Raw genomic sequence first — 54,181 nt, forward strand, 5'->3', positions numbered from 1 at the left:
CCTATTCCTTCAAGGCGCGCTTTGAGGACGAAAGCGGCAAGTCCGCAACCAATCCGGAAGAGCTGATCGCCGCCGCCCATGCCGGCTGCTTTGCCATGCAGCTGTCGCATTTCCTTGCCGAAAACGGCACCCCCGCAGAGAGGCTCGAAGCCAAGGCCGTGGTCACGCTCGTGCCCGGCACCGGCATCACCCGCAGCGCGCTGACGCTGCGCGGCAACGTCCCCGGCATCGACGACGCCAAGTTTCAGGAACTCGCCGACAAGGCCAAGAAAGGCTGCCCCGTGTCGCAGGCGCTCGGCGCGATCGAGGTGACGCTGGACGCGAAGCTGGGGGAGTAGGTTGGTAGGGGAGTAGGGGAAGAGGTGGGCTAAAATAAGCTTGAAGGGAGAGGGGCGGGTCGTATCCTTCCCTTATTCCCTTATTCCCTTATTCCCTTATTCCCTTATTCCCTTATTCCCTTATTCCCTTATTCCCTTACTGCGCTGCCGCTGCCTTCTCGATCTCCGCCTTCAACGCTCCCGCCACGATCTCCGCCGTGAACGGGCCGACCTGTTTCCAGGCGATCTTGCCGTCCTTGCCGACGAGGAAGGTTTCGGGCACGCCGTAGACGCCCCAGTCGATGGCGGCGCGGCCGCTGTCGTCGACGCCGATGGCGTCGTAGGGATTGCCGAGATCGCCGAGGAAGCGACGGGCGTTCTCCGGGCGGTCCTTGTAGTTCAGCCCGACGATCGTGAGGCGTTCATCCTTGGCCAGCTGCATCAGGAATGGATGCTCCTGCCGGCACGGACCGCACCATGATGCCCAGACATTGACCAGCGTGACCTTGCCGGCGAATTGCGCCGGGTCGAGACCGGGCAGCGCTACGCCTTCCAGCGGCGGCAAGGCGATCTGCGGCGCTTGTGCGCCGATGAGGGCAGAGGGCACCACCGAACTGTCGCGGCCTGACAGGAGCTGGGCGGCAAAGACGCCGGCGAGCGCCAGGAAGACGAACAGCGGCAGCAGCGCCAGCCAGCGCCGCCTGGTGCCGGCGGGCGTTTCGGGCGTGGTGGTCATCGGGCGGTGCCTGCGCGGTCGGAGCGGCGGCGGATGCCGGCCTTTTCAAGCTGGGCAAGTTCGCGCTTGCGCGCGCGCTGGTCGAGAAGGATCCAGAAGGCGAGCGCGCCAAGGACGAGGAGCGTCGCGCCATAGGCGGCGGTGACGTAGATCGCGTGGGTGCTCATCTCAGGCCTCCTGCCGGTCGGCGCTGCGCGCGGCGATGCGGCGCATGGCGGCAACGCGTCGACGCCAGATTTCGGTGCGCATCGCCATCAGGTGCAGGGTGAAGAACAACAGCGAGAAGCCGACCGCGCAGATCAGGAGCGGCCACAGCATCGAGGGATGAATCGTCGGGCCGTCGAGGCGGATGACGGAGGCTGGCTGATGCAGCGTGTTCCACCAGTCGACCGAGAACTTGATGATCGGAATATTGATGAAGCCGACCAGCGTGACGATGGCGGCGGCGCGCGCGCTGCGGCCGGGATCGTCAAGCGCGCGGGTCAGCGCGATGACGCCCAGATACATCATGAACAACACGAACACCGAGGTCAGGCGCGCGTCCCACACCCACCAGGTGCCCCACATCGGCTTGCCCCAGATCGAGCCGGTGATCAGCGCCAACAGCGTGAAGGCGGCGCCGATCGGCGCGGCGGCCTTGAGCGACACGTCGGCCAGCGGATGACGCCAGACCAAAGTGCCGAGCGCCGACAGCGACATGATCGAGTAGCACATCATCGCAAGCCAGGCGAAGGGCACGTGAATATACATGATCCGCACGGTGATGCCCTGCTGGTAGTCCTGCGGCGCATTGAAGGCGAGCCACAGGCCAACAGCCAGCGCGATTGCGGAAAGGGCGGCAAGCCACGGCACCAGCCGGTCGGCCAGCGCGATGAACCGTGTTGGATTGGCAAGGTCCATCCAACGTCCGGCAGGTGCTGTTGCGCTATCGTTCATGGCTGTCTTTCATAAACGGGGTCGGCGGGGATCGCAATTTGCTGCACTTGTCGCAGTTTGCGCGGCGCGGCAAGTGCTGCACCGGGTTTGCCAGCGCATCTGATAAGGCAGGATGGCCTGTTAGAGCAAGACGGCTGACCTCAATGTGATCGGGATCAATCGGCCCCTGATTTCAGCGCCAGCGCGGCGGCAAACGGCCCGATGACAGCGAAGAACAAGGTCAGCGCCACCAGAATCAGGAAAGGCGGCAGGAACGGATTGGGATCGTTGACCGCGCCATAGGCTGCCGAGACGCCGAAGATCAGCACCGGGATCGCCAGCGGTAGCACCAGCACCGACACCAGCAACCCGCCGCGCGGCAGCGCCACGGCGACGGCGGCTCCGACCGCGCCGATGAAGGCGATGGCCGGGGTGCCGACAAGCAGCGTCAGCGAGGTGGCGGCAATGCCGACCGGCTCGATATTCATGAACAGGCCGAGCAGCGGCGAGGCGATGACCAGCGGCAACACCGAGGCGGTCCAGTGCGCAAGGCATTTGACCAGCACGGTCAGCGCCAGCATGTGGCGGGATTCGGCAAGGATCATGAGGTCGAGCGAGCCGTCCTCGCGCTCGGCCTGAAACAGGCGGTCGAGGCCAAGCAGGCTGGCGAGTAGCGCGCCGACCCACAGGATCGCCGGGCCGATGCGCGCCAGAAGGTTAAGGTCCGGGCCGACGCCGAATGGCACCACGGCGACAACCGCGAGGAAGAACAGGACGCCGACCAGCGCTCCGCCGCCAGCGCGGATGCCGAGCCGCAGATCACGGACGAAAAGAGCTAGCATGTGGCGGTTTCCGTCGGGTGGATGGTGGGGTGAGCGTAACCTTTGGCAACCCCCTCTGGCCTGCCGGCCATCTCCCCCGCAAGGGGGGAGAAACGCATTGGCTCCGCTACCGCCCAACCGTAAGCCGAAATCAGCTGGAAAGGTCGTGCCAGCTTGTCTCCCCCTTTGAGGGGGAGATGGCCGGCAGGCCGGAGGGGGGCCGTCCAGAATAAAGCTCGCTGCGCCATCAGTCCGCCGCTCCCATCACCAGCGATTTGACGCCCTCAAGGCCAAGCGGGATGTGGGTGGCGGCGACGATCATGCCGCCATCTTCCAGATGCGCGCGCATCAATGCGGCGAACTGCTTTTCGGAGCGCGCGTCAAGCCCGGCGGTCGGCTCGTCGAGCAGCCAGATCGGGCGGTAGCTGACCAGGATCTTGGCGATGGCGATGCGGCGCTTCTGGCCGGTGGACAGATAGCCATAGGGCAGGTGGCCGACCTGCGGCAGCCCGACCATTTCCATGGCGTCCTCGATGTCGAGATGGGCGTTGCCGCAGAATTCCTGCCAGAATTGCAGGTTCTCCGTCACGCTCAGCGCGGTTTTCATGGCGTTGCCATGGCCCAGATAATGCAGCGCCGATGCGACATCTGGCCACGCCTCGCCGCCGCCCTCAAGCCGAATCGACCCGGCTGCGGCAGGCAGCAAGCCGGCGATGATCCGCAACAGCGTCGACTTGCCGGAGCCGTTGGCCCCCGTCACGATCAACGCTTCGCCGTCTGAGACCTCGAAGTCGATGCCGGAAAACACCTGTTCTCCGCCGCGTTCGCCGCCCAGCCCCTGCACCATCAGCCGCATTTTCAGATCTCCGCGCAGCTGACGCAATTCATGCGATGCAGCAAATTCACCCAGAACGGGTCTAGAATCATTTTAAGAACTTCTCTATATGCGGGGCAACCGTGCCAGCGGTCGGCATGGAAACCAATTTTGCGCCGAACCAGCGCGCGCGCCGCCTTGAACGGCCGGGTCGCATGGGAACGGACAGCGGAAATGACCGTACCCGCACCTTTGCGCGTGATGAACATGCACTGGCGTCCGTTACCTTTTCGGCAACCGAACGTTTAGGGGTCGCAGGTGTCGAATTCACTTGATAGTTTCAATTGTCGTCGCACGCTCACAGTGGGCGGCAAGGACTATGTCTATTTCAATCTGGTCGAAGCCGAGAAGAACGGTCTGGAGGGCGTTGCCCGCCTGCCATTCTCGATGAAGGTTCTGCTTGAGAACCTTTTGCGCAACGAAGACGGCCGCACCGTCACCAAGGAGGCGATCTCCGCGGTGGCAGCCTGGCTCAACGACAAGGGCACCGCAGGCGTCGAGATCGCCTACCGCCCGGCGCGCGTGCTGATGCAGGATTTTACCGGCGTTCCGGCGGTCGTCGATCTTGCCGCCATGCGTGACGGCATTGCCGCGCTCGGTGGCGATCCGCAGAAGATCAACCCGCTGGTGCCGGTCGATCTCGTTATCGACCACTCGGTGATCGTTGACGAATTCGGCACGCCGCTGTCCTTCGCCCGCAACGTGGAACTGGAATATGAGCGCAACGAAGAGCGCTACAAGTTCCTGAAGTGGGGCCAGCAGGCATTCCGCAACTTCCGCGTCGTGCCGCCAGGCACCGGCATCTGCCACCAGGTGAACCTCGAATATCTCGGCCAGGTCGTGTGGACCAATGACGAGAGCGGCGAGACCGTGGCTTACCCCGACACCTGCGTCGGCACCGACTCGCACACCACCATGATCAACGGCCTTGGCGTTCTGGGCTGGGGCGTCGGCGGTATCGAGGCAGAAGCTGCCATGCTCGGCCAGCCGGTCTCCATGCTCTTGCCGGAAGTCATCGGCTTCCGCCTGACCGGCAAGCTGAAGGAAGGCGTCACCGCGACCGATCTGGTGCTGACCGTCACCCAGATGCTGCGCAAGAAGGGCGTTGTCGGCAAGTTCGTCGAGTTCTTCGGCGAAGGCCTGTCGAACATGACGCTGGCCGACCGCGCGACCATCGCCAATATGGGCCCGGAATATGGCGCGACCTGCGGCTTCTTCCCGGTCGACAAGGAAACCATCCGCTACCTGACCACGTCGAGCCGCTCGGACGACCGCATTGCGCTCGTCGAAGCCTATTCGAAGGCACAGGGCATGTGGCGCGACGAGACGACCGCAGATCCGGTCTTCACCGACACGCTCGAACTCGACATGGGCACCGTCGTGCCGTCGATGGCCGGTCCGAAGCGTCCGGAAGGCCGCGCACCGCTGGAAGACATCGCGGCCAACTTCGCCGTGGCGCTCGAAGCCGAATACAAGAAGACCGTCGATCTCGCCAAGCGCTACGCTGTCGAGGGCGAAGCCTACGACATCGGCCATGGTGATGTGGCCATCGCCGCCATCACCTCCTGCACCAACACGTCCAACCCGTCGGTGCTGATTGCTGCCGGTCTTCTGGCCCGCAACGCCAACAAGGTCGGCCTCAAGCAGAAGCCGTGGGTGAAGACCTCGCTCGCGCCCGGCTCGCAGGTCGTTGCCGAATATCTCGAGAAGGCCGGTCTTCAGACCGAGCTCGACCAGATCGGCTTCAACCTGGTCGGCTTTGGCTGCACCACCTGCATCGGCAATTCCGGCCCGCTGCCGGCGCCGATCTCCAAGACCATCAACGACAAGGGCCTGATCGCCGCTGCCGTGCTGTCGGGCAACCGCAACTTCGAAGGCCGCGTCTCGCCTGACGTGCAGGCCAACTACCTGGCTTCGCCGCCGCTGGTCGTTGCCTACGCGCTGGCCGGAACCGTCACCAAGGACCTGACCACCGAGCCGCTCGGCGAAGGTGCCAACGGTCAGCCGGTCTACCTGAAGGACATCTGGCCGACCTCGCAGGAGATCAACGAGTTCATCGAGCAGTATGTGACCCGCGAAATCTTCGCGACCAAATATGCCGATGTGTTCAAGGGCGACGCCAACTGGCAGGCCGTGCAGGCTCCGGCCGGCGAGACCTATGCCTGGGACGACAAGTCGACCTATGTGCAGAACCCGCCTTACTTCGTCGGCATGGGCAAGTCGGCAACGACCGTGGCCCCGATCAAGGGTGCGCGCATCCTTGGCCTGTTTGGCGACAAGATCACCACCGACCACATCTCCCCGGCCGGTTCGATCAAGGCTGCCTCGCCAGCCGGCAAGTACCTCACCGACAATGGTGTGGGCGTTGCCGACTTCAACCAGTACGGCACGCGTCGTGGCAACCACGAAGTGATGATGCGCGGCACCTTCGCCAATATCCGCATCCGCAACCACATGCTGGGTGAGAACGGCAAGGAAGGTGGCTACACGATCCACTATCCTTCGAAGGAAGAGATGTCGATCTACGACGCTGCCATGCAGTACAAGGCAGAGGGCGTTCCGCTGGTCGTGTTCGCCGGCGTCGAATACGGCAACGGCTCGTCGCGTGACTGGGCTGCCAAGGGCACCAACCTTCTCGGCGTGCGCGCCGTGATCGCCCAGTCGTTCGAGCGTATTCACCGCTCCAACCTCGTCGGCATGGGCATCGTGCCCTACACGCTCGAGGATGGCACCAGCTGGGCTTCGCTCGGCCTCAAGGGTGACGAGACGGTCGAGATCGACGGCATCGACACCATTGCGCCGCGTCAGAAGATGGTCGCCAAGGTGACCTATGCCGACGGTTCGGTGAAGAACGTGCCGATCCTGTGCCGCATCGATACGCTGGATGAGCTCGACTACTTCAAGAACGGTGGCATCCTGCAATACGTGCTGCGCGACCTCGCCGCGTAAGACGTAAGCGACAGCATCACGAAAAGGCCGCCGGCGGAAACGCTGGCGGCCTTTTTCTTGGGTGTCTGAAATTTGGAGAGAGGCGTTCAGGCGACCTTGCGGGCCAGCGCGCAGCGCGACCACAGTGAGGACAGCGCGTGGGTCAGGTGCTCGATGTCGGCGTCGCTGTGCAGCGGCGTCGGGGTGATGCGCAGGCGCTCGGTCTTGCGCGGCACGGTCGGGTAGTTGATCGGCTGGACATAGATGCCGTGCTCATCGAGCAGAAGGTCGGAGATGAACTTGCACTTGGCCGCATCGCCCACCATCACCGGCACGATGTGGCTGTCATTGGCAAGCACCGGGATACCGTTGGCCTGTAGTTTGCGGCGCACCGCCCGGACCCGTTCGGCGTGGGCAAGGCGCTCCTGGCTGCTGGATTTGAGATGGCGGATCGAGGCGAGCGCGCCAGCGGCGACATGCGGCGGCAGCGCGGTGGTGAAGATGAAGCCGGAGGCAAAGGAGCGGATGAAGTCGCACAGGGCGGCCGAACCGGTGATGTAGCCGCCGACGACGCCGAACGCCTTGCCCAGCGTGCCTTCGATCAGGGTGATGCGGTCCGACAGCCCGTCGCGCTCGGCAATGCCGCCGCCGCGCGGACCGTACATGCCGACCGCGTGCACTTCGTCGAGATAGGTCATCGCGCCGTGCTTTTCGGCGACGGCGAGGATGTCGGCGATCGGGGCGATGTCGCCATCCATCGAATAGACGCTTTCGAAGGCGACGATCTTCGGGCGCTCCGGCCCGTATTCGGAGAGCTGGCGGTCAAGATCGGCGACGTCGTTGTGCTTCCAGATGCGCCGCTCGGCCTTCGAATGGCGGATGCCCTCGATCATCGAGGCGTGGTTGCCTTCATCGGAGAAGATGACGCAGCCGGGAATCGCCGCGCCGAGCGTCGACAGGCTGGCCCAGTTGGAGACGTAGCCGGAAGTGAAGAGCAGGGCGGATTCCTTGCCGTGCAGATCGGCCAGCTCGCGCTCCAGCAGGACGTGGTAATGATTTGTGCCGGAGATGTTGCGGGTGCCGCCGGCGCCTGCGCCGAAGCGGTCCAGCGCCTCGTGCATGGCGGCGATGACGGACGGGTGCTGGCCCATGCCGAGATAGTCGTTGGAGCACCAGACGGTGACGTCTGAAATGCTGCCGTCGCGGTGGCGACGGGCGGAGGGAAACGCGCCGGCATTGCGCTCAAGCTCGGCAAATACCCGATAACGGCCTTCATCGCGCAGGTCGTTCAGCTTCGTGGCGAAAAAGGCTTCGAAGTTCATGTCGGGATCCCCCCAGAGACTGCCAGTGTCGGGCGACAGCGCAGCAAGGTCAAGCCGCGCCGCCATCGCGGCCTGTCATGTCGCACCAGCGGGCAACTGGTCAAGGCTTCAAGATTGTTTTATGTCATAGCAATATCGCAGTAGCAGGAGTGCCCCTCGTGAAGCTTGATGACCTGATCGCCCTCGACATGCACACCCATGCGGAAGAGCCCTGCTGCGGCCACCGCGATGACGGCTATGACGAGTTCCAGGCCGGAATGGCGAAGTATTTCAAGAATCCGGCCGGCGCGAAAGGCATGCTGCCGACCGTTGAAGAGACGGCGGCCTATTATCGCGAGCGCAGGATCGGCTGTGTGATCTTTCCGGTCGATGCCGAGCGCGAGACGGGCTTTCGCCGCTACAAGAACGAGGAAGTGGCGGAGATCGCTGCCAAAAACAGCGACATCATGATCCCGTTCGCCTCGATCGATCCGGCCAAGGGCAAGATGGGCGCGCGCGAGGCACGCCGTCTGGTGCGCGAGTTCGGCGTCAAGGGGTTCAAGTTCCACCCGACGATGCAGGGCTTCTTCCCCAACGACCGTTCGGCCTATGTGCTCTATGAGGCGATCCAGGACGAAGGCGCGGTGGCGCTGTTCCATACCGGGCAGACCGGCGTTGGCGCGGGGATGCATGGCGGCATGGGGATGCGGCTGAAATATTCGCACCCGATGTATATTGACGATGTCGCGGTGGACTTTCCCGACATGAAGATCGTTCTGGCGCACCCGTCCTTCCCCTGGCAGGAAGAAGCGCTGTCGGTGGCGACGCACAAGCCCAACGTCTATATCGACCTGTCGGGCTGGTCGCCGAAATATTTCCCGCCGATCCTGGTGCAGTACACCAATTCGCTCCTGAAGAAGAAGATGCTGTTCGGGTCCGACTGGCCGGCCATCACGCCGGATCGCTGGCTCGCCGATTTCGAAAAGCTCGAGATCAAGGACGACGTGCGTCCGCTGGTGTTGAAGGACAATGCGGCACGGCTGCTCAATCTGAGCTGATCATCGGAGCGGGGAAGATGTCATGCCGCGCTTTTCGATCAATGCCAGCGTGATGCTGACCGAGCATGAGCTGCCGGACCGGTTTGGTGTGGCAGCTGATCTCGGCTTTGACGGCGTCGATCTGCAGTTTCCCTATGACCATGATCCCGACCTGTTGGCAAAGCGGGCGGCTTCCGCTGGCGTCGAAGTGGTGCTGGTCAACGTGCCGGCTGGCGATCTGATGCAGGGCGGCGACGGGCTTGCCTGCGTGCCGGGGCGCGAGGCGGATTTTGCGGCAGCGCTGGCCAGGGCGCGCGACTATGCCAGCGCGCTGGGGTGCAAGCGCGTCAACGTGTTGTCGGGCCGGGTGCCGCAAGGCGTTGCCGAGGCGGCGGCGCGCAGGGTGCTGGTCGACAATCTGCGGCGGGCGGCGGATTTTTTCGCGCCGGAGGGCGTCGCGGTGATGATGGAGCCGTGCAATACGCGTGACGTGCCGCGCTACCTCGTCAGCCGGACGGCTCAGGCGCTGGAACTTCTTGACGAAGCAGGACACGACAATCTGTGGCTGCAGTTCGATTTTTATCACCGGCAGGTGATGGAGGGCGATCTGATCGAGGGATTTCGCGCGGCCCTGAAGCGCATCGCGCATGTGCAGTTTGCCGATACGCCCGGACGCCATGAGCCGGGAACCGGTGAGATCGCCTATGAACAGGTGTTCAAGGCCATCGACGCATCGGGCTATCAAGGCTGGGTCGGCGCGGAATATCGTCCGTCAGGCGCGATAGAACAAACGCTGGGCTGGATGCGGCGTTAGAGCTTTGCTTTTCACCACCAGCCTACTTTTGCTGGAGTTGTTCTAGCGCTCGTCGCTAGACTCCTTGTCATCCAGCAGAATGCGTGCGGCGGCTCCGTCGAGATCTTCATATTGGCCGCTGCGCAGCGCCCACAAAAAGGCGATCAGCGCCATGGCACCAAGAAACAGCGCAATCGGAATGAGATAGATGAGAATACTCATCTGCTGGCCTCTGCCGCACGCGTGAAGGTGGAAGAAGAAGCCGAGACGTCCTCGATGCTGGCGGGGCTGCGCAGGCGCAGCGCATTGCCGATGACGACGATCGACGAGCCTGACATCGCGATGGCGGCGACCAAGGGCGTGACGTAGCCCAAAAGTGCGATCGGCACGGCAACGACGTTGTAGGCGAAGGCGAAGTAGAGGTTCTGGCGGATCAGGCGCGCAGCACGACGCGAGACTTCCAGCGTCAGCGGAACGGCTTTCAGACTGTCGCGCAGGAAGACGAAGTCGGCGGCGTTGCGGCCAATATCGGCAGCGGTGGCGGGGGCCATCGAGACGTGGGCAGCGCTGAGGGCAGGGGCATCGTTGAGCCCGTCGCCAACCATCAGCACGTTGCGGCCCGCAGCCTGCAATTCCTCGATCCGCCCGACCTTTTCGGCCGGAAGCAGGCCGGACTGCCACGCATCAAGCTGAAGCTCGGCTGCAACACGGGCGCAGGCGGCCTGCGTGTCACCCGACAACATCTCGACCGGGCCAATAGCGGTCTTGAGCGCGGCGACCGTGGCGCGCGCGTCAGTGCGCAGCCGGTCCTGGAAATTGAAGGTGGTAAGCGCTTTGCCGTTGAAGGCAAGGACGGTGCCCTCCTCGTTGCCATTGCCGGCCCAGCCGGCGCGGCCAAGCCGCCAGACATCAGCGCCGGAACGCGCTTCCATGCCAAAGCCGGGGAGTTCCTCGATGGCGTCAAATTCAGGCGCGGCACCAAAGCCGCGATAGGCCGCGATTGCCTGCGACATCGGGTGGCGCGAGCTGGCTGCCAGCGAAGCGGCGACTTCCATGTGCTCGGGTGCGATCTCGCTGGCATTGACCAGCACCGGCTGGCCAAGCGTCAGCGTGCCGGTCTTGTCGAAGATGACGGCCCCGGCTTCGGTCATGCGTTCAAGCGCCGCGCCATCGCGCACCATGATGCCGTTTTCGTAAAGGCGGCGCGCGGCCATGATCTGGACGATCGGCACGGCCAGACCCAGCGCGCAAGGGCAGGTGATGATGAGGACGGCAATGGCGATGGTGGCCGAATGGTGCCAGTCGCCGGTGAGGATGACCCAGCCGATGAAGGTGAACAGCGCGGCCAGATGCACGACCGGCGAATAGAGCGTCGCGACGCGGTCGGCAATGCGCCGGTAGCGGGCGCGCCCACCCTCGGCGGCTTCCATCAGCCGGACCATTTCGGCGAGGAAAGACGACGACGCGGTGGCGGTTGCTTCCAGTGTGAGCGGACCGGTGAGGTTGAGCGCGCCGGCCTGAATTTGGGAACCGACCGAGACGGCCTGCGGCGCGCTCTCGCCATTGACCAGCGAGCAGTCGAGGTCGGACGTGCCGGACAGGATGCGCGCATCGACCGGGATGCGCTCGCCGGCGGCGACCAGCAGCTGCATGCCGGGCTCGACCTCGTTGACGGGCCGGTAGTCGCGCGATCCGTCCGCGCCAAGAACCAGTGCGCCGCGCGGGGCAAGGCGGGCAAGGCCGGCAACCGCAGCGCGCGCCTTGTTGCGCATCACATGGTCGAGCGTGCGGCCGATCAGCAGGAAAAACAGCAGCGTTGCCGACGCGTCGAAATAGGCATGGCTGCCGGAATGGATGGTGTCGTAGATCGACAACGCATAGGCCATGGTGATGCCGACGGCGATCGGCACATCCATGTTCATGCGGCCATGGCGCAGCGCGCTCCAAGCCGAGCGGTAGTAGATGCCGCCGGCAAGAACCATCGCCGGCAGGACGATGAGCGCGGACACCCAGTGGAAGAGGTCGCGCGTCGCTCCTTCCGCTCCGGACCAGACCGACACCGACAGGAGCATGATGTTGCCGGCGGCAAAGCCGGAAACGCCTAGCGCGACGAGCAGCTGGGTCAGCGTCTTATCCTTCTGGCCGGAATTGTCGTCGAAGAGATTTGGCGGATAGCCAAGGCGCGCGAGCGTGCCAACGATGGGCGGCAGCTGGTCGCCACGCCAGCGCACGCTGACCCGTCTTGTCGACAGGTTGACGCGGGCGCTCTCGACGGTGTCGAGCTTGCGCAGGCTGTTTTCGACCGACTGGATGCAGGCGGCGCAGTGAACGCCTGGAACCGACAATTCGACCTGATGCATGCCTTCGCCAAGATCGCGGGCGGCGAAAGCCACCTCGTCGTCGGATGGCAGGATGCTGCCGACGCCGGCAAGGTCTTCAGTTCCGGGCGCGCAGCAACTCATTTCGTCGTTCCCTCGCGAAGCAGCACGCGCGTTGCCTCGTGCCACGGCGTGGCGTCGGCGGCGATCGCATTGGTCTCGATGATCCAGCTGCCGTCGCGCAGCTGGATGTCGGCGGAAAGCCCACCCTTGGCATCGGGGCTGAGGGTGACGAGCGTGTCTTCCGCGTCGCTGACCGGACGGCGCAGGCTGGCGGTGCCTTCGGACAAGGCCACCTGCTTGCCATCGGCGTCGTGCACGGTGAAGGTGACGCGCCCGTCGGCGATGGCGACGCTGGAGGTCCAGTTGAGCGCGGCCTGCTCGCGGGCGGCTTGCGTCTTGTCGTTGAACTCCAGCCCGGCGACGTAGGAATTGCGCACCACAAAGCCGGTCCAGGACGTGTTGGCGAAGACGGCCATGGTGATGTTGACCGCGATGATGACGCCGAAGAAGGCGAACATCACGGCCAGCATGTGAAGGCCGGTGAAGCCGCGCGAGGGGGAGGCGGGTCTGCTCATCGGGAAATCTCCGGGGCCTCGAAGGTCGCCTTGTAGGTGGCGGTGTCGACGTTGGTGGTATCCTCGACGATGAAGTCGAAATTCTGGACCCGGCCTTCGACGAGATCGCGTGGCTGGCGGACATAGATCTTCAGCGTACGCAGACGATCCGGCTCCAGCTCGACGGAGAAGCTGCGCGCCTCGGGGATGTCCATGCCGACGACGCTCATGCCGCCGCCTTCAAGACCGTTCATCCGGACGGTGACAACGCGGTGTTCCGGCACCTTGTTGAGCAGCTTGACGGTGTAGCCGTTGCGCACCGCACCGTCCGACAGGACGACATATTGCGGGTTGCGGTCGGCAAGGACGTTGACCTCGAGATTGTCACGCGTGACGAGCGCATAGAGCAGCATCATGCCGATCAGCGCCCAGCCGCCGAAATAAAGGAAGGTGCGCGGACGAACCAGCGAGGACAGGCGGAAATGGGCGATGCGGTCGATGAAACCGCCGCCTTCCTTGCGTACCAGCGAAGGCTTGATCTCATGGGCGCCATTGCCGGTGGCAAGGCCCATATTGTGATTGTAGTCGCCAAGCGTGGTGTAGGAGATCAGGCCGCGCTCGCGGCCAAGCTTGTCCATCACGCTGTCGCAGGCGTCGATGCACAGCGCGCAGGTGATGCATTCGAGCTGCTGGCCCTCGCGGATGTCGATGCCCATCGGGCAGACGACGACGCAGGCATTGCAATCGACGCAATCGCCGGCCTCCAGCCCCTGGGCTGCGCTGCGCTTGGCACCACGGGTGCGCGGCTCGCCACGCCAGTCATTATAGGTGACGGTGAGCGAATGCTCGTCGAGCATCGCCGCCTGAATGCGCGGCCATGGGCACATATAGGTGCAGACCTGTTCGCGCATCAGGCCGCCGAAGACATAGGTGGTGGCGGTGAGGATGGCGACGGTGATGTAGGCGATCGCGGGGGCCTGGCCGGTGGCAAAGTCGAACAGGAGAGTGCGCGCGTCGGCGAAATAGAAGATCCACGCGCCGCCGGTGGCGACCGCGATGGCGACCCAGGTCGCGTGCTTGGCGGTGCGAAGCGCAAGCTTGCGCGCGGTCCACGGACCCTGATCGAGCTTGATGCGCGCGTTGCGGTCGCCTTCGATGAAGCGCTCGACGACGAGGAACAGGTCGACCCAGACGGTTTGCGGACAGGTATAGCCGCACCAGGCGCGCCCGACCGTGGAGGTGACGAGGAACAGCCCGAGCCCGGCCATCACCAGAAGGCCCGCGACAAGGAAAAATTCCTGCGGCCAGATCTCGATGAAGAAGAAGTAGAAACGGCGATTGGCGATGTCGACGAGGACCGCCTGATCGGGCGCATAGGGGCCGCGGTCCCAGCGGATCCACGGCGTCAGGTAGTAGATCCCCAGCGTGACGATCATGATCAGCCACTTGAAGTTCCGGAACGAGCCGTTGGCCCGTTTTGGGAAAATCTTCTTGCGGGCCGCGTAGAGTGGCTGGCGGGTCTTGGCCGAGTTGACGGCCTCCGCGTCGTGACGCTCGAACTCAACTGCGTTCGACATTACATTCTCCGGGCTGGGGGACTGATCAGCACTTTTCAGATGCATTGTTCCGGCCGGGACTAGCCTTGATCTACATCAAAGACCAGATGGGGCGGTTTGTCTCGCCTGCTGCGACAATAACGCCTATCAAAGACGATAAAACGAGGTTTTTGATGAACGGAAACGACTTTTTCCGGCCCCTGTGGGTCCGCGCCGCAATCGTCGCGATCTGCGCCGCATGGACAGTGTTCGAGTGGCACAATGGTGAGAGCGGCTGGGCGGCGCTGGCCGGCGCGGCGACGCTTTATGGCGTGTGGAGCCTTCTCATCGCCTACCGCCCGCACGACCCAAGCCCGTAGGACAATCCCGCTTTTCCGCGAACCGCGGAAGTGCGTGGCCCAAAGAAAAAGGGAGATACCGAGGGGCCACTCAGTATCTCCCCAAAACACCCAGAGAACCGGGTGCCCCCCTAACGGGCAGTGGTTACTGTCCGCCGCCCAGGGAATGGACGTAGACCGTCAGTTCCTTGACCGTCGTGTCGCCGAGGCGGGCCTGCCAGGCCGGCATGACGCCGTGGCGGGGCCTGCGGATCTGGCTGGCGATCTCTTCCTTCGAAGAACCATAGAGCCAGATCGCGTCGGTCAGGTCGGGTGCGCCGAAATCGACCCCGCCCTTGCCGGTTTCGCCGTGGCAGGCGGCACAATTGTCGGCAAAGATCTGCGTGCCGACCGGGTCGAGCTCGCCGCCCTGCGACAGCGCCAGGACATAGCTGGTGACTGCGTTGACTTCGTCACGCGACAGCATGTCGCCGTAAGCCGGCATTTCCGAATAGCGCGTGTCGTCGTCGCCGTCGAAGCGGATGCCGTGCGCGATCGTGGTCCGGATCGCCTCGGGCGTGCCGCCCCACAGCCACTCGTCGTCGTTGAGGTTCGGATAGCCGGCCGAACCGGCTGCGCCCGAACCGTGGCACTGGACGCAGTTGACCTTGAACGCGGCGGCGCCGGCCGCCGTGGCGAACTGGCGCAGCGTGTCGTCGGCAAGGATCTCCTCGACCGAAGCGGCAGCAACGGCGGCGACATAGTCGGACTTGGCGGTCTCGGCTGCGGCAAGCTCCTGCTTGACGTCGCCGCGGCTCGACCAGCCGATCATGCCGGAGGTTGCCGAGGTGATCATGGGCCAGGCCGGGAAGGCGATGGTGTAGATCACGGCCCAGACGATGGTGGCGTAGAAGGTATAGACCCACCAGCGCGGCATCGGGTTGTCAAGTTCCTTGATCCCGTCCCACTCATGGCCAGTCGTGGCAATGCCGGAGACTTCGTCGATATCTTTCTCGCTCATCTCAATCGTCCTCGAGAGGGATACGTGCCACCTGTTCGGCGATCTTCTTGCTACCGGGGCGGAAGGCAAACACCACCACCCCGATGAAGAAGACCGTCATGCCCGCCAGCGCCCAGGAATCGGCGAATTCGCGCATTGCGGTGTAGGTTTCCATGATCAGCGCTCCTTAGCGGTAGCCGGCAGCGTCGTCGTAGGTCGAGAAATCGACCAGCGTGCCGAGCATCTGCAGGTAGGCAACGAGCGCGTCCATTTCGGTCAGCCGCGACGGATCGCCGTCGAAATCGCCGACCTTGGCCTTGGGATAGCGCGCCAGAAGTTCGCTGGTGTCGGCATCCGGATCGGCCTGGGCCTGAATGTCGGCAACCGCGTTCTGCACCATTTCCTCGGTGTAGGGGACGCCGACGCGCTGGTTGGCGATGAGGTGCGTTTCGAAATTGCGCACGTCGAGGTTCTTGTTGGCGAGGAACGCATAGCTCGGCATGACCGATTCCGGCACCACCGAGCGTGGCTCGATGAGGTGCTGGACGTGCCATTCATTCGAGTAGCGCTCGCCGACGCGGGCCAGATCCGGCCCGGTGCGCTTTGATCCCCACTGGAAGGGATGGTCGTACATCGACTCGGCCGCCAGGCTGTAATGGCCATAGCGCTCGACCTCGTCGCGGAAGGGGCGGATCATCTGCGAATGGCAGGTGTAGCAGCCTTCACGCACATAGATGTTGCGCCCCGCCAGCTCCAGCGGCGAGTAGGGCCGCATGCCGTCTACCTTCTCGATGGTGTTCTCGAGGTAGAACAGCGGCGCGATCTCGACGATACCGCCGATCGAGACCACGAAGAGCGATCCGACGAAAAGCAGCGTGGCGTTCTTTTCGATAATCCTGTGCTTGTCCAAAAGGGACATGATCGAACTCCTATTCCGCCGGCTGCAGGGCAGGGCGCGCAGTTGCGACCTTACCGCCGATTGGATCTTCCTCGCGCTCGTGCCCGAGGATGGTTCTGGTGAGGTTGTAGGCCATGATCAGGGCACCCAGCAGGAACATCGCCCCGCCAGCAGCACGCATCACATAATAGGGGAACATGGCCGCGACCGTTTCCGCGAAGGAATAGACCAGGAAGCCCTGGCTGTCGTATTCGCGCCACATCAGCCCCTGCATGATGCCCGACACCCACATGGTTGCCGCGTAGATCACGATGCCGACCATGGCGAGCCAGAAGTGCCAGATCACCAGACGCTGCGAATAAAGCTTCTCCCGGTTCCACAGACGCGGGACCATGAAGTAGAGCGCGGCGAAGGTGATGAGGCCGTTCCAGCCCAGTGCGCCGGAGTGCACGTGGCCAATCGTCCAGTCGGTGTAGTGCGACAGCGAGTTGACCGCCTTGATGGACATCATCGGGCCTTCGAACGTCGCCATGCCATAGAACGCGATGGCAGCAACCATCATGCGGATGACAGGGTCGGTACGGATCTTGTCCCATGCGCCCGAGAGCGTCATCAGGCCGTTGATCATGCCACCCCAGGACGGCATCCACAGCATGATCGAGAACACCATGCCCAGCGTCTGCGCCCAGTCGGGCAGAGCGGTGTAGTGCAGGTGGTGGGGACCAGCCCAGATGTAGAGGAAGATCAGCGCCCAGAAGTGGATGATCGACAGGCGGTAGGAATAGACCGGACGCTCGGCCTGCTTTGGCACGAAGTAGTACATCATGCCCAGGAAGCCTGCGGTGAGGAAGAAGCCGACCGCGTTATGGCCGTACCACCACTGGGTCAGCGCGTCCTGCACGCCGGCAAACAGCGAATAGGACTGCGAGCCGAGGAAGGAGTGCGGCATCGCCAGATTGTTGACGATGTGCAGCATCGCGATGGTGACGATGAAGGCAAGATAGAACCAGTTGGCCACATAGATATGCGGCTCCTTGCGCTTCAGGATCGTGCCCATGAAGACGACGAGATAGGCGACCCAGACGATGGTCAGCCAGATGTCGACATACCATTCCGGCTCGGCATATTCCTTCGACTGGGTGATGCCGAGGAGATAGCCCGTGGCTGCCATGACGAGGAACAGCTGGTAGCCCCAGAACACGAACCAGGCCAGATCGCCGCCGAAGAGGCGCGCCCGGCAGGTACGCTGGACCACATAGAACGAGGTCGCGATCAGCGCGTTGCCGCAGAAGGCGAAGATCACCGCCGACGTGTGCAACGGGCGGGTGCGGCCGAAATTGAACCAGGGTTCGATGTTGAGGTCCGGAAACGCCAGCTGCAGCGCCACAATGACACCGACAAGAAAGCCGACGACACCCCAGAACATGGTGGCGATCGCGCCATAGCGGATGACATCGTCCATATAGGATGAATTGTCGTGTGCTGGCGCCGGCACGAAGGCGGTCCTTCGCATCAGCAGGACGCCGAAGGCGGCCACCGTGAAGAACAGCACCCACATGTGCTGTCGGAATGGCTCATCGACGCCCATTGCGGCGCCGATGAGGGCGAGGAAGGCCAAGACCCCCACGCCAGTTAGTTCTGCTCCGTATCTCATTCTCAGACCCCCGGTCGGCAGGATGACCATTGCGGATGCCGCCACGCAGGCGGCGGCACCCCATTACCTATGCCATTCCCCCGCGGCGCGATCTCCTGCCTTGATCCAGGTCAAGAGTCTGGGCCGTGGGTTGGATCATTGTGCCGCTGGTTCGCCGACAAGTGGAGGATTTGGGGGTGGAAGTGGGGTCTCGTTCAGAATGTGTTGCCGGATGCCAGCCGGTCGATTGTCCGATCCAGCTGGCCTGCGATGACGATGGCGCGCCCGCCTGCGCGCAGGTCAAGCGCAGCCACGGGCGCATTCTGCAGCTATGCGATGTTCTGGAGGAGATCGCGGACGCACTGCCGGGCCGGGTCGATCGGGGCCAGTGCCGCATCGTCGGCGACATGCTGATGCCGCTCCTGCGCTATGGCCATGATTATGAAGAACAGCACTTCTTTCCCGCCTATGAGAGGGGCGAGGCCGAACCCGGAAGCCGGGCGCAGACGATCCGCAGACTGAAGGGCGAGCACATGGCCGATGAGGGCGCGGCGCAGGATGTCGCCGATGCGCTGTCAGCGCTGGGCGATGGCGCGCCGGTGACGAATGCGGAAGCGCTCGGCTTTATGCTGCGCGCCTTCTTCGAGGCGCAGCGCCGGCATGTCGCCTTCGAGCAGGAACATCTCTTGCCGCTGGTGGTACGCCGGGCGATCTAGAGGAAAGCGCTCAGTCGCCGGCGCGACCGGCCAGCCGCACGACATTCTCGATGGTGATGCGGCGGTTGTTCTCGATGCGGATGATGCCGTCGATGCGCAGCTTGGTCAGCTGGCGGCTGACCGTCTCGATCGTCAGGCCAAGAAAATCGGCGATGTCGGAGCGGGTCAGCGGCAGGTCGAACGAGGCAGTTTCCCCGGCGCCCGCCGCGCGCGGCGCGATGTTGCGCGCGATCATCAGAAGGAAGCTGGCGATCTTTTCGGCGGCGGTCTTGCGTCCGAGCGTGACCATCCATTCGCGCGCGTCATCGAGCTCATCGAGCGCCTGGCGCAGAAGCCGGTTTTCCAGCTGCGGCTGTTCGCGCATCATTCGCTCGACGGTGCTTTTCGGGAACGAGCACAAGGACACGGTGGTCGCCGCCGAGGCGCCGATGGTGCTTTCCTCGCGGAATGGACGTCCGAGAAAATCGGGCGCAAATTGCAGGCCGACGATCTGCTGGCGTCCGTCCGGCAACGTCTTGGTCAGCTTGACGACACCTGACAGCACATTGCTGTAGCTTTCGACGCGCTCGGCATCGCCGATCAGTTCCGCGCCCTCTTCGATCACCTGCAAGTGCGACGCGCGGGCCAGTTCGGCCAGCTGCTCGCCGTCCAGCGCCCCGCAGACTCCGCGGTGGCGGGCCTCGCATGCGGTGCACAGAGCAGGCGGACTGTCGGATTGTGGGCGCAATGCTCGCTCGTCGTCGTTCGGCCGGCTCGCCGGCATCCGGAATGAATAGGTCACTATCCCCGCAAACGCCATTGATTCAAGTCAACGCGGCGTGTGTGCGACTGCGCGACACAGGCCAATGGAGAGAATGGAGACGTCTCATGAGTGCCGATACAGCGCCGCGTTATACCAGTTATCCTACCGCCCCGCACTTTCATTCTGATGTCGACGGCGCGACCGTCGAAGGCTGGCTCGCCGCCATCGGTGAGGGCGAGCGGCTGTCGCTTTACGTCCATGTGCCGTTCTGCGACCGGCTGTGCTGGTTCTGCGCCTGCCACACCAAGCAGACGTTGCGCTATGAGCCGGTGGCCGAGTTCGTGGCGGCACTGATGGCCGAGATCGAGCTGGTCGGACGACTGACCGACAAGCGCGGCAAGGTCGCGGCGCTGCATTTTGGCGGCGGCTCGCCGACGATGCTGAAGCCGGAACATCTGCATCAGGTGATGGGCGCGCTGCGCGGCCATTTCGACTTTCTGCCCGACGCCGAGATCAGCGTCGAGATCGATCCCAACGATATCGACGAGGCAAAGCTCGATGCGCTGGCTGAAGTCGGGCTGACGCGGGCGAGCCTTGGCATCCAGGATTTCGACCCGCAGGTGCAAAAGGCGATCAACCGCGAGCAGAGCTTTGCCGATACCAAATGGGTGGTCGATGGCTTGCGCGCCCGCGGCGTGCGCTCGGTCAATCTCGACGTGCTCTACGGCCTGCCGCACCAGACGCAGGAGAGCGTCGCGGCCACGATGGCGCAGGTGCTGTCGCTGCGGCCCGACCGCATCGCGCTGTTCGGCTATGCCCATGTGCCGTGGTTCAAGAAGCACCAGACGATGATCGACGAGGCAGCGCTTCCGGGGGCTGATGAGCGGCTGATCCAGTCGCAGGTGGCGGCGCGCATCGTCGCCGAAGCCGGCTACGATATCATCGGTCTCGACCATTTTGCGCTGCCGACCGACACGCTGGCAAAAGCGGCGCGCGCGGGTAAGTTGCGGCGCAATTTTCAGGGCTACACCGACGATCTGTGCGAGACACTGATCGGGTTTGGACCGTCCTCGGTGAGCCGCTACCGTCAGGGCCATGCGCAGAACATTCCGGCGACCGGCGAATATCAGCGTCAGGTCAGGGCAGGAACGCTGCCGACGGCGCGCGGCATCGTCTTTACCGATGAAGACAGGTTGCGCGGCTGGGTGATCGAGAAGCTGATGTGCGATTTCAGTTTTTCGGGAAGGCAAGCGCTGGAGCTGTTTGGCGCGGCGGCCCGCAAGGTGCTGGCGGAAGCTGCCGTGGTCAGCCAGGACGAAGCGCCCATGCTGGTGCGCGAGGGCGATTTGTTCGTGGTGCCGGAACAGCATCGCGTGCTGGTGCGTGTGGTGGCGGCGCGCTTTGATCCCTATTTTTCGAAAGGGACCGCGCGCCATTCGGCGGCGGTCTGAGTGTTGGAGCACGTCCGCTTTCTTTGAACCGCGCACGTGCTCCATCTTTTCAGGCAATGCCGGACGCTGTTCAGCGCTTGCGCACGAACTCGGTACGCAGGACGAGGCCCTTGATGGCGTCGAACTTGCAGTCGATCTCTTCCGGGTTGTCGGTCAGCCGGATCGACTTGATCAGCGTGCCCTGCTTGATCGTCTGGCCGGCGCCCTTGACCTTGAGATCCTTGATCAGGACGACGGAATCGCCATCGGCCAGCAGCGCGCCTGATGCGTCGCGCACCTCGATGGTGTTGGCAGCTGCATTGCGGGCGGCGATTTCAGACGCCGGCAGCCATTCGCCGGATACCTCGTCGTAGATATATTCGTCGTCATCAGCCATGATCATCTCCATTTATGCAGGGGCGCTCCGTTTGAGCGGGGTGATGAGGCTCCCTAACCCGCCCGACGCGGGATCGCAAATCTGCGCCGATTGCGGACAGAAAGGCTGAATATGCGATTTTTCGATTTCAGTTCGTGGCACGGGGTGATGACCACGGTGCTGGGCTTTGCGCTGTTCATGGTGCTGGGCATGGGCGTGCGGGTCTTGATGATGATGACGGTTCAGCAGCGCCAGCAGAAGATGAACCGGCAGATCAACGAACGGCTGCGCACCTTGATGGCGGCCTACAAGGTGCTCGGTGGCTCGTTTACCGGCAAGCTGCAGATCGATCCGCGCTCGCGGCGCAAATACCGTGAAGCAATGATGCAGGGGGCGGGGGCAGGCGAGGCGGCGGTGGCCGATCCGGGCACGCTGGTGCCGGAGGATGCGGTGACAAGCGAACAGGTGACCATCGTTGCGCCGGAGCCGGGTGCGACGGGGGAAGCCGGACTGCCGCAGGTCGTCATCGAGCGGCGCATCCAGATGCGCGATGCGGTGGAAGCGGCGCTGTCCGACGTGCTTTTGCTCGGCACCGAAGAGCATGTGCGGCTGGCCAGCGTTGCGGCGGCGCAGCTGGCGGCGGGACATCCGATCCAGACCGCAGAGCTGGTGGTGGCGCTGCGGGCCTATATCCGCAAGGCGCTGGGTCTTGAGATCATCCCCGACGATGTGCTGATCCCGGCGCAGGGGCCGACGCGGCCTTCCGCCGCCAGCGCCGGACGCGGCGGCAAGGGCGAGGGAGAGCGCGGCAGGGAGGGCGGTGCCGGCGGCATGGGAGGTGGCATGGGGGGTGGCGGTATGGGCGGCGGTGGCATGGGTATGGGCATGGGAATGGGGATGGGCGCGCGCCGGCTGGGCGACGACAGCTGAGCCGTGGCTCGGCAGGCGCGAAATCGTAAAGATTGACGCACCCTGTTTGTTGACTCTGTTGACCACCTCCTGTAACGGGAGGCCAAATCCGGTGCGAGTTTGCTTGCGCCGGTCGTTTCGTGTGCTGTCGGACAACCGATCAGCGCGCAAGATGGACAATCAGTCGACTGGATAAAAAGCCGGCTGGTCGCGCAAGCGACCGCAAAGCCGGACCGAACAGCGAAAGGCAAAAAAATGTTCGCAGTCATCAAAACTGGCGGTAAGCAGTATCGCGTCGCCGCTGACGATGTGTTGAAGATCGAGAAGGTTGCCGGCGAAGTCGGCGAGATCGTCACCCTGGGTGAAGTTCTTGCATTCGGCGAAGGCGCAGACGTGACCATTGGTGCTCCGTTTGTCGACGGCGCTTCGGTTGCTGTTGAAGTCGTCGAGCAGGGCAAGGCCAAGACGGTCATCGCGTTCAAGAAGCGCCGCCGTCAGAACTCGCGCCGCAAGCGCGGTCATCGCCAGGAACTGACGACGATCCGCATCTCGGAAATCCTCACCGGCGGTGCCAAGCCTTCCAAGGCAGCAGCCCCGAAGAAGGAAATCGTCGACGACGTGTCGCTGATCTCGGGCGTCGGCCCGGTGCTCAAGGGCAAGCTCGCCGAAGCAGGCATCACCTCGCTGGCGCAGATTTCGACCTTGAAGAAGAAGGACATCGCGAAGCTCGACGAAGAGCTGTCGCTGGGTGGCCGTATCGTTCGCGAAGAGTGGGTTGCACAGGCCAAGGAATTGCTGGCCGGCAAGGCACCGCGCGCCAAGGTCGATCAGGCAGCTGCAGCTGCAGCTGACGCCGAGTAAGAAATTCAGGAACTGAAGGAGAACTCCCATGGCACACAAAAAAGCTGGCGGTTCCTCGCGTAACGGTCGCGATTCCGAGTCGAAGCGCCTTGGTATCAAGAAGTTCGGCGGCGAGATCGTCGTTGCGGGCAACATCATTGCGCGTCAGCGCGGCACGACCTGGCACCCAGGCGTGAACGTCGGCATGGGCCGCGACCATACCCTGTTTGCCACGCAAGCAGGTGCGGTCTCGTTTGCGCGTAAAGCCAACGGCCGAACCTATGTATCGGTAAACCCGATTCAGGAAGCAGCGGAATAAGCCGGAACCGCACCAAGACACCGGCGCCCCATCTCGGGAACCGGTGTCCGGACAGTCCGGAAAAGGAACAAGGGGAGATGGGTCGCCATCTCCCCTTTTTCTTTGCCCGGAGGGCGCAATGGTTCTTGAGAAGGAAGATTTAGAGGACGAAAGTCCCACAATCGATTGTCCTGTTCTGGTGACGGAGCGGCTGGTGCTGCGTCCACCGCATCTGGACGACATCCCCGAGCTGGCGGAACTGGCCAACAGCCGCCGCGTCGCCGATATGCTGGGTCGCATGCCGCATCCCTATAGCGAGCAGGATGCGCGCAATTTCGTCGACAATGCGCGTAATCCGGTGCAGGCGGGCTGCAATTATGCCGTGTCGCTGGCTGGAAATGGCGCTTTCATCGGCTGCGCCGGCCTGCATGGCGGCCCGGACGGGCTGGAGCTGGGCTACTGGTTCGGCGAACCCTATTGGGGCCATGGCTATGCCACCGAGGTCGCCCATGCGCTGGTCGATCTGGCGTTCCGCGCCAGCGCGATCGAGCGGCTCTATGTCCAGTGCCGCGTCACCAACAACGCCTCGCGGCGGGTGATCCACAAATGCGGCTTCCAGTATTTCGGGCAGGGCATGCTGGAATCGCACGCCGCTGGACGGGTGCCGGTGGAGCGCTATTCGCTCGACCGGCGCACCTGGGTCAGCCTGCGCAGCTGGGGTCGAAACTGAAGCTGTTTTGGCCAGTAGATTTCAGGGTCAGGAAGGCTGGGTCAGATGATGGGCAAATGGCAGCGACGGGGCAGCTTCGGCATTCCAGTCGAACTCGACCCAGACCGGCTTGTGGTCGGAGCCGACCGCGGCGCTGTCGACGCGTACCGATTTGACCTTGGAGGCCAAAAGCGGATGGACGAAGCAGTAATCGAGCCGCTTGTGCATCGAGACATCGGCGGGGTCTTCGAGATTGACGCAGGTCTTGGCGGTGTCGCCGACCGGCAGCGCGCCGGCATCGACCGCATGGCGCGCCGAAATCGGGACGCCGAACTCGTGATCGACCGCACCGACAATGGCGTGATATTCGGGCGAGCCGGGCAGCATGTTGAAATCGCCCATGACGACATAGGTCTCCGGCACCGGCGGTTCGGGAAAGCCCATCTCGGAAATGCCGGTGATGGCGCCGCCTTCCAGCGGGTAGAGAAGCAGCCGGTCCATCAGGAAGGCGATCTGGCGCATGCGCTCGTCGGCGCCGCGATGGTCGAGATGGAGCGAATAGAAGCGGGTCGGTCCGTTGGGCGTGTCGATCAGTGCTTCGAGCGCGCCGCGCTGCAGGTTGACCTTGTCATAGCTGCGGCTGCGCGGCAGAAGGATGTTGCGCGACAACAGGATCGGCGTCTTCGACAGGATCATGTTGCCGAACTGGAGCCGCATGTCGATGGCCTTGCCGTCCTTGACGTGGGAGCCGACATCGGCTTCGAAATTGGGGCCGTAGGCGGCGAAATATTCGGACAGCGCCGCACGGATCTCGGCGACGAGATCGGCACCGCCATTCATCGGGCTGTTGCGCGTGACCTCCTGCAATGCGATGACATCGGCACCGCGAATGGCGTCGATGATGCGGGTGAGGTCGAATTTGGCGTCGCAGCCAAAGCCGAACTGTATGTTATAGCTGACGCATTTCATGCCGTTTCGTCCCCTTCGCCGTTTTGAGCGTGATTCCCTGAAGATCATGCGCTAGAGCAAGCGCTTCACAACAGAAGAACAGACAGACTGTCAATCCGATGAAATTTCTCGATCAAGCCAAAGTCTATATTCGGTCCGGCGCAGGGGGCGCTGGCTCTGTCTCGTTCCGGCGTGAAAAGTTCATCGAGTTCGGTGGCCCGGACGGTGGCGATGGCGGCCGTGGCGGCGACGTGTGGGCTGAGGCCGTCGACGGGCTCAACACGCTGATCGACTATCGCTATCAGCAGCATTTCCGCGCCCAGACCGGCGTGCACGGCATGGGTCGCAACCGCACCGGGGCCAAGGGCGCCGATGTGACGCTGAAAGTGCCGGCCGGCACGCAGATCTTCGACGAGGACAATGAGACGCTGATCTGCGACCTGACCGAAGTGGGGCAGCGTTATCTGCTCGCCAAGGGCGGCAATGGCGGATTTGGCAACCAGCATTTCAAAACCTCGACCAACCAGGCGCCGCGCCGCGCCAATCCCGGCCTGCCGGGCGAGGATCGCACGATCTGGCTGCGGCTGAAGCTGATTGCCGATGCCGGGCTGGTCGGGCTGCCTAATGCCGGCAAGTCGACCTTTCTGGCGGCGGTGACGGCGGCCAAGCCGAAGATTGCCGATTATCCGTTCACGACGCTCCATCCGGGCTTAGGAGTTGCCCGCGTCGATGCGCGCGAATTCGTCATCGCCGACATTCCCGGCCTGATCGAAGGCGCGAGCGAGGGCGTCGGCATTGGCGACCGCTTCCTTGGCCATGTCGAGCGCACGCGCGTCCTGCTGCATCTCGTCTCGGCGCAGGAAGAAGACCCGGCGCGCGCCTATGAGATCGTGCGCGGTGAACTGGAAGCCTATGGCAATGAGCTTGACGAAAAAATCGAGATCGTCGCGCTGAGCCAGGTCGACACGATTGACGCCGAAGCGCGCGAAGAAAAGCTCGCGGCGCTGGCGCAGGCCAGCGGCAAGACGCCGGTTGCCCTGTCGGCGGCAACGCGCGAGGGCGTCGAGGAGACGCTGCGCGGCCTGATCGCCATCGTGGAAGAAGCGCGCGCGCTGGAAGCGCCGGTGGAAATCGACGACCGGTGGACGAAATGACCGCACGTGCGCTGAAGGATTATCGCCGCATCACGGTCAAGATCGGCTCGGCTTTGCTGGTCGACCGGGCTTGCGGCCTCAAGCGCGACTGGCTGGCCTCGATGGTCGAGGACATTGCCGCGCTTGCCGCGCAGGGCACCGAGGTTCTGGTGGTCTCGTCGGGCGCGATTGCGCTCGGGCGCACGCTGCTGGGGCTGAAGGCACGGGCGCTGCGGCTTGAGGAAAGCCAGGCGGCAGCTGCCGTCGGTCAGATCGCGCTGGCAGGCGCATGGTCGGACGCATTGGCCAAGCACGATCTGCGCTCGGGCCAGATTCTGGTGACGCTGGGCGATACCGAGGAGCGCCGGCGCTACCTTAATGCGCGCGCCACCATCGGCACGCTTCTGAAGATGCGCGCCGTGCCGGTCATAAACGAGAACGATACGGTGGCGACCAGCGAAATCCGCTATGGCGACAATGATCGGCTCGCCGCGCGCGTGGCGACGATGATGGGCTCGGACTTGCTGGTGTTGCTGTCGGATATTGACGGGCTCTACACCGCGCCGCCGGCCCAGAACCCGGATGCGCAGTTCATTCCGTTTGTCGAGCGGATCACGCCGCAGATCGAGGCGATGGCAGGCGGGGCGGCGTCGGAATTGTCGCGCGGCGGCATGCGCACCAAGATCGATGCCGGCAAGATCGCAACGACCGCAGGCACCGCAATGGTGATTACGGCAGGCTCACGCCTGCATCCGCTGGCCGCGATCGATGCCGGCGAGCGCGCGACCTGGTTTGCCGCCAGCCCGACGCCGGTGCGCGGCTACAAGACCTGGATTGCCGGCAATCTGGAGCCTGCGGGGCGCATCAGCGTCGATGACGGCGCGGTCAAGGCGCTCAAATCGGGGAAATCATTGCTGGCCGCAGGCGTGACGCTGGTTTCGGGTGGCTTTTCGCGTGGCGATACGGTTGCAATCCTTGACCCGGCCGGACGCGAGATCGCGCGCGGTCTGGTCGCCTATGATGCACCCGAGGCGGTGCGGATCGCGGGGCTGAAGACGACGGAAATCGAGGCTGCGCTGGGTCATGAAGCCCGCTCGGCCATGGTGCATCGCGACGATCTGGTGATGTCGCGCGGACTGGAAACGGAGATCGGTCATGCTCAAAGCGCATGAGACGCACGAAACGGATGTGGCACCTGTGATGGCGCAGGTGGGTGTGAAAGCCCGCGCCGCTGCCCGACCGTTGGCGCTCGCAAGTGCAGAGCGCAAATATGCCGCGCTGATCGGCATGGCCGAAGCCGTGCGCCTTGGCGCACAGGACATTCTCGACGCCAATGCCATCGACCTTGCCAATGGCGAGGAAGCCGGGCTGTCGCCGGCGATGCTGGACCGGCTCAAGCTGACCAAGGATCGCATTCGCGGCATCGAGGACGGCATCCGCACCATTGCCGAACTGAAAGACCCGATCGGCGAGGTGATTGCTGAATGGGATCGTCCCAACGGCCTGCATATCGAGCGCGTGCGCACGCCGCTCGGCGTCATCGGCGTGATCTATGAAAGCCGCCCGAACGTGACGGCGGATGCCGGCGCGCTGTGCCTGAAGGCGGGCAATGCGGTGATTTTGCGTGGCGGGTCGGATTCGATCAACTCGTCGGCGGCGATCCATGCCTGTCTGGTGAAGGGCCTCAAGGCCGCAGGTCTGCCGGAAGACGCCATCCAGATGGTGCCGACGACGGATCGCGCCGCTGTCGGCGAGATGCTGAAAGGTCTTGGCGGCAATCTCGACGTGATCGTGCCGCGCGGCGGACGCTCGCTGGTCGAGCGGGTGCAGACGGAAGCGCGGGTGCCGGTGTTTGCGCATCTGGAAGGCCTGTGCCACCTTTATATCGACAAGTCGGCCAAGCTTGACATGGCGGTCGAGATCGCGCTCAACGCCAAGATGCGGCGCACCGGGATTTGCGGCGCGGCGGAAACGCTGCTGGTCGACCGCGCGGTGAAGGACACGCATCTGGTGCCGGTGCTGGAAGCGCTGGCCAAGGCCGGCTGCGAGATCCGCGGCACGGATGAGGTGCAGGGGCTTTATGGCGCGGCCAAGCCTGCCGACGATAAGGACTGGGCGAGCGAATATCTCGACGCGATCATTGCGGTGAAGCTGGTTGACGGCGTCGGTGACGCCATCGAGCATATCGAACGCTGGTCCTCGCACCACACCGAAGCCGTGGTGGCCGACGATGCGGCGGTGGCTGAACGCTTCTTCAACGAGATCGACTCGGCGATCCTGCTGCACAATGCCTCAACACAATTTGCCGATGGCGGCGAGTTCGGCATGGGCGCGGAAATCGGCATCGCTACCGGGCGCATGCATGCGCGCGGCCCGGTCGGTGTCGAGCAGCTGACCTCGTTCAAATATCGCGTGCGTGGCAACGGGCAGGTTCGCAGTTAGGTGGAGGAGGCCGTCGCTCCGCACTATCTGCGCATGCCGCATGTCGAAAAGCGCATGCAGGTCGGCTTGTTCGGCGGCTCGTTCAACCCGCCGCATGACGGCCATGTGCTTGTCGCCGAAACGGCCATGCGGGTGCTCGAACTCGATCAGCTGTGGTGGATCGTGACGCCGGGAAATCCCCTGAAGGCGGGGCGCGAGATCGCGCCGCTGGCAGAGCGGATCGCGCTGTCGGAACAGATCGTCCACGACCCGCGCATCAAGGTCACGGCGTTCGAGGCGGCGTTCAGCGTGCGCTATACGGCGGATACGCTGGGGCTGGTGCAGACGCGCAATCCAGGCGTCGATTTCGTCTGGGTGATGGGCGCGGACAATCTGGCGGGTTTCCATCTGTGGGAGCGCTGGCGCGACATCGCCGCAACCATGCCGATTGCGGTGATCGACCGGCCCGGCTCGACGCTGGCGCTGGGCTCGTCGGTGATGGCGCGCAGTTTCGAAGCTGCCCGCATCCCCGAGCGCGACGCCGCAAACCTTGCAAGACGGGCGCCACCGGCCTGGACTTTCATTCACGGCCCGCGCTCGTCATTGTCATCGACGGCGCTGCGGGCCGCACGTTCCGGCAGTTCGTCTTGAAACTGACGCCATAAACTGCCTATCTATAGTCTGCCAGCGCAACGATGCGCATGGCGGGCTTGTTCTTGTCGGAAAGGAAAGACACTGAGAACAGCACTAGAGAAGAAGGCGGAACTCCAGCCTTCGCCGGCAGAGGTAAGCGGCATTGACCACGTATCTCGCGCCCTCGAACTCGTCCTTGCCAGTCTCGATGACTCCAAGGCAGAAGATATCGTCTCGATCAATTTGCAGGGCAAGTCCACACTCGGTGACTATATGGTCATCGCGTCGGGACGCTCGCATCGGCATGTTGCTGCCGTCGCCGATCATCTGATCTCGGCGCTGAAAGATGCCGGGCTCGGTTTCCCGCGTGTTGAGGGAATGAGCGGCGCCGACTGGGTGCTGATCGATACCGGCGACATCATCGTCCATATCTTCCGCCCCGAAGTCCGGGAATTCTACAATATCGAAAAGATGTGGCTTACGCCGGATCTGGACGACGACACCGTGCACTGAAGCTCTGATTGCCGGCTGCGTCCCAAGGGACGCACGGCGATCCGACGAGGTGCGGCGGGCTGCGGAAGGCAGGACATGCGTATCAGCGTTCATGCTGTCGGGCGGATGAAGGCCGGCCCCGAGAGGGAGCTTGCCGAGCGCTATTTTTCGCGGTTTTCAAAGTCGGGACCGGCGATCGGGCTGGACTTTGGCGGGGTCAGCGAGATCGCTGAAAGCCGCGCGCGCAGTCTTGACGAGCGCCGTCGCGAGGAAGCTGCGGCGCTGGAGGCGCATGGGCGCGACGCCGTGCTGTTCCTGCTCGATGAGCGCGGCAAGAACCCGACCTCGGAAGAATTGAGCGCGCGTATCGGGCGGTTGCGCGATGATGGGCGCAAGCACCTCGTCTTTGCGATTGGCGGCCCGGACGGTCATGATGCCAGCTCGCGCGCGGCCGCCGACACGATCCTGTCGTTTGGCGCGCAGACCTGGCCGCACCAGCTGGTGCGGGTGATGCTGGCCGAGCAGCTTTACCGCGCTTCCACCATCCTTTCGGGGCACCCCTATCATCGCAGCTGAGATTGGGCCGACTCCGCCCCAGTTGCGCCGATCTTATGGTTGAGGCTTCGTTAACGCAGCAGCGGTAGTCTGCTTCACCATCTCAATGACGGATCATGACTGGCCGGATCGCACGCAGTTTCCTTACGACCGTTACAGCCGGGCTTCTTCTGGGCGCCGCGGCGGCGGGCGTGTGGGCGCAGGATTTGCCGGCATTGGAGGCGCAGCGCGACGAGCAGCAGGGCAAGTTCGGCCGGATCACCGAGGAACTGACGCTGTCGAAAGAGCGCGCACAGGAAATCGCAAGCGAGATCGAAACGATCCGCAAGGATCATGCGAGCCTGTCGGCGGCACTGGTGCAGGCAGCCAAGACCGAGCGCAAACTGGCCGAGGAGGTCAGCGAGATCGCCAACCGGCTCGACCTTCTGGCGATGCAGGAGAAAGACCTGCGCGATTCGCTCAATGAGCGGCGTGGCGTGCTGGCCGAAGTGCTCGGCGCGCTGCAGCGCATGGGCCTCAACCCGCCACCGGCAATTCTCGTCAGCCCGGAAGACGCGCTGTCGTCGGTGCGCAGCTCGATCCTGCTCGGCGCGGTGGTGCCGGAACTGCGCGCCGAAACGACGATCCTGATCGGCGATCTGCAGGAGTTGGCGCGGCTGATGGCGACCATCGAGAACCAGCGCGAGCGGCTGACGCAGACCGTCTCGGCGCAGATGGAAGAGCAGGAGCGCCTGTCGATACTGGTCGACGAGAAGCAGCGCCTGCAGGCGGCGACCGAAACCAAGCTGTTGCAGGAAGAGGCGCGCGCGTTTGAATTATCGCAACAGGCCGCGACGTTGCGCGAGCTGATAGACGCGCTGGAGGGCGAGATCGAGATGGCGGCGCGCCAACCAGCGGAGCCGGACCTGCCGACGGAGCCGGGCCGGGTGACGCCGTCGCAACAGTTCAGGCTGCCGGGCGCGCTGCCTTTGCAGGCTTTGCTGGGCAAGCTGGAACTGCCGGTGACAGGCGAGTTGCAGCTGCGTTTCGGGCAGAGCGACACCCATGGCGGGACCATGCAGGGCGACATGGTTGCGACACATTCGACGGCAATTGTGACCGCCCCGGTGAGCGCGTCCGTGCTCTATGCGGGACCGTTCCGTTCCTACGGCCAACTCTTGATCCTCAATGCCGGCGGGGGTTATCATATCGTGTTGGCGGGTATGGCGAGAATCAGTGTGTCGCCCGGTCAGTCCGTTCTGGCAGGTGAGCCGGTGGGGCTGATGGGCGAGGCGAGAGTGGCGAGCGCGGTGGCGTTCGCGCAGGAGAATACCGGACCGGAGCTCTACGTCGAGTTTCGCAAGGATGGCAAACCCGTCGATCCGGCCCCGTGGTGGGCGGAACGAAGTTCTGGAAGGACCGCAAATGATACGTAAATCATTGACGCTGCTGTTTGCCGGTGCGCTGTTGGGCGCTTCCGCCATGAGCCTTGTCCAAGGCGCAGGCGGGGTCGCGGCAAATGCGGCGGGGTCCGAGACCTATCGCCAGCTGGCGATCTTCGGCGACATCTTCGAACGCGTGCGCGCCCAGTATGTGACGCCGCCCGAAGACGACAAGCTGGTGGAAAGCGCCATCAACGGCATGCTGACATCGCTTGACCCGCATTCGTCCTATCTCAACCCGGAAGCGGCGCAGGACATGCGCGTGCAGACACGTGGCGAATTCGGCGGCCTCGGCATCGAAGTGTCGATGGAAAACGAGCTGGTCAAGGTGATTGCGCCGATCGAAGGAACGCCCGCAGAGCGTGCCGGCGTTTTGTCCGGTGACCTGATCTCGCAGATTGACGGCACCGAAGTGCGCGGCCTGACGCTGTCCGACGCGGTCGACAAGATGCGCGGCGCGGTCAACACGCCGATCGAATTGACGATCATTCGCGAAGGCGCGACCGAGCCGATCAAGCTGACCATCGTGCGCGATGTCATCAAGGTGCGCGCGGTGCGCCATCGCGTCGAGGGCGATGTGGGCTATGTGAAGATCAACTCCTTCACCGAAAAGACCTTCGACGATCTGCAGGCCGCGATCAACGACATCAAGAAGCAGGTGCCGGACGACAAGCTGAAGGGCTATGTGCTCGATCTGCGTCTCAACCCCGGTGGACTGCTCGATCAGGCGGTGAGCGTGACCGACACGTTCCTCGACAAGGGCGAGATCGTTTCGACGCGTGGCCGCGATCCCAAGAACATCACCCGCTTCGATTCGCGGGCCGGCGACATGATCGACGGCAAGCCGCTGGTGGTGCTGATCAATGGCGGCTCGGCAAGTGCCTCGGAAATCGTTGCCGGTGCGTTGCAGGATCATCGCCGTGCGACGGTCGTGGGCACGCAGTCCTTCGGCAAGGGCTCGGTGCAGACGATCATTCCGCTGGGCGAAAATGGCGCGCTGCGGCTGACCACGGCGCTTTACTACACGCCATCGGGCACTTCGATCCAGGGCAAGGGCATCACGCCGGACATCAAGGTCGATCAGCCGCTGCCGGACGAATTGCTGGGCCGCGATGTTTCGCGCGGCGAATCGAGCCTGCCGGGCCATATTCGCGGTGCTGAGGAAGACGATGCCGGGTCGGGCTCGGTCGCCTATGTGCCGCCGGAGGCAAAGGACGACGTGCAGCTGAACTACGCGCTTGATCTTCTGCGCGGGGCGCAGACCCATGCCGCCTTCCCGCCAGACCCGGACAAGGCAGTGCTCAACCAGTAGCCGGTCAGCGGTTCTGGAACTGGACAATGAAATTGCGCTGCGCCGGCATGTCTGGAAGAGATGCCGGCGCAGATTCATGATGCCCCGGACCAAGGACTGTTTTGCCTTTGAACAGGTCTCCTTACGACAAGGACATAGACAGGCCGCTGGGGCTGAAGCCTGACAGGAGCGAGCGCCCGCGCTTCTCCTTCAGGTTCGAGCGCGGTTCGGTGGCGCTGGCGTTGGCCGCCGTCGCAATCCTTGCCACATCCGGGTTCATCGCGCTTCAACCTCAGCCATTCAGGACGCCGCCGCAGGTGGTCGTCTCGACGCCTGCGCAAGCGACAAGCGAAAATGCCAGCCTGCGCGGCGCGCAACTGCGCACCTCCGGCAGTGCTTCGATGAACCCCGAAGGCCCGTCGATCATCCGCGTCAATCCGCCGGTCAGCGACGCGGCCGGCAATGTCGTGATCGTGCGCGATCCGGCAACGCTCGGGCAAGATCCGCGCACTGCGCATCTGCCGGACCGGGCGCTGATCGAAGACAGCGAGATCGGGCCATTGCCGATACGGGGCGAAGACGGACGCCGCCCGTTCGATGCCTATGCACGGCCCTGGTCGGGCGCGCGCGGGGCGCGGGTGGCCATCGTCATCGGCGGGCTCGGCGTGTCGCAGAACGGGACGCAACGCGCCATCGACCAGCTGCCGCCAGAGGTCACGCTGGCATTTGCCAGCGGCGGCAACAGTCTCGACCGCTGGATGCAGGCGGCGCGGCGCGAGGGCCATGAAGTGCTGATGCAGGTGCCGCTGGAGCCGTTCGACTATCCGCAGGTCGATCCGGGTCGCAACACGCTGACGGTGGACGCCAGCGCTGCGGAAAATCGCGAACGGCTGCACTGGGCGCTGTCGCGGATCACCAATTACACCGGCATCATGAATTATATGGGTGCACGTTTCGTCACCGATGACGGCGCGATGACGCCGCTGTTTGGCGAACTGGCGCAGCGCGGGCTGATGTATGTCGATGATGGCTCGCTGGCGCGCAGCCTTGCGCCGCAACTGGCGCAAAGCAGCGGCGTGCCTTTTGCCGCCGCCGACATCGCCATCGACGCCAACCGCGACCGCGGCGCGATCCTTGGCAAGCTTGACGATCTGGAGCGCACCGCGCGCGCCAACGGTTTTGCCGTCGGCGTCGGCGCGGCATTCGACGTGACGGTTGACGCGGTGGCGACATGGGTGCAGGAGGCACAGCGACGCGGGATCGAGATCGTGCCGGTTTCCGCTGTCGCATCCGACCCTGAAAAAGGCTGACATTTCATGGCAAAGACCAAGCATCCCGTCGATCCGCAAACGCTGCCCTATCGCCCCTGCGTCGGTATCATGGTGCTGAACCGCGACGGGCTGGTGTGGGCCGGGCGGCGGATCGCCGAGGAAGACAGCGAAATGGCCGGGACCGACAAATTGTGGCAGATGCCGCAGGGCGGGATCGACAAGGGCGAAGACCCGCTGCCGGCGGCTTTGCGTGAGCTTTACGAAGAGACCGGCATACGCACCGTGTCGCTGCTGGCTGAGGCTCCGGACTGGATCAATTATGACCTGCCGCCGCATCTGGTCGGCATTGCGCTGAAGGGCAAGTTCCGCGGCCAGACGCAGCGCTGGTTCGCCTTCCGCTTCGAGGGCGAGGAAAGCGAAATCGCGATCAACCCGCCGCCGGGCGGGCATGAAGCCGAATTTGACGACTGGGGCTGGAAAGAAATGGACGAGCTGCCGGAGCTGATCGTCCCGTTCAAGCGCGAACTTTACGAGGAAGTCGTCGCGGCGTTCCGGCACTTGGCGGGATAGGCGTCCATCCCCGGGGCAGGCCCGAGGATGGCGCAAGCGGGCGGAAAGCCGCGTGGCTCAGACCAACGTGACGCCGGCTTCGCGCATCTTTTCGGTCATGGTGGCGAGTGAGCCATTGAGGTCGATGGCGCGGCAGGCATCCAGGCGCACGGTGACGGAAAATCCTTCACGCACGGCGTCGAGCGCCGAATAGGCGACGCAAAAATCGGTGGCGATGCCGACGAGGACGAGGTCGTTCAGGCCGCGCTCGCGCAGATAGCCGGCAAGGCCGGTGGGCGTGGTGCGGTCGTTTTCAAAGAATGCCGAATAGGAATCGATGCCGGGACGGTAGCCCTTGCGCACGATCATCTCGGCCTTGTCCCAGACAAGCGCGGGGTGAAACTCGCCGCCATGGCTGCCCTGCACGCAATGGTCGGGCCACAAGGTCTGGGGCCCGTAGGGCATCTCGATCATCTCATAGGCTGCCTTGCCCGGATGGGAGGACGCGAAGCTGGAATGGCCGGCCGGATGCCAGTCCTGGGTCAGGATGACGTGATCGTGATCGGCGATCAGCTGATTGACCAGCGGAATGATGGCGTCGCCATCGGCCACGCCGAGCGCGCCGCCGGGGCAAAAGTCATTCTGAATATCAATGACGACAAGGGCTTTCGTGGTCATAAAAGTTCCTTTCCAACAACGCGAGCGGGTCTACGCGAGAAAGCGGGAAGATGCAAAACCGCAGCTTGTCGGCGCGAAACTTGACGTATTCCGCCTTTCCATAATAGGTAGGCACCTGTTTCGCGCCACGCCAGATTTCGGTTTTCAGCCGGTGCGAATCCGGTTTCTCTTTAATTCCACCCGACAGGACGGCAGGAATGAACATAGCCGCGTCCCCGCACGCCGAACAGACAGCACAATTTCCGATCCCTGCCGGCGTCTACGCCGAGAAGGTGATTTCGGTGACCCATTACACCGATTTCCTGTTCTCGTTCCGCATCACCCGTCCGCAAAGCTTCCGCTTCCGCTCCGGCGAATTCGTGATGATCGGCCTGCCGAATGCGGAAAAGCCGGTGTTCCGGGCCTATTCGATTGCCAGCCCGTCCTGGGACGAGGAAATCGAGTTCTTCTCGATCAAGGTCGCGGATGGTCCGCTGACCCAGCATCTGCAGAAGATCCAGCCGGGCGACACGGTGCTGATGCGCCAGAAGCCGACCGGCACGCTGGTGCTGGATGCGCTGACGCCGGGACGCCGCTTGTGGATGATCGCCACGGGAACAGGTATTGCGCCTTTCGCCAGCCTGATGCGTGACCCGGAAACTTACGAAAAGTTCGAGGATGTGATCCTGACGCATACGACGCGTGAGGTTGCCGAACTGAAATATGGCCTCGATCTTGCGCATGACCTCGTCAACGACCCGCTGATCGGCGAGATGGCGCAGGGACGGTTCCGGCACTATGCGACGACGACGCGCGAAACCTATCCGCAGATGGGCCGCATCACGACGCTGATCGAGAACGGCAAGCTGTTTGCCGATCTGGATGTGCCACCCTTCGATCCGGCTGTGGACCGGGTGATGATCTGTGGCTCGATGGACATGATCCGCGACGTCAAGGCGCTGGTCGAAACCTTCGGCCTGACAGAAGGCGCCAACAACAAGCCGGCAGAGTTCGTCGTCGAGCGCGCTTTCGTCGGCTGACCGACAATTCGGACAATCGCATGGACTTCAAGGCCGCCACGCAAGGGCGGCCTTTTTGCTGTCAGGTCCACTGATGGCGACAAACCCTGTCAAGTTTCATTCGGCCTTCCTTCATTAGCAGATTGTTAAGCGTGTTCGGGCGATGAAGATCGCTTACGCCACGTTATCGGGGTGGGAATCGTACACGAAACTGGGGGGTTCACGTGTCATTCGCAAATCTGAAAATCTCGCGAAAACTTGGACTGGGTTTTGCCGGTGTCGTCGCCGCATTGATGGTGATAAGCGCCGCGATCCTGTGGAACATCCAGCGCCTCGAGCATGCAGTTGAGACAGAAGCGGCGGCGGCACGGGCGATCGACGAGATTGCGGCAGCGGAGTTTCGTCTCGGGCGCCAGGAAAACAGCTATCGTGGCTTCCTCCTGACCAATGAGAAATATTATCTGGAGCGCGTCGACTCTCATCGCGCGGCCTTCGATGGGCATATGCAAAACCTGCGCGAAGGGCAGAATGGCACGGCGGATGAAGCGGCCATTGTGGCGCAGATCGATGCCGCAATCGCTGCGATGGACGTCTGGAAAGCCGATGTCGTCGAGGCTGGCGTGAAATTGATGAAGGACCCGATCATGCGGTTCCGCGCCATCGAGATGGTCGGACGCAACGGCACTGCCGACGGGATCATGGAAGCGGTCGAAACCGCGCTTGCCGGATTGCAGGAAAATGAGCGCGCCAAGGGCGCTGCGGCAACAGCGGCCCGCGAAGCGGCGCAGGCGTTCACCAGCAATGTGGTCTATGCCGGCGTCAGCGGTGCAGTGCTGATTGCGCTGCTGCTCGGCTATTTCCTGTCGCGCATGATCGCGACGCCGATCACCGCGCTCACATCGGTGATGGGCCGCCTTGCAGCGGGCGACAATCTGGTCGAGGTTCCATCGACACAGCGCAAGGACGAGATCGGTGAGATCGCGCAGGCGGTTCTGGTGTTCAAGGAAGCCGCTATTGCTAAGCTCGACCTGGAAACGCAGAGCGAGCACACCCGCCAGGCAACCGAAGCCGAACGCCAGCGCAACGAAGCGGACAAGGCGCGCTCGGCAGAGGGCGACCGGATGGTCATCGAAGGGCTTGCCGGGGGTCTGGCGGCGCTTGCCGCAGGGGATCTGACCCATCGCGTGACGAGCGCCTTCCCGCCCAAGGCCCAGAGCCTGAAGGACGATTTCAACCGAGCCGCCGAACAATTGCAGACCACCATGCTGACAATCGCCTCGGCAATCGGCGGCTTGCGCAACGGCACCGGCGAAGTAAGCCAGGCCGCCGACGATCTGTCGCGTCGCACCGAGCAGCAGGCGGCAAGCCTGGAGGAAACGGCGGCAGCGCTCGACCAGATTACCGCAACCGTGAAGACCACCGCGGATGGCGCATTGCGCGCCTCCGACGTGACGGGGCAGGCCCGTGTCGGCGCAGAGCGCTCGGGCGAGGTGGTCCGGCAGGCGGTCGGCGCGATGGCGCAGATCGAAGCCTCCTCGCAGCAGATCAGCCAGATCATCGGCGTGATCGATGAGATCGCGTTCCAGACCAATCTTCTGGCGCTGAATGCCGGCGTCGAGGCTGCACGTGCCGGCGAGGCCGGCAGAGGCTTTGCCGTGGTGGCGTCGGAAGTGCGCTCGCTGGCGCAGCGCTCGGCGGAAGCGGCAAAGGAGATCAAGGATCTGATCTCGACCTCGACGGCGCAGGTCGGGCAGGGCGTCGATCTTGTCGGCCAGACCGGCACAGCACTGCAGAAGATCGTCACGCAGGTCGGCGAGATCACCGCACTGGTGTCGGAGATCGCCGCATCGGCGCGCGAACAATCGACCGGCCTGGCGGAAGTCAACATGGCGGTCAACCAGATGGATCAGGTGACTCAGCAGAACGCGGCGATGGTCGAGCAGTCGACCGCCGCGAGCCACAATCTGGCGCAGGAAGCCGAGGAGCTGGGCCGGCTGGTGGCGCAGTTCAGACTTGGCAGCTCGGCGGTCAGCGAAAGCGCGCAGATGGGACGCCCATCATCGCCGCAACGTGCCGGCCAGACCGGTGCGACCGCTCTGAAGGTGGTGGCGAAAGGCGGTCAGGCCGCCGCGCTGATGGCGCAGCCTGAAGAAGACAGCTGGGAAGAGTTTTAAAGCCTGTCGCAATCTTGCGGGGTTCGCCTCGCACGCTGCTGTCTTAAGCCCGAAGCCGGTTTGCTCTTTCAAAGGTCGACCGGCTTTATGGCACGGCGCCCGCAAGGCGCGGCGCATTGCGGGCGAACAGCTTTGCTAAACCCCAAATTAACCCAGCTTTGGCTAAATTATGAAGGTCGCGAAGCTGGGGCTGGGGGCTCAGGCGCACCGAAACTTTGACCGAGCGCAAGGCCCGAGGATCCCGGTGACGGTATGCGGCCCTGATGCTCCAGCGTTTGAGGGGACGACATGATGAATACAGCATCCTCATCCGGCCATCGGCAGGAACTGATCGCATTCAAGGTTGGTGACCAGGAGTTCTGCGTCGACATCATGTCGGTGCGGGAAATACGCGGATGGACGCCGGCCACGGCGCTTCCGCATTCGCAGGCATTCATGCGCGGGGTCATCAATCTGCGCGGAACGGTTCTGCCGATCCTCGACCTGTCCGCCTGCCTCGGGCTTGGCTTTGCCGATCCGCAGGCGCGCAGCGTGATCATCGTCGTGCGCAATGGCGAGCAGGAGGCGGGTCTGCTGGTCGATGCGGTGTGCGATATTCTCAGCGTCACCGACGACATGTTGCAGCCGACGCCGAATGTCGCCAGCGACACGGTGAAGTCTTTCGTGCGCGGCATTCTGGCCATTGACGGACGGATGATCGGATTGCTTGGCCTCGAACGAATCCTGCCTGAGACGATGGAGCTGGAAGTCGCATGACAACGGGAATTCGCGCTGCCGCCGGTTTGCGGGGGAAGGCGCTGGTCGATGGTGAATTCCTGTTCACGAACGACGATTTTTCCGCGATCGCGCGGATGCTCTACGAGGACGCCGGCATTGCGCTGACGGAAACCAAGGCATCTCTTGTCTATTCGCGGCTTGCCAAGCGTCTACGCACGCTCGGCATCGAGAGTTTTCGCGACTATTGCAAACTCGTGTCGGGCTCCGAAGGGATCAGCGAACGCCAGAATATGCTGGCCGCGCTGACCACCAACGTGACCCGCTATTTTCGCGAGCCGCATCATTTCGAGCATCTGAAACAGAAGGTGCTGCCCGAACTGATCGCCCGCGCCAAGGCGCGCGGACGGGTGCGGTTCTGGTCTGCCGGCTGCTCGACGGGGCCGGAGCCCTATTCGATTGCGCTGACGATCCTTGATGCGATGCCGGATGCCGCAAACTATGACATCCGCATCCTGGCCACCGACATCGACCCGAATGTGATCGCCACCGGTCGCGCGGCGGTCTATCCCGACGAGGCGATGGAGCCGGTGCCGGCGGCACTGCGCGAGCGCTGGATGGTGCGGGTCAAGGACAAGGGCCGCGACGCGTGGGGCGCAGGCGAGGAAATGCGGCGGCTGGTGTCGTTTCGCGAGCTCAACCTGATGGGTCACTGGCCGATGAAGGGCAAGTTCGACGCCATTTTCTGTCGCAACGTGGTCATCTATTTCGACGAGGCGACCCAGGCGCGCATGTGGAGCCGTTTCGGGCCGCTGCTGAATCCCGGCGGACGCCTTTATGTTGGCCATTCGGAGCGCGTCACCGCCACGGATCTTTTCGAGACCGACGGCCTGACGACCTACCGGCTTCGGGATGGAATTGCATGAGTCACGTCAAGGTTCTGGTCGTCGATGACAGCGCGACGATGCGCAGCCTGATTTCCGCCGTTCTGCGGCAGGATCCCGAAATCACCGTGATCGGGCAGGCGGGCGATCCGCTGGAAGCGCGCGAAGCGATCAAACGTCTCAACCCGGACGTGATCACGCTCGACGTCGAAATGCCCAACATGAACGGGCTCAGCTTCCTTGAAAAGATCATGCGGCTGCGGCCGATGCCGGTGGTGATGGTGTCGACGCTGACGCAGGTTGGCGCGGATGTCAGCCTTGCGGCGCTGGAGCTTGGCGCGTTCGACTGCGTCGGCAAACCGATGGCAGGCGTGCTTGCGGAGCTTGCCTTTGGCGGGCTGGCGACGAAGGTGAAGGCGGCGGCGCGCGCACGCGTGCGGGCCGGCTCGGACCGTGCGCCCAATGAAATGTCAACCAGCACGGAGTTCCGGCCGAATGGACGGGTGATCGCGATCGGCTCGTCGACGGGGGGCGTGGAAGCGCTGTTGTCAGTGCTGTCGGCGTTCCCGGCCAATTGTCCGCCAACGGTGATTACCCAGCACATGCCGGCCTCGTTCACCAAGAGTTTCGCCGAGCGGCTCAACCGCAGCTGCAAGGCGCGTGTCGATGAAGCCAGCGACGGTGCACCTTTGACCGTCGGTCAGATCTATCTTGCACCGGGTGGCGACAACCACCTGCAGGTGGTCGGAAGTCCGACACAGATGCGCTGCCGGCTGCATCCGGGCGAACCGGTCAACGGCCATCGACCGTCGGTCGATGTGCTGTTCGATTCGGTTTCGCGCACCGCAGGCAGCGCGGTTGTCGGCGCAATTCTGACGGGGATGGGGCGCGACGGGGCACAGGGCCTCCTGACCATGCGCAAGGCCGGAGCCGTCACCATCGGCCAGAACGAGTCGACATCGGTGGTTTACGGCATGCCGCGGGTCGCGTTCGAAATCGGCGGTGTCGCAAAGCAGCTGCCGTTGCAGAAGATCGGGGCAGCGCTCATCGACCAGTGCAACCTCGCACGGGAATCCGCGTAATGCGCCGCGCCGGTGGGGCGACGCTGAACCTGCCAGATCCTGCCGCAAGGTTCGTGGACCTGCGGAGCGTCCGATGAGTTCGCGCGCCTATGATTTTGTCGCGCCCGGTTTTTCGGGAAAGCGCATTCATGTCGTGCAGGGCGAACAATGCGTCTCGGATGATCCGGCTACTGTTCTGACGACTATTCTGGGCAGCTGCGTGGCGGCCTGCATCCGCGATCCCATCGCCGGGGTCGGTGGGCTCAATCACTTCCTTTTGCCCGGCGTGCGCGACGACAAGTCGGGCGCATCGGCGCAGCGCCATGGCGTGCACGCGATGGAGCTGCTGGTGAACGCGCTGTTGGCGCGCGGAGCCAAGCGCGAACGTCTGGAAGCCAAGCTGTTCGGCGGTGCGCGGCTGATCGACGGGCTGACCGATGTCGGCCGCCAGAACGCCGAATTTGCCGAGCGATTTCTGGCCGATGAGGGCATTCGCTATCTGGGCGGCAGCCTGCTGGGCGAAAATGGCCGCAAGATCCAGTTCTGGCCGGTTTCGGGACGCGCGCGCCAGTCGCTGATGGAGCGCGAGGCCCAGCAGGTGTTCGACGCCGAGCGCCGTATCAGGCCGGTGGCACCTGTCGAAAGCGACGGATCGGTCGAATTGTTCTGATCGATTGCTGCGAGCCTCGAGGCACCGCATGGTCGATTCAGAACAGGTCGACGTCGCCGGAATCGTGGGCGTGGTGGGCTGTGACTTCGGCGCTGGCGGAGCCGATCGAACGGATTTGCTCGGCCAGCCTGATCTGGCTGGTTGCGGCGCGGGTGTCGACGCGCCAGTCGGCAGACAGCGTCTCGCCGATGGCGCGCAGGAACTCTGCCACCCCCGCAATGCGCTGGGCATTAAGGTCGCCATCCTGCATCGCGCGGACATAATCCTCATCGGCGGATGCGTGGGTCCATGTCGATCGGGCGATGACCGCCTGATTGTGATCGACCCGCCGACCGATCGCGTCCAGCTCGGCCTGTAGCCGAGCCAGAACGATGCCGATCGGTTCGGCATCGTCACCAGGATGTTTCGGGCGGCTGACCATGCCCTTAGTGCAGCTTTCCAACGATGGCTTCCAGCGCGCGACGCAACTGGTCGGTGCTGAACGGCTTCGTCAGATAGTTGTTCAGGCCCAGCTTGCGGCCCTCATCGAGGACGGCCCGGTCAGGGCTTCCGGTGAGGATCATGAACGGCGTGCGTGCGGTCGGCTTGTAGGTGCGGATCGCATGCAGCAGCTGCAGGCCGTTCATCTTCGGCATGTTCATGTCGGAGATGATCAGATGCGATGGCTGGGTCATCATCATCTTCATGGCCTGCTCGCCATCGGCGGCAATCTGGATATTGCGGAACCCGATCGTTTCGAGCGCTTCACGAACAAGAAGTCGGCTGGTGGTGGTGTCGTCGACGACGAGGATTCTTAATTGCGCTAGGAGCGACATTGCTCGGTTCCCTCAATACTGGGCTTAGTTCAGAAGCCCTTGACCCGGCTGATTCTGCGTCAGGACATTGTCCAGCGCGATCAGGCTGATCATGCGGCCTTCGATGGCAATCACGCCCTTCATGAAGGCGCGGGCCAGTTCAGAGGCGACGTTGGGGGTCGCCTGGATTGCCGACGAATTGACCGTCAGAATATCGGATACGGCATCGACCAGAAGACCGATCGTCTGGTTGCCGACCTGGGTGATGATGATGACGTGGCGGGCGCTGGGCTCGGCCGGATCGAAGCCGAGCCGGGCGGCAAGGTCGACCACCGGCAGCACCGCGCCGCGCAGGTTGATGACACCCTTCACATAGTCGGAAGAGTGCGGCAGCGGGGTCGTCGGGGTCCAGCCGCGAATGTCGCGCACGGACATGATGTCGACGCAGAATTCCTGCTCGCCGAGCCGAAATGCGATGAGTTCGCTGCGGGAGGCAACGTCCTGCTCAAAGACCTGGTTCATGCTGCACTCCTTTTGCGGTTGGCGTCGGCGCGCGCCTGATCGGAACGCGAGCCGGCCACGATGGCATCGACATCAAGGATCACGGCGACCCGTCCGTCACCCAGAATGGTGGCTGCGGCAACGCCGAAGACATGGCCGTAATTGGTTTCGAGGCTTTTGATGACGACCTGCTGCTGGCCGATGATGCCATCGACGAGCAGGGCGCATTGCGACTGGTTTTCGGTCTCGACCATTACAGCGACGCTGTTGAGCGGATCGCCTTCCTCGCTGCGATAGCCCAGCACCGCGCCGACATCCAGAAGCGGCAAAAATGCGCCACGGATGGAAATAACGCGCGCATTGTCGCCCAGATTGTGCACGTCCGACGGCTTGGGCTGCAAGGTCTCGACGATGGCCGACAGCGGCACGACGAGCGTCTGGCCTGCGACCGTGACGACCATTCCGTCCAGCACAGCCAGCGTCAGCGGCAGGCTGAGGGTGAAGGTGGTGCCAAGACCGGGACGTGAGGTGATGGTGATGCGACCGCCAAGCGCCTGGATGGAGCGGCGCACGACATCCATGCCGACGCCGCGACCCGACACATCGGAAATCGCATCGGCGGTGGAAAAACCGGGGGCGAAGATCAGGTCGTCGATCTCGGCATCGGTGAGTGCGGCATCTTCCTCGATGATGCCCTTGTTCACCGCGATCTGGCGAACCCTGGCGCGATCGATGCCGGCGCCGTCGTCGGACACTTCAATGACGACCCGTCCCGAACGATGCGCGGCGATCATCCGCACGACGCCCTGTTCAGGCTTGCCCACTTTGATCCGTTCTTCCGGCGTTTCGAGCCCATGGTCGATGGCGTTGCGGATCATGTGCGTAAGCGGGTCGGCAAGCCGTTCGATGACGGTCTTGTCGACTTCGCAATTTTCGCCCTCGGTCAGAAGACGCACCGACTTGCCGGTCATGTCGGCAACTTCGCGCACGACACGCGACATGCGCTGGAAGATCGGGCGCACCGGCTGGGCGCGGATCGCCATCACCGAATCCTGGATTTCGCGCGTCAGCTGCTCAAGATCGTCAAGGCCGACCGCAACATCGGAGAGGCGGGCAATGCCGGCTTCCATGACGCGTTGGGCCAGCATCGACTGGTTGATGACAAGCTCGCCGACCAGGTCGATCAGGCGGTCGACACGGTCGAGATCAACGCGGATGGTCGAGCCGCCTTGCTGCGCCGCAGCTGCTGCTGGTGCGGGTTGCTGGCCAGACGAGCTGGCCGGCTGCGCTGCCTTGACGGGCGCTTCCGGCGCGGGAATGGCTGCGACGGGCTCGATGGGCGCGGCAACGAACGCATCCGCGACAGGGGGGAGGTTCGCGACCGTTTCCTGAGCGGCGACCTGTGCAAGCACGTCGCGCACCGTTTCGGCGGCCTGTTCCTCGTCGATCCCGCTGACGCGGGTCGAAATTTCCAGATCGCAGTCGAATTCGACGAACTCGAAGATCTCGCGCACGGCGGCTTCATCGGCATTGGCGATGCTGATGTTCCAGACGAAATAAGCGCCTTCCGGGTCCAGCTCGCTCAAGGCCGGCAGGTCGGAGCGATCGCACGACACTTCCATCTCGCCGAGGCGGCCCAGCTCGCGCAAGAGGCGCAGCGCGTCGTTGGCCTTGGCATAAAGTTCAGGCTTGGGCCGGAACCTGACGTCGATGACATGCGGGGCGGCGGCATCGGCGGCGATGAATTCATCGAAGTCGATCATGACCGGCGCAAAGCCGAATTCGTCCACGCCGGGTTCGGCAGGCGCTTCGCTGGCAAAGTCGAAGGTGACCGGCGTCGGGGCAAAGCCGAACTCGTCCGGCTCGCCGGGTGCGGCGAGGAAGGGGGCAGGTGCCGCGACCGCCACAGCCTCAGGCGCGTGTCCGCCGGCGCGGGTCAGCTCTTCGGCCATCTGCGCCACGCGGGCATGATCCATATCGCCGCCATCGCGCGAAAAGCGCACCAGATCGGCGAGAATGTCGGCAGAACGCAGCATCAGCTTGATGATCTGCGGCGAGCTGTCGACGGTGCCGCTGCGCATCCCGTCGAGCGTGGTCTCGAAAGTGTGGGCAAAGCGCACCAGTTCGTCCAGACCGAACGCGCCGGCCCCGCCCTTGATCGAGTGGACGGCGCGGAAGACGGCGTTGATCGTTTCAAGGTCGCCTTCTTCGCGCTCGATCGTCAGAAGCCCGTCTTCAAGCTCTGCGAGTTGCTCCTCGCACTCCTGGAAGAAGGTCTGCTTGATGGCTGCCATCGTATCCATGAGACGTCTCTCTTTTTCGCAGGTCAGGCGGCGACGCGGTTGATCGCCGACACGAGCTTGACCGGGTCGAACGGCTTGATGATCCAGCCGCTGGCCCCGGCACGGCGCGCGCGCTCCTTCTTGTCGTCCACGCTTTCGGTGGTCAGCACGAGGATCGGCACGGCGCGATATTTGTCGCTGCCGCGCACCGCCTCGATGAAGCCGAAGCCATCCATGCGCGGCATGTTGATGTCGGTGATGATGACGTCGGGAGTGCAGCTTTCCAGCACCTCAAGGCCGTGCACGCCATCTTCGGCCTGAAACACTTCCATGCCGGCATCGACAAGCGCGGCCTTCAACATTTCGCGGATCGTCCGCGAATCATCAACGGTCAGGATGGTCATGGCCATGAGTCAGTGATTCCTTGACGAAAAATCAGACAGGTCGAGCCCTGCAAGCCGAACTGCATCGGAAAACGGAGCGGAAGGTGCGCTGAGGGTGAAATCGGCGCCGTCGGCGTGCCAGGTCGCTGCCGCCGACAGCAGAACCTGGAGGCATTGAGCCCCCACGCGCTCGATCTGCGACGCGTCGATGGCGACATCCCTGCCACGCAACGCCAGCAGTTCTGTTGCCAGCGGAATGGCAGCCTTGATGTCGAGCTCGGATGGAAGCGTCATGCTTCCGGCGGCGGCGATCCCCATTGCCCCTCTCCCTTAAAACTCTTCCCAGTCATTGGTGTCCGCAACAGCCGCCATGGCGAGCGCGTTGGCACCGACGCTTCGCACGGCGGTTGCGCGCTGCACGGCGGGTTTTGGCTCGCGAGACGGGGCAGCTGCAGAAGCGTGGCGCGGGCCGGCATCCAGCACGAATGCGGTGACGCCTTCAGCCAGGGTGTTGGCCTCGCTGCGCAGCGAATGAACCGCAGCCGTCGTCTGCTCGACCATCGCCGCATTCTGCTGCGTGCCCTGGTCCATTTCGCTGACCGCCTTGTTGATGTCGCTCAGGCCCTGCGATTGCTCGCGCGACGAGGACGCGATGCCGGCGACGAGCTGGTCGATTTCGATGACGCTGTTGATGATGCGTTCCGACACTTCGCCGGTCTCGGCCATCAGCTTGACGCCCTGCTCGACCTGGTTCGAACTGGTCGAGATCAGGGTCTTGATCTGCTTGGCAGCTTCTGCCGAACGCTGGGCCAGCGCCCGCACCTCGGAGGCGACCACGGCAAAGCCACGTCCGGCATCGCCGGCACGGGCGGCCTCGACGCCGGCATTGAGCGCGAGCAGGTTGGTCTGGAACGCGATCTCGTCGATGACGCCGATGATCTGCGAAATCTCCTGCGACGACTGGGCGATCTCGCTGATGGCGCGGACGGCGTTCTGGACAATCTCGCCGGAATGGTTGGCTTCGTTGCGGGTCGAGACGACCTTCGCCGCGGCCTGGGAGGCACCGTCGGCGGCGCTGCGCACGCTCTGCGTCAGCTGGTTCAAAGCGGCGGCGGTCTGTTCGAGACGCATCGCCTGATGTTCGGTGCGGCGCGACAGGTCGTCGGCAGCGCGACCGACCTCTTCAGAGCTGGAGCCGATGCTGTCGGCTGAGGTGGCAACGTCGCGCAAGGTGCGGGCGAGTGCCTCGGCAGTATGATTGAAGTCGACCTCCAGCTGCCTGAATTCGGGCGGCAGACCCTCCAGGCGGGTCGACAAATCGCCCTCCGCGATCCTCGACAGAGCGACCGTGATGGAGGCGATGGCTTGAGTGCGACGCTGATCGGCTTCGGCATTGGCGGCTTCGATCTGGTGACGACGCGCCTCGAGCGCCTCAAGGTAGGTCGAGATCGCCAGATCCATGTCGAGCATGATCGCCTTGACCAGCGCGGAAATCGACGCACCCATGGTTTCAGGCGTGCTGGCGCGAGAAAGAAGGCGCGGCCACTGCTCCTTGATCACGGCCTTGACGAGTTGCTCGGCGACCAGCGCATAGCCGCCGATATACCAGGTCGGTTCCAGTCCGATACGGGCGTGGACATTGCCGATGTTGCGGACTGCGGCCTCGTAGCTCTCACCGTAACTGGCCTCGGCGATGCCGGTCCAATGGGTTTCCTGACGGCTCTTGGCGCTGCCAATCTGGGCTTCGGACGAAAAGAATGCAGCGGTCTGAGGAACAGCGCGGACTTTGTCGTAGAACACCGCCAGTGCAGGACCGATGTTGCGCTCCAGCGAGGGCTTCAGTTCGCGCAGCTTTTGGCGCGCGGCGTCGTCCATACCAATAAAATTCAGACGGTCTTCGAGGGAGACCGATTTCGCAGCTGAGGCGACCATCGACAGATTCCCGAACCGCAGGGGATGCGGCCATGCACTGGATCAGAAAAGGCTGTACATTCCGGTCGTGCCGGATCGGTAGCGCGGCATCATGCCTTTGGTGACCCCCACCAAGCTCCACCTGTCACACTAGGTGGCATAGGTTTCGGCCGTCTTAACGGGAAGGGATTTTGCAGGGGGGCGGCTGTGGACAGCGGGCAGTCGCGGCAGACGGAAACGCCATCGTTTAATGGCGTTTCCAGGGTCGCACGGACGGGATCAGGCGTTCTGGGCCGCGACGATGATGATCTCGACCTTGTACTTGTCAGCGGCCAGACGGGATTCGCCGGTGGCGCGGGCAGGCGTGTTGCCGGCGGGCACCCAGGCGTCCCATGCCGCGTTCATCTCAGCGAAGTCGCTCATGTCGGCCAGCCAGATCTGCGCCGACAGGATGCGCTCCTTCGAGGAGTTGCTCAGCGCCAGCAGGCGGTCGATCTGGGCAAGGATTGCCTCAGTCTGTGCCTTGACGGTGTCGCCTTCGCCAATCTGGCCAGCAAGGTAGACGACGCCGTTGTGGATGTTGGCCTGGCTCATGCGCGGGCCGATTTCGTGGCGGACAATGTCCATGAGTGCTCCTTTGGTTGAAAGTTGGAATGTTGTATGGGCTTCGCCGACCCGCAGCAATGGCTCAGGCAAACACCGCGCGTTCGGCCTCGACCGTGGCGGCGATGAAGGATGAGACGACCTGAACGCGGCGCAAGGGTCGCACCGTTTCGTGGTAGACCAGCCAGTAGGCGCGCCGGATCGGCGGGGCGACCGGCAGCAGAACCAGATCGTCGTGCACCCGCGCAATATAGGAATGGAGAATGCCGATTCCCGCGCCGGAACGGACCGCCTCGACCTGACCAAGCGCCGACGAGACGGCGAAATTGGCCTGCCAGTCGGGCATGATCTCCGGCCCGTAGTCGAGTGACAGGCTGATCAGCAGGTCGGCGACATAGCCGATGAGGCGGTGGCGTTTGAGGTCGGCGATGCTCTGCGGAACGCCGTTGCGTTTGAGGTAGTCCCTCGAAGCGTAGAGCGACAGCGAATAGTCGACCAGCTTGCCGGCAATCAGGCGGCCTTCGGTCGGTCGCTCGACAGTGATCGCGATGTCGGCCTCGCGCCGCGACAGCGAGAAGGATCGCGGCACCGGCACCAGCTGGATCGCCAGATCGGGATATTGCTCGGTCAGCACACCGAGCCGCGACGCAAGGAAGGAAACGCCGAAGCCATCAGGCGCTCCGATCCGCACGACGCCGGAAATCTCGTCGCCTTCACCGACGATCTCGGCGCGGGCCGCGATCATGTCGGCTTCGATGCGTTCGGCGACGCTGAGAAAGCGCTCGCCCTCGGTGGTCAGCTCCGAGCCGGTGGTGAGGCGGCGGAACAGCTTGGCGCCGAGCGCGCGCTCAAGCGCGGCAATCCGGCGTGACACCGTGGCGTGGTTCAGTTCAAGCCGCCGCGCCGCCCCCAGAATCTGACCCGCACGCGCTACGGCGAGAAAAATGCGAACATCGTCCCAGTTCATCAGCGGCTCCCGATTGCGTATTTGCAGCAAATGATGATCTGAACTGAAAGTCCATCTATTTTTGCACAACGGTTGCGTAATTGATCGCGTTGCATTGCACCGGCGGAAGCGGGACAATGTGATGGAAATTCAACGCTGGGAGAGACACCATGCTCGAAATTGGACATTTCATTGGCGGCAAGCGCGTTGCCGGCAAGAGCGGACGCAGCCAGGACGTGATGCAGCCGATGGACGGCTCGGTCCGTGGCAAGGTCGCGCTCGCCTCGCTGGCCGAACTGCGCGAAGCCATCGAAAACGCCAAGGCGGCGCAGCCGGCCTGGGCGGCTACCAACCCGCAGCGCCGCGTGCGCGTCCTGATGAAGTTTCTTGAGCTGGCGCAGGCCGAGATGGACGAACTGGCCGATACGCTCGCTCGCGAGCACGGCAAGACCGTCGCCGATGCCAAGGGCGACATCCAGCGCGGCCTTGAAGTCGTGGAAGTGTGCATCGGCGCGCCGCACATGCTGAAGGGCGAGTTCACTGACGCAGCCGGCCCCGGCATCGACGTCTATTCGATGCGCCAGCCGCTGGGCGTTGTCGCCGGCATCACGCCGTTCAACTTCCCGGCCATGATCCCGCTATGGAAGATCGCCCCGGCAATTGCAGCCGGCAACGCCTTCATCCTCAAGCCTTCCGAGCGCGATCCGTCCGTGCCGATGCGCATTGCGGAACTGTTCGTCGAGGCGGGCCTGCCTGCCGGCATTCTCAACGTCGTCAATGGCGACAAGGAAGTGGTCGACGGCATTCTCGATGATGCCGACATCAAGGCCATCGGCTTTGTCGGCTCGACGCCGATCGCGCAGTATATCTATGCGCGCGGCTGCGCCAACGGCAAGCGCGTGCAGTGCTTCGGCGGCGCCAAGAACCACATGATCATCATGCCGGACGCCGACATGGACCAGACCGTCGATGCGCTGATCGGTGCAGGTTACGGCTCGGCTGGCGAGCGCTGCATGGCGATCTCGGTTGCCGTTCCGGTCGGTCACGAGACCGCCGAGCGCCTGATCGAAAAGCTGGTGCCGCGCGTTGAAAGCCTCAAGGTCGGCCCGTCGACCGACTCGTCGGCAGATTTCGGCCCGGTCGTCACCAAGGAAGCGCTCGCGCGCATCAAGGGATATGTCGACACCGGTGTGCAGGAAGGCGCAAAGCTCTTGGTCGATGGCCGCAATTTCAGCCTGCAGGGCTATGAAAACGGCTACTATATGGGCGGCTGCCTGTTCGACAACGTAACCGCCGACATGCGCATCTACAAGGAAGAGATCTTCGGCCCGGTGCTGTCGATCGTCCGCGCCGCGACCTATGAGGACGCGCTGAAGCTGCCGAACGAGCATGAGATGGGCAACGGCGTTGCGATCTTCACCCGTGATGGCGATGCAGCGCGCGATTTCGCCAGCCGCGTGCAGGCTGGCATGGTCGGGATCAACGTGCCGATCCCGGTGCCGATCGCCTACTACACCTTCGGTGGCTGGAAGGCTTCCGGCTTTGGCGATCTCAACCAGCACGGTTCCGACGCGTTCCGTTTCTACACCAAGACCAAGACGGTGACGTCGCGCTGGCCCTCGGGCATCAAGGACGGTGCAGAATTCGTCATTCCGACGATGAATTGATCCCGACGGGATCGTTTATGCAAAGATGAAATGCAGGGCCCGGCGCAAGTCGGGCCTTGTCTTTTTCGCTCAATCGCGATGAATTTTGATCGTTTCTGCTGCAGCCTTGCCTGTCTGTCTTTTGACTTCCGCAGTATTCATTGTTTCAATACACATAACTGTCATATTTGATGGCTTGAAACGGGGGGTGCTGCCAGGCGATGCTGAAGACGATCACGTCCGTTCTGCGTCTTCTGGCGTGGCCTGTCACCGTTGGCATAGTTGCGATCATCGCGCTTGTGGCGCTGAGCCGGCTGGAAAACGATCTGCGTTCGGCGCTGTTTGCGCTGTGCGGGATCGGCCTGCTTGCAGCTCTGTTGCTGGTGGCGAGCCGACGAATTGCGTTCTCCGTCTATTCAGCGTTGGCGCTTGGTTTGCTCGTTGCGTTGCCCTCGATGGTGAAGGCGCGGATGACCGGCATGAGCCTGCACAGTTTCGATCTGGCACTGCTTGCCGATCCGCAGATGCTGAGATTCTTTCTGACCGGATTTGGCGCTTATGCCGTGCCGGTGCTTGCCATCGCAGCCTGCATGATCGCCGCGATGACGCTGATTTACCGCTTCGAGCAGCCGATGAAACTGAAAGTGAAACACGCGGTGCTGCTGGTGGCCGCGCCCTTGCTGATGGTTCCGCTGGCGTTGCCGGGCTGGGCTTCAGAGGGCAGCTATCTTTTCCAGGGTCGCCACATCTCTGCTTTGATGGTGTCGCTGCGGGAGTTGCCGGAACTGTGGGCCGATCATCCGCTGACGGCGCGGGTCAAGCGGGTGGCGGGTGTCGAGCCGTACGACGCGGCGTTCCAATGCGACGTGCAGGCGCGCAAGCCGGATGTGGTGATCGTGCATGCGGAATCGCAATTGCCGCCCGAGTGGATGGGAGCTGCACCGATCGCGGCATTGCGCGACACGTTCAAGTCGCAGGACGGCGTCGTTCACCGATTTGGCACCGAAACCTATGGCGGCGGGTCATGGATCACCGTGTCGAGCGTCATGGCTGGCCTGTCAGGCGCTGATTTCGGACGGATGCGGCAGTTCATTGCCAAATCACTGGTCGGCAATGTGCGCGCGAGCGTTCCGGAAATTCTGGCGCAATGCGGCTATGACACAACCGCACTGCTCGGCATGGCCTATGATCAATTCTCGCTGGGGCCTCTGCTGACCAGCCTCGGTATCGAAGAGGTTCACGATCCCGCCGAGGTGGGAATTGCCTCGATGTCGGCGCGCGACGCGCTGTATTTCGATGCGGCGCTGAAGCGGCTGCAAGAGAAGCGTGCCGCCTCCGCACGAGCACAGTTCCTTTATGTCGAAACCATGTTTACCCACTCGCCCTATGACGAGACGCTGGAGCCGGAGATGGTACTCGACGGTGAGCCGTTCAGCGCCGATCCGGTCGAGAACGAGTATTTGCGCCGGCTGGTGATTGCGCGTCACGATCTTGATGCCTTCAAGGAGCAGATCGCCAAGGATTCCGGTCCCAACGGTACCATCGTGCTGGAATATGGCGATCATCGCCCGATGGTCGAACTCGATAGCGGGACGGTTCAGCTCGCCGATTGGCGGTCCGACGCCTATGACACCTATTTCTCGTTCAGGGATTACGGTGCTGCGACCCGCCCGCTGGTCGCACCGCAACGGATGGATGCGGCGTTTCTTGGCTATTGGCTGATCGAGGCGGGCGGCATCGCCAAAGGCGGGATCATCGACGACATGGCGCAGCTGCGCGAGCGCTGTGGCGGACGGTTTCATCTGTGCGATGATGCCGGGGCGGCAGATGCAGTTCTGAGCCGGCGCGTCGAATCAGGACTGCTCACCTTGCGCCCGCTCGCCGGAAATTCGGCCACCAACTGATCTGTCAGGCCATCTGCAAGTGGCGTTGAGGGCGTGCGTTTTTTTTTGGCGTCAGGGCGGCATTTCATGGAACGAAGTCGGCCTCGGCGAATTTCTTGGACATGCCCGAATGATCGGGCCGCAAGATTCAACGAGCCGGCTAACAAGGACCAGATGCCGGCACAGGAGGCTGTCATGGCGCGCGTTCCGCTGCTCTACACCGCAATCACCGGCATGATGCTTTTCGCATCGCCGCTGGCTTCGGCGACTGACAATCAGGCGGCACGACTTCCCGCAGTGGCGCAGGCTTTCCAGCAAAGCGAACCGGACAGCGCGATGTGCGGCGCGCGCACCGACGTGTTGAACGAACTCGCCCAGCAATTCCGTGAAAAGCCGATGGCTGTCGGTCAGATCGACAGCAGCGCGGTGGTCGAGATCCTCGTCTCCGACAGCGGCAGCTGGACGATCATTGCGACCGGCACCGATGGCCAGAGCTGCATCGTCTCGACCGGTGAGGGCTTCCAGAGCACCATGCTGGTGCGCGGCGTCGACGCCTGATTTCAGCGCCGGCCGGTCTGCTCGGCCAGTTCGCGGAGCATCACCATCAGCTTTTCCGCTTCGAGCGCCGCGCGGATTTCATCGCGATCGATGATCGCGCGGATGAGTGCGACGTGGTGGGCAGCAGAGCGGGCGAGCCCCGACTCACTGTGATAGCGATACCAGAAGCGGCGGCTGTGAGTTTGCAGCGGCGCGGCAACGCGCGCCGCATAGATATTGTCCGACGCCTCAGCGATGATTTCATCGAGCAGCTTGTCGGCTTCCAGAAATGCGGACACGTCGCTGGCGACGACCGCCGCGTGCATGGCGCGCGCCGCGTCCTGAAGCTGGGTCAAGGCTGATGGCGGCGCGTGACGTGCGGCGCAGCGCGCCAGGACGGTTTCAACGCCACGACGCGCGTCGACGATCTGGACCCAATCCTGCGCCTTGAGAGGCGCGATGGCGAGACCGGCCCTGGGGCGAATTTCGATCAGACCTTCCCAGGCGAGTTTCTGGATCGCTTCGCGCACCGGTGTGCGCCCCAGCTGAAGGTTCTCGATCAAGGCCTTTTCGGTGGTGATAGCGGCCGGCGGCAACTCCAGCGTGACGATCATTTTTTCGAGCGCGTGATAGGCGCGCAGCGCTGCTGGTTCAGCGACCAATGCGACAGGTTGCAAGGGCATTCTCCATTCCGCGCAATGATATATCAGAATCGAATCCC

The 54,181-nt window shown here is 63.5% G+C and carries 60 protein-coding genes (1 of these 60 cut by a window edge); 30 read left to right on the top strand and 30 right to left on the bottom strand.

What is annotated here, in order from left to right; genetic code table 11:
* Nucleotides 1-338, top strand: the 3' portion of a protein-coding gene (locus tag BMZ42_RS03515; RefSeq protein ID WP_091518694.1) for an OsmC family protein. 91 nt of this gene lie to the left of the window's left edge; 338 of the gene's 429 nt are visible here — the last part of the coding sequence; the start codon falls outside the window, past its left edge; it ends in the stop codon at nucleotides 336-338.
* A 136-nt stretch (nucleotides 339-474) separates the two neighbouring features.
* Here BMZ42_RS03515 and BMZ42_RS03520 read toward each other — a convergent pair whose 3' ends face one another.
* The 6 genes from BMZ42_RS03520 to BMZ42_RS03550 all read right to left on the bottom strand — a co-directional run bounded on the left by BMZ42_RS03520 (nucleotide 475) and on the right by BMZ42_RS03550 (nucleotide 3,872).
* The gene (locus tag BMZ42_RS03520) at nucleotides 475-1,053 is read right to left on the bottom strand and encodes a DsbE family thiol:disulfide interchange protein (RefSeq protein ID WP_091518697.1); all 579 of its coding nucleotides are present in this window, start codon (nucleotides 1,051-1,053) and stop codon (nucleotides 475-477) included.
* Complete coding sequence (ccmD, locus tag BMZ42_RS03525; protein WP_091518699.1) at nucleotides 1,050-1,220, bottom strand: heme exporter protein CcmD; 171 nt, start codon at nucleotides 1,218-1,220, stop codon at nucleotides 1,050-1,052. The genes BMZ42_RS03520 and ccmD overlap by 4 nt, the downstream gene beginning before the upstream one ends.
* Nucleotide 1,221: 1 nt before the next feature.
* Nucleotides 1,222-1,989 (bottom strand): heme ABC transporter permease, encoded by a 768-nt coding sequence (locus BMZ42_RS03530; RefSeq protein WP_091518701.1) that lies wholly within the window; start codon nucleotides 1,987-1,989, stop codon nucleotides 1,222-1,224.
* Between the two features lie 155 nt (nucleotides 1,990-2,144).
* Complete coding sequence (ccmB, locus tag BMZ42_RS03535; RefSeq protein ID WP_091518703.1) at nucleotides 2,145-2,810, bottom strand: heme exporter protein CcmB; 666 nt, start codon at nucleotides 2,808-2,810, stop codon at nucleotides 2,145-2,147.
* A gap of 226 nt (nucleotides 2,811-3,036) precedes the next feature.
* Entirely contained in the window at nucleotides 3,037-3,645 is a 609-nt protein-coding gene (ccmA, locus tag BMZ42_RS03545; protein ID WP_091518707.1) for a heme ABC exporter ATP-binding protein CcmA, read from the bottom strand.
* A 2-nt stretch (nucleotides 3,646-3,647) separates the two neighbouring features.
* The gene (locus tag BMZ42_RS03550) at nucleotides 3,648-3,872 is read right to left on the bottom strand and encodes a hypothetical protein (RefSeq protein ID WP_091518710.1); all 225 of its coding nucleotides are present in this window, start codon (nucleotides 3,870-3,872) and stop codon (nucleotides 3,648-3,650) included.
* Nucleotides 3,873-3,921: 49 nt separating this feature from the next.
* Between BMZ42_RS03550 and acnA the strand changes: the two genes are divergently transcribed.
* Nucleotides 3,922-6,612 (top strand): aconitate hydratase AcnA, encoded by a 2,691-nt coding sequence (gene acnA / locus BMZ42_RS03555; protein ID WP_091518712.1) that lies wholly within the window; start codon nucleotides 3,922-3,924, stop codon nucleotides 6,610-6,612.
* An 86-nt stretch (nucleotides 6,613-6,698) separates the two neighbouring features.
* Here the strand turns inward: acnA and hemA are convergent, their stop codons facing one another.
* Nucleotides 6,699-7,913: a 5-aminolevulinate synthase gene (hemA, locus tag BMZ42_RS03560; protein ID WP_091518968.1), complete on the bottom strand. Its 1,215-nt coding sequence runs from the start codon at nucleotides 7,911-7,913 to the stop codon at nucleotides 6,699-6,701.
* 188 nt (nucleotides 7,914-8,101) lie between these two features.
* Here hemA and BMZ42_RS03565 point away from each other — a divergent pair, with 188 nt between their 5' ends.
* Complete coding sequence (locus tag BMZ42_RS03565; protein WP_175556626.1) at nucleotides 8,102-8,950, top strand: amidohydrolase family protein; 849 nt, start codon at nucleotides 8,102-8,104, stop codon at nucleotides 8,948-8,950.
* Nucleotides 8,951-8,972: 22 nt separating this feature from the next.
* Nucleotides 8,973-9,743, top strand: coding sequence for a hydroxypyruvate isomerase family protein (locus tag BMZ42_RS03570; RefSeq protein WP_091518717.1), 771 nt, complete (start codon nucleotides 8,973-8,975; stop codon nucleotides 9,741-9,743).
* Nucleotides 9,744-9,785: 42 nt separating this feature from the next.
* Here the strand turns inward: BMZ42_RS03570 and ccoS are convergent, their stop codons facing one another.
* From ccoS to ccoG, 4 genes are read right to left on the bottom strand one after another with little or no spacing between them, the layout of a single operon-like run.
* Nucleotides 9,786-9,944 (bottom strand): cbb3-type cytochrome oxidase assembly protein CcoS, encoded by a 159-nt coding sequence (gene ccoS / locus BMZ42_RS03575; protein ID WP_091518719.1) that lies wholly within the window; start codon nucleotides 9,942-9,944, stop codon nucleotides 9,786-9,788.
* Nucleotides 9,941-12,184: a cation-translocating P-type ATPase gene (locus tag BMZ42_RS03580; protein ID WP_091518721.1), complete on the bottom strand. Its 2,244-nt coding sequence runs from the start codon at nucleotides 12,182-12,184 to the stop codon at nucleotides 9,941-9,943. Before BMZ42_RS03580 ends, ccoS begins: the two co-directional genes overlap by 4 nt.
* Nucleotides 12,181-12,678, bottom strand: coding sequence for a FixH family protein (locus tag BMZ42_RS03585; RefSeq protein ID WP_091518723.1), 498 nt, complete (start codon nucleotides 12,676-12,678; stop codon nucleotides 12,181-12,183). The genes BMZ42_RS03580 and BMZ42_RS03585 overlap by 4 nt, the downstream gene beginning before the upstream one ends.
* A complete protein-coding gene (ccoG, locus tag BMZ42_RS03590; protein ID WP_091518726.1) occupies nucleotides 12,675-14,234 on the bottom strand; it encodes a cytochrome c oxidase accessory protein CcoG in 1,560 nt (519 codons plus the stop codon). Before ccoG ends, BMZ42_RS03585 begins: the two co-directional genes overlap by 4 nt.
* Before the next feature lie 152 nt (nucleotides 14,235-14,386).
* Here ccoG and BMZ42_RS03595 point away from each other — a divergent pair, with 152 nt between their 5' ends.
* Nucleotides 14,387-14,572 (top strand): hypothetical protein, encoded by a 186-nt coding sequence (locus BMZ42_RS03595; RefSeq protein WP_091518728.1) that lies wholly within the window; start codon nucleotides 14,387-14,389, stop codon nucleotides 14,570-14,572.
* Nucleotides 14,573-14,696: 124 nt separating this feature from the next.
* Here BMZ42_RS03595 and ccoP read toward each other — a convergent pair whose 3' ends face one another.
* From ccoP to ccoN, 4 genes are read right to left on the bottom strand one after another with little or no spacing between them, the layout of a single operon-like run.
* On the bottom strand, nucleotides 14,697-15,551 hold the full coding sequence (gene ccoP, locus BMZ42_RS03600; protein WP_091518730.1) for a cytochrome-c oxidase, cbb3-type subunit III: 855 nt from the start codon (nucleotides 15,549-15,551) through the stop codon (nucleotides 14,697-14,699).
* Nucleotide 15,552: 1 nt separating this feature from the next.
* Nucleotides 15,553-15,705, bottom strand: a complete 153-nt coding sequence (locus BMZ42_RS03605; RefSeq protein WP_091518732.1) for a cbb3-type cytochrome c oxidase subunit 3 — start codon at nucleotides 15,703-15,705, stop codon at nucleotides 15,553-15,555.
* A gap of 12 nt (nucleotides 15,706-15,717) precedes the next feature.
* The gene (gene ccoO, locus BMZ42_RS03610; RefSeq protein ID WP_091518734.1) at nucleotides 15,718-16,449 is read right to left on the bottom strand and encodes a cytochrome-c oxidase, cbb3-type subunit II; all 732 of its coding nucleotides are present in this window, start codon (nucleotides 16,447-16,449) and stop codon (nucleotides 15,718-15,720) included.
* Nucleotides 16,450-16,459: 10 nt separating this feature from the next.
* On the bottom strand, nucleotides 16,460-18,082 hold the full coding sequence (gene ccoN, locus BMZ42_RS03615) for a cytochrome-c oxidase, cbb3-type subunit I (RefSeq protein WP_091518971.1): 1,623 nt from the start codon (nucleotides 18,080-18,082) through the stop codon (nucleotides 16,460-16,462).
* Between the two features lie 125 nt (nucleotides 18,083-18,207).
* On the opposite strand from ccoN, the gene BMZ42_RS03620 reads away from it, so the two are divergent.
* Nucleotides 18,208-18,777: a hemerythrin domain-containing protein gene (locus tag BMZ42_RS03620; protein WP_244523141.1), complete on the top strand. Its 570-nt coding sequence runs from the start codon at nucleotides 18,208-18,210 to the stop codon at nucleotides 18,775-18,777.
* A 10-nt stretch (nucleotides 18,778-18,787) separates the two neighbouring features.
* Here the strand turns inward: BMZ42_RS03620 and BMZ42_RS03625 are convergent, their stop codons facing one another.
* Nucleotides 18,788-19,540 carry a Crp/Fnr family transcriptional regulator gene (locus BMZ42_RS03625; RefSeq protein WP_091518975.1) on the bottom strand — a complete coding sequence of 251 codons (753 nt, stop codon included), beginning with the start codon at nucleotides 19,538-19,540 and terminating at the stop codon, nucleotides 18,788-18,790.
* A gap of 104 nt (nucleotides 19,541-19,644) precedes the next feature.
* Between BMZ42_RS03625 and hemN the strand changes: the two genes are divergently transcribed.
* Nucleotides 19,645-20,970, top strand: coding sequence for an oxygen-independent coproporphyrinogen III oxidase (gene hemN / locus BMZ42_RS03630; RefSeq protein ID WP_091518738.1), 1,326 nt, complete (start codon nucleotides 19,645-19,647; stop codon nucleotides 20,968-20,970).
* Nucleotides 20,971-21,040: 70 nt separating this feature from the next.
* On the opposite strand, the gene BMZ42_RS03635 is transcribed toward hemN, so the two are convergent.
* The gene (locus BMZ42_RS03635; RefSeq protein ID WP_091518977.1) at nucleotides 21,041-21,346 is read right to left on the bottom strand and encodes an alkylphosphonate utilization protein; all 306 of its coding nucleotides are present in this window, start codon (nucleotides 21,344-21,346) and stop codon (nucleotides 21,041-21,043) included.
* 111 nt (nucleotides 21,347-21,457) lie between these two features.
* Between BMZ42_RS03635 and BMZ42_RS17920 the strand changes: the two genes are divergently transcribed.
* From BMZ42_RS17920 to BMZ42_RS03655, 4 genes are all read left to right on the top strand, one after another.
* Complete coding sequence (locus BMZ42_RS17920) at nucleotides 21,458-22,255, top strand: hypothetical protein (protein WP_091518740.1); 798 nt, start codon at nucleotides 21,458-21,460, stop codon at nucleotides 22,253-22,255.
* Nucleotides 22,256-22,489: 234 nt separating this feature from the next.
* On the top strand, nucleotides 22,490-23,095 hold the full coding sequence (rplU, locus tag BMZ42_RS03645; RefSeq protein ID WP_091518980.1) for a 50S ribosomal protein L21: 606 nt from the start codon (nucleotides 22,490-22,492) through the stop codon (nucleotides 23,093-23,095).
* A gap of 28 nt (nucleotides 23,096-23,123) precedes the next feature.
* Nucleotides 23,124-23,393: a 50S ribosomal protein L27 gene (gene rpmA / locus BMZ42_RS03650; RefSeq protein ID WP_091518742.1), complete on the top strand. Its 270-nt coding sequence runs from the start codon at nucleotides 23,124-23,126 to the stop codon at nucleotides 23,391-23,393.
* Nucleotides 23,394-23,511: 118 nt separating this feature from the next.
* Complete coding sequence (locus BMZ42_RS03655) at nucleotides 23,512-24,102, top strand: GNAT family N-acetyltransferase (protein ID WP_091518744.1); 591 nt, start codon at nucleotides 23,512-23,514, stop codon at nucleotides 24,100-24,102.
* A gap of 27 nt (nucleotides 24,103-24,129) precedes the next feature.
* On the opposite strand, the gene BMZ42_RS03660 is transcribed toward BMZ42_RS03655, so the two are convergent.
* The gene (locus BMZ42_RS03660; RefSeq protein WP_091518747.1) at nucleotides 24,130-25,050 is read right to left on the bottom strand and encodes an endonuclease/exonuclease/phosphatase family protein; all 921 of its coding nucleotides are present in this window, start codon (nucleotides 25,048-25,050) and stop codon (nucleotides 24,130-24,132) included.
* 98 nt (nucleotides 25,051-25,148) lie between these two features.
* Between BMZ42_RS03660 and obgE the strand changes: the two genes are divergently transcribed.
* From obgE to BMZ42_RS03710, 10 genes are all read left to right on the top strand, one after another.
* Nucleotides 25,149-26,183 (top strand): GTPase ObgE, encoded by a 1,035-nt coding sequence (gene obgE / locus BMZ42_RS03665; protein ID WP_091518748.1) that lies wholly within the window; start codon nucleotides 25,149-25,151, stop codon nucleotides 26,181-26,183.
* Entirely contained in the window at nucleotides 26,180-27,334 is a 1,155-nt protein-coding gene (gene proB / locus BMZ42_RS03670; RefSeq protein ID WP_091518751.1) for a glutamate 5-kinase, read from the top strand. The genes obgE and proB overlap by 4 nt, the downstream gene beginning before the upstream one ends.
* Nucleotides 27,318-28,604, top strand: coding sequence for a glutamate-5-semialdehyde dehydrogenase (locus BMZ42_RS03675; protein ID WP_091518753.1), 1,287 nt, complete (start codon nucleotides 27,318-27,320; stop codon nucleotides 28,602-28,604). Before proB ends, BMZ42_RS03675 begins: the two co-directional genes overlap by 17 nt.
* Before the next feature lie 33 nt (nucleotides 28,605-28,637).
* Nucleotides 28,638-29,234 (top strand): nicotinate-nucleotide adenylyltransferase, encoded by a 597-nt coding sequence (locus tag BMZ42_RS03680; protein ID WP_091518982.1) that lies wholly within the window; start codon nucleotides 28,638-28,640, stop codon nucleotides 29,232-29,234.
* Nucleotides 29,235-29,318: 84 nt separating this feature from the next.
* Entirely contained in the window at nucleotides 29,319-29,729 is a 411-nt protein-coding gene (gene rsfS, locus BMZ42_RS03685) for a ribosome silencing factor (protein WP_091518756.1), read from the top strand.
* 75 nt (nucleotides 29,730-29,804) lie between these two features.
* A complete protein-coding gene (rlmH, locus tag BMZ42_RS03690) occupies nucleotides 29,805-30,284 on the top strand; it encodes a 23S rRNA (pseudouridine(1915)-N(3))-methyltransferase RlmH (protein WP_091518758.1) in 480 nt (159 codons plus the stop codon).
* Nucleotides 30,285-30,379: 95 nt separating this feature from the next.
* Entirely contained in the window at nucleotides 30,380-31,678 is a 1,299-nt protein-coding gene (locus tag BMZ42_RS03695) for a murein hydrolase activator EnvC family protein (RefSeq protein ID WP_091518761.1), read from the top strand.
* Complete coding sequence (locus BMZ42_RS03700; RefSeq protein WP_091518763.1) at nucleotides 31,668-32,996, top strand: S41 family peptidase; 1,329 nt, start codon at nucleotides 31,668-31,670, stop codon at nucleotides 32,994-32,996. Before BMZ42_RS03695 ends, BMZ42_RS03700 begins: the two co-directional genes overlap by 11 nt.
* Nucleotides 32,997-33,103: 107 nt before the next feature.
* Nucleotides 33,104-34,285 (top strand): divergent polysaccharide deacetylase family protein, encoded by a 1,182-nt coding sequence (locus BMZ42_RS03705; RefSeq protein WP_091518765.1) that lies wholly within the window; start codon nucleotides 33,104-33,106, stop codon nucleotides 34,283-34,285.
* A 6-nt stretch (nucleotides 34,286-34,291) separates the two neighbouring features.
* Nucleotides 34,292-34,816 (top strand): RNA pyrophosphohydrolase, encoded by a 525-nt coding sequence (locus tag BMZ42_RS03710; protein WP_091518768.1) that lies wholly within the window; start codon nucleotides 34,292-34,294, stop codon nucleotides 34,814-34,816.
* Nucleotides 34,817-34,873: 57 nt separating this feature from the next.
* Here the strand turns inward: BMZ42_RS03710 and pncA are convergent, their stop codons facing one another.
* Nucleotides 34,874-35,473, bottom strand: coding sequence for a bifunctional nicotinamidase/pyrazinamidase (gene pncA / locus BMZ42_RS03715; protein ID WP_091518770.1), 600 nt, complete (start codon nucleotides 35,471-35,473; stop codon nucleotides 34,874-34,876).
* Complete coding sequence (locus BMZ42_RS17725; protein ID WP_139207831.1) at nucleotides 35,445-35,678, bottom strand: hypothetical protein; 234 nt, start codon at nucleotides 35,676-35,678, stop codon at nucleotides 35,445-35,447. Before BMZ42_RS17725 ends, pncA begins: the two co-directional genes overlap by 29 nt.
* On the opposite strand from BMZ42_RS17725, the gene BMZ42_RS03720 reads away from it, so the two are divergent.
* The 6 genes from BMZ42_RS03720 to BMZ42_RS03745 all read left to right on the top strand — a co-directional run bounded on the left by BMZ42_RS03720 (nucleotide 35,671) and on the right by BMZ42_RS03745 (nucleotide 41,974).
* Nucleotides 35,671-36,492, top strand: a complete 822-nt coding sequence (locus BMZ42_RS03720; RefSeq protein ID WP_091518773.1) for a ferredoxin--NADP reductase — start codon at nucleotides 35,671-35,673, stop codon at nucleotides 36,490-36,492. The genes BMZ42_RS17725 and BMZ42_RS03720 overlap by 8 nt on opposite strands.
* A gap of 203 nt (nucleotides 36,493-36,695) precedes the next feature.
* Entirely contained in the window at nucleotides 36,696-38,645 is a 1,950-nt protein-coding gene (locus tag BMZ42_RS03725) for a methyl-accepting chemotaxis protein (protein ID WP_210185199.1), read from the top strand.
* Between the two features lie 288 nt (nucleotides 38,646-38,933).
* Nucleotides 38,934-39,401: a chemotaxis protein CheW gene (locus tag BMZ42_RS03730; protein ID WP_091518774.1), complete on the top strand. Its 468-nt coding sequence runs from the start codon at nucleotides 38,934-38,936 to the stop codon at nucleotides 39,399-39,401.
* A complete protein-coding gene (locus tag BMZ42_RS03735) occupies nucleotides 39,398-40,285 on the top strand; it encodes a CheR family methyltransferase (protein ID WP_091518777.1) in 888 nt (295 codons plus the stop codon). The genes BMZ42_RS03730 and BMZ42_RS03735 overlap by 4 nt, the downstream gene beginning before the upstream one ends.
* The gene (locus tag BMZ42_RS03740; protein ID WP_091518778.1) at nucleotides 40,282-41,325 is read left to right on the top strand and encodes a protein-glutamate methylesterase/protein-glutamine glutaminase; all 1,044 of its coding nucleotides are present in this window, start codon (nucleotides 40,282-40,284) and stop codon (nucleotides 41,323-41,325) included. Before BMZ42_RS03735 ends, BMZ42_RS03740 begins: the two co-directional genes overlap by 4 nt.
* A gap of 73 nt (nucleotides 41,326-41,398) precedes the next feature.
* Nucleotides 41,399-41,974: a chemotaxis protein CheD gene (locus BMZ42_RS03745; protein WP_091518781.1), complete on the top strand. Its 576-nt coding sequence runs from the start codon at nucleotides 41,399-41,401 to the stop codon at nucleotides 41,972-41,974.
* A gap of 37 nt (nucleotides 41,975-42,011) precedes the next feature.
* Here the strand turns inward: BMZ42_RS03745 and BMZ42_RS03750 are convergent, their stop codons facing one another.
* The 9 genes from BMZ42_RS03750 to BMZ42_RS03790 all read right to left on the bottom strand — a co-directional run bounded on the left by BMZ42_RS03750 (nucleotide 42,012) and on the right by BMZ42_RS03790 (nucleotide 49,415).
* Nucleotides 42,012-42,416: a hypothetical protein gene (locus tag BMZ42_RS03750; RefSeq protein ID WP_139207832.1), complete on the bottom strand. Its 405-nt coding sequence runs from the start codon at nucleotides 42,414-42,416 to the stop codon at nucleotides 42,012-42,014.
* The gene (locus tag BMZ42_RS03755) at nucleotides 42,400-42,789 is read right to left on the bottom strand and encodes a response regulator (RefSeq protein WP_091518785.1); all 390 of its coding nucleotides are present in this window, start codon (nucleotides 42,787-42,789) and stop codon (nucleotides 42,400-42,402) included. The genes BMZ42_RS03750 and BMZ42_RS03755 overlap by 17 nt, the downstream gene beginning before the upstream one ends.
* A 24-nt stretch (nucleotides 42,790-42,813) precedes the next feature.
* Nucleotides 42,814-43,290, bottom strand: a complete 477-nt coding sequence (locus BMZ42_RS03760) for a chemotaxis protein CheW (RefSeq protein ID WP_091518786.1) — start codon at nucleotides 43,288-43,290, stop codon at nucleotides 42,814-42,816.
* Nucleotides 43,287-45,572, bottom strand: coding sequence for a chemotaxis protein CheA (locus BMZ42_RS03765; protein ID WP_091518789.1), 2,286 nt, complete (start codon nucleotides 45,570-45,572; stop codon nucleotides 43,287-43,289). Before BMZ42_RS03765 ends, BMZ42_RS03760 begins: the two co-directional genes overlap by 4 nt.
* A 23-nt stretch (nucleotides 45,573-45,595) precedes the next feature.
* Nucleotides 45,596-45,961 carry a response regulator gene (locus BMZ42_RS03770; protein WP_091518792.1) on the bottom strand — a complete coding sequence of 122 codons (366 nt, stop codon included), beginning with the start codon at nucleotides 45,959-45,961 and terminating at the stop codon, nucleotides 45,596-45,598.
* Nucleotides 45,962-45,964: 3 nt separating this feature from the next.
* Nucleotides 45,965-46,252, bottom strand: a complete 288-nt coding sequence (locus tag BMZ42_RS03775) for an STAS domain-containing protein (protein WP_091518794.1) — start codon at nucleotides 46,250-46,252, stop codon at nucleotides 45,965-45,967.
* A 12-nt stretch (nucleotides 46,253-46,264) separates the two neighbouring features.
* A complete protein-coding gene (locus BMZ42_RS03780; protein WP_091518796.1) occupies nucleotides 46,265-47,866 on the bottom strand; it encodes a methyl-accepting chemotaxis protein in 1,602 nt (533 codons plus the stop codon).
* Between the two features lie 258 nt (nucleotides 47,867-48,124).
* Nucleotides 48,125-48,472, bottom strand: a complete 348-nt coding sequence (locus BMZ42_RS03785; protein WP_091518799.1) for a RidA family protein — start codon at nucleotides 48,470-48,472, stop codon at nucleotides 48,125-48,127.
* Between the two features lie 61 nt (nucleotides 48,473-48,533).
* The gene (locus tag BMZ42_RS03790; protein ID WP_091518802.1) at nucleotides 48,534-49,415 is read right to left on the bottom strand and encodes a LysR family transcriptional regulator; all 882 of its coding nucleotides are present in this window, start codon (nucleotides 49,413-49,415) and stop codon (nucleotides 48,534-48,536) included.
* A gap of 149 nt (nucleotides 49,416-49,564) precedes the next feature.
* Between BMZ42_RS03790 and BMZ42_RS03795 the strand changes: the two genes are divergently transcribed.
* The 3 genes from BMZ42_RS03795 (at nucleotide 49,565) to BMZ42_RS03805 (ending at nucleotide 53,481) form a co-directional block, all read left to right on the top strand.
* On the top strand, nucleotides 49,565-51,061 hold the full coding sequence (locus BMZ42_RS03795; RefSeq protein WP_091518804.1) for a CoA-acylating methylmalonate-semialdehyde dehydrogenase: 1,497 nt from the start codon (nucleotides 49,565-49,567) through the stop codon (nucleotides 51,059-51,061).
* A gap of 200 nt (nucleotides 51,062-51,261) precedes the next feature.
* On the top strand, nucleotides 51,262-52,944 hold the full coding sequence (locus BMZ42_RS03800; protein WP_091518807.1) for an alkaline phosphatase family protein: 1,683 nt from the start codon (nucleotides 51,262-51,264) through the stop codon (nucleotides 52,942-52,944).
* Nucleotides 52,945-53,118: 174 nt separating this feature from the next.
* Complete coding sequence (locus BMZ42_RS03805) at nucleotides 53,119-53,481, top strand: hypothetical protein (protein WP_139207833.1); 363 nt, start codon at nucleotides 53,119-53,121, stop codon at nucleotides 53,479-53,481.
* 2 nt (nucleotides 53,482-53,483) lie between these two features.
* On the opposite strand, the gene BMZ42_RS03810 is transcribed toward BMZ42_RS03805, so the two are convergent.
* Complete coding sequence (locus BMZ42_RS03810; protein WP_091518812.1) at nucleotides 53,484-54,143, bottom strand: GntR family transcriptional regulator; 660 nt, start codon at nucleotides 54,141-54,143, stop codon at nucleotides 53,484-53,486.
* Nucleotides 54,144-54,181: the final 38 nt, after the last annotated feature.

The sequence above is a fragment of the Aquamicrobium aerolatum DSM 21857 genome, assembly GCF_900113935.1.
In the GTDB taxonomy this organism is placed as follows: domain Bacteria; phylum Pseudomonadota; class Alphaproteobacteria; order Rhizobiales; family Rhizobiaceae; genus Aerobium; species Aerobium aerolatum.

Coding starts and splice junctions, on each gene's coding strand:
- ccmA (WP_091518707.1), bottom strand. CDS start 3,645: ATGCGGCTGATGGTGCAGGGGCTGGGCGGCGAACGCGGCGGAGAACAG.
- BMZ42_RS03775 (WP_091518794.1), bottom strand. CDS start 46,252: ATGGGGATCGCCGCCGCCGGAAGCATGACGCTTCCATCCGAGCTCGAC.
- BMZ42_RS03755 (WP_091518785.1), bottom strand. CDS start 42,789: ATGTCGCTCCTAGCGCAATTAAGAATCCTCGTCGTCGACGACACCACC.
- proB (WP_091518751.1), top strand. CDS start 26,180: ATGACCGCACGTGCGCTGAAGGATTATCGCCGCATCACGGTCAAGATC.
- BMZ42_RS03635 (WP_091518977.1), bottom strand. CDS start 21,346: ATGGCTGATGACGACGAATATATCTACGACGAGGTATCCGGCGAATGG.
- BMZ42_RS03700 (WP_091518763.1), top strand. CDS start 31,668: ATGATACGTAAATCATTGACGCTGCTGTTTGCCGGTGCGCTGTTGGGC.
- rlmH (WP_091518758.1), top strand. CDS start 29,805: ATGCGTATCAGCGTTCATGCTGTCGGGCGGATGAAGGCCGGCCCCGAG.
- BMZ42_RS03745 (WP_091518781.1), top strand. CDS start 41,399: ATGAGTTCGCGCGCCTATGATTTTGTCGCGCCCGGTTTTTCGGGAAAG.
- BMZ42_RS03735 (WP_091518777.1), top strand. CDS start 39,398: ATGACAACGGGAATTCGCGCTGCCGCCGGTTTGCGGGGGAAGGCGCTG.
- ccoP (WP_091518730.1), bottom strand. CDS start 15,551: ATGAGCGAGAAAGATATCGACGAAGTCTCCGGCATTGCCACGACTGGC.
- ccoO (WP_091518734.1), bottom strand. CDS start 16,449: ATGTCCCTTTTGGACAAGCACAGGATTATCGAAAAGAACGCCACGCTG.
- BMZ42_RS03520 (WP_091518697.1), bottom strand. CDS start 1,053: ATGACCACCACGCCCGAAACGCCCGCCGGCACCAGGCGGCGCTGGCTG.
- obgE (WP_091518748.1), top strand. CDS start 25,149: ATGAAATTTCTCGATCAAGCCAAAGTCTATATTCGGTCCGGCGCAGGG.
- BMZ42_RS03770 (WP_091518792.1), bottom strand. CDS start 45,961: ATGGCCATGACCATCCTGACCGTTGATGATTCGCGGACGATCCGCGAA.
- ccoN (WP_091518971.1), bottom strand. CDS start 18,082: ATGAGATACGGAGCAGAACTAACTGGCGTGGGGGTCTTGGCCTTCCTC.
- rpmA (WP_091518742.1), top strand. CDS start 23,124: ATGGCACACAAAAAAGCTGGCGGTTCCTCGCGTAACGGTCGCGATTCC.
- BMZ42_RS03695 (WP_091518761.1), top strand. CDS start 30,380: ATGACTGGCCGGATCGCACGCAGTTTCCTTACGACCGTTACAGCCGGG.
- BMZ42_RS03810 (WP_091518812.1), bottom strand. CDS start 54,143: ATGCCCTTGCAACCTGTCGCATTGGTCGCTGAACCAGCAGCGCTGCGC.
- BMZ42_RS03710 (WP_091518768.1), top strand. CDS start 34,292: ATGGCAAAGACCAAGCATCCCGTCGATCCGCAAACGCTGCCCTATCGC.
- hemA (WP_091518968.1), bottom strand. CDS start 7,913: ATGAACTTCGAAGCCTTTTTCGCCACGAAGCTGAACGACCTGCGCGAT.
- BMZ42_RS03785 (WP_091518799.1), bottom strand. CDS start 48,472: ATGGACATTGTCCGCCACGAAATCGGCCCGCGCATGAGCCAGGCCAAC.
- BMZ42_RS17920 (WP_091518740.1), top strand. CDS start 21,458: ATGCGATTTTTCGATTTCAGTTCGTGGCACGGGGTGATGACCACGGTG.
- BMZ42_RS03675 (WP_091518753.1), top strand. CDS start 27,318: ATGCTCAAAGCGCATGAGACGCACGAAACGGATGTGGCACCTGTGATG.
- BMZ42_RS03625 (WP_091518975.1), bottom strand. CDS start 19,540: ATGCCGGCGAGCCGGCCGAACGACGACGAGCGAGCATTGCGCCCACAA.
- BMZ42_RS03680 (WP_091518982.1), top strand. CDS start 28,638: ATGCCGCATGTCGAAAAGCGCATGCAGGTCGGCTTGTTCGGCGGCTCG.
- hemN (WP_091518738.1), top strand. CDS start 19,645: ATGAGTGCCGATACAGCGCCGCGTTATACCAGTTATCCTACCGCCCCG.
- ccmD (WP_091518699.1), bottom strand. CDS start 1,220: ATGAGCACCCACGCGATCTACGTCACCGCCGCCTATGGCGCGACGCTC.
- ccoG (WP_091518726.1), bottom strand. CDS start 14,234: ATGTCGAACGCAGTTGAGTTCGAGCGTCACGACGCGGAGGCCGTCAAC.
- BMZ42_RS03605 (WP_091518732.1), bottom strand. CDS start 15,705: ATGGAAACCTACACCGCAATGCGCGAATTCGCCGATTCCTGGGCGCTG.
- BMZ42_RS03760 (WP_091518786.1), bottom strand. CDS start 43,290: ATGAACCAGGTCTTTGAGCAGGACGTTGCCTCCCGCAGCGAACTCATC.
- BMZ42_RS03805 (WP_139207833.1), top strand. CDS start 53,119: ATGGCGCGCGTTCCGCTGCTCTACACCGCAATCACCGGCATGATGCTT.
- rplU (WP_091518980.1), top strand. CDS start 22,490: ATGTTCGCAGTCATCAAAACTGGCGGTAAGCAGTATCGCGTCGCCGCT.
- BMZ42_RS03780 (WP_091518796.1), bottom strand. CDS start 47,866: ATGGTCGCCTCAGCTGCGAAATCGGTCTCCCTCGAAGACCGTCTGAAT.
- BMZ42_RS03530 (WP_091518701.1), bottom strand. CDS start 1,989: ATGAACGATAGCGCAACAGCACCTGCCGGACGTTGGATGGACCTTGCC.
- BMZ42_RS03550 (WP_091518710.1), bottom strand. CDS start 3,872: ATGTTCATCACGCGCAAAGGTGCGGGTACGGTCATTTCCGCTGTCCGT.
- BMZ42_RS03800 (WP_091518807.1), top strand. CDS start 51,262: ATGCTGAAGACGATCACGTCCGTTCTGCGTCTTCTGGCGTGGCCTGTC.
- BMZ42_RS17725 (WP_139207831.1), bottom strand. CDS start 35,678: ATGTTCATTCCTGCCGTCCTGTCGGGTGGAATTAAAGAGAAACCGGAT.
- BMZ42_RS03565 (WP_175556626.1), top strand. CDS start 8,102: ATGCACACCCATGCGGAAGAGCCCTGCTGCGGCCACCGCGATGACGGC.
- BMZ42_RS03740 (WP_091518778.1), top strand. CDS start 40,282: ATGAGTCACGTCAAGGTTCTGGTCGTCGATGACAGCGCGACGATGCGC.
- BMZ42_RS03720 (WP_091518773.1), top strand. CDS start 35,671: ATGAACATAGCCGCGTCCCCGCACGCCGAACAGACAGCACAATTTCCG.
- BMZ42_RS03730 (WP_091518774.1), top strand. CDS start 38,934: ATGATGAATACAGCATCCTCATCCGGCCATCGGCAGGAACTGATCGCA.
- BMZ42_RS03585 (WP_091518723.1), bottom strand. CDS start 12,678: ATGAGCAGACCCGCCTCCCCCTCGCGCGGCTTCACCGGCCTTCACATG.
- BMZ42_RS03655 (WP_091518744.1), top strand. CDS start 23,512: ATGGTTCTTGAGAAGGAAGATTTAGAGGACGAAAGTCCCACAATCGAT.
- BMZ42_RS03790 (WP_091518802.1), bottom strand. CDS start 49,415: ATGAACTGGGACGATGTTCGCATTTTTCTCGCCGTAGCGCGTGCGGGT.
- BMZ42_RS03580 (WP_091518721.1), bottom strand. CDS start 12,184: ATGAGTTGCTGCGCGCCCGGAACTGAAGACCTTGCCGGCGTCGGCAGC.
- ccoS (WP_091518719.1), bottom strand. CDS start 9,944: ATGAGTATTCTCATCTATCTCATTCCGATTGCGCTGTTTCTTGGTGCC.
- pncA (WP_091518770.1), bottom strand. CDS start 35,473: ATGACCACGAAAGCCCTTGTCGTCATTGATATTCAGAATGACTTTTGC.
- ccmB (WP_091518703.1), bottom strand. CDS start 2,810: ATGCTAGCTCTTTTCGTCCGTGATCTGCGGCTCGGCATCCGCGCTGGC.
- BMZ42_RS03570 (WP_091518717.1), top strand. CDS start 8,973: ATGCCGCGCTTTTCGATCAATGCCAGCGTGATGCTGACCGAGCATGAG.
- BMZ42_RS03595 (WP_091518728.1), top strand. CDS start 14,387: ATGAACGGAAACGACTTTTTCCGGCCCCTGTGGGTCCGCGCCGCAATC.
- BMZ42_RS03795 (WP_091518804.1), top strand. CDS start 49,565: ATGCTCGAAATTGGACATTTCATTGGCGGCAAGCGCGTTGCCGGCAAG.
- BMZ42_RS03765 (WP_091518789.1), bottom strand. CDS start 45,572: ATGGATACGATGGCAGCCATCAAGCAGACCTTCTTCCAGGAGTGCGAG.
- BMZ42_RS03660 (WP_091518747.1), bottom strand. CDS start 25,050: ATGAAATGCGTCAGCTATAACATACAGTTCGGCTTTGGCTGCGACGCC.